This is a genomic window from Streptomyces sp. CB02366, from assembly GCF_001905905.1.
Classification (GTDB): Bacteria; Actinomycetota; Actinomycetes; order Streptomycetales; family Streptomycetaceae; genus Streptomyces.
Map to the genome: position 1 here is coordinate 8823 of NZ_LIVT01000020.1, position 56818 is coordinate 65640.

At 71.8% G+C, this 56818-nt stretch carries 52 protein-coding genes, 1 tRNA gene and 1 pseudogene (1 of these 54 running past the window's edge); 19 read left to right on the forward strand and 35 right to left on the reverse strand.

Translation table 11 applies throughout. The annotated features are described in order from the left end of the window. Positions 1-64 precede the first annotated feature (64 nt). From AMK24_RS33515 to AMK24_RS30130, 10 genes are all read right to left on the reverse strand, one after another. Complete coding sequence (locus AMK24_RS33515) at positions 65-2158, reverse strand: hypothetical protein (RefSeq protein WP_073772068.1); 2094 nt, start codon at positions 2156-2158, stop codon at positions 65-67. Between the two features lie 274 nt (positions 2159-2432). Next, on the reverse strand, positions 2433-4490 hold the full coding sequence (locus AMK24_RS30090; protein ID WP_073772069.1) for a hypothetical protein: 2058 nt from the start codon (positions 4488-4490) through the stop codon (positions 2433-2435). 83 nt (positions 4491-4573) lie between these two features. Next, positions 4574-5116, reverse strand: coding sequence for a DUF6197 family protein (locus AMK24_RS30095; RefSeq protein WP_073772070.1), 543 nt, complete (start codon positions 5114-5116; stop codon positions 4574-4576). Between the two features lie 118 nt (positions 5117-5234). Next, complete coding sequence (locus AMK24_RS30100) at positions 5235-5561, reverse strand: hypothetical protein (RefSeq protein ID WP_073772071.1); 327 nt, start codon at positions 5559-5561, stop codon at positions 5235-5237. Between the two features lie 73 nt (positions 5562-5634). Continuing rightward, positions 5635-5820, reverse strand: a complete 186-nt coding sequence (locus AMK24_RS30105) for a hypothetical protein (RefSeq protein ID WP_073772072.1) — start codon at positions 5818-5820, stop codon at positions 5635-5637. A 51-nt stretch (positions 5821-5871) separates the two neighbouring features. Next, on the reverse strand, positions 5872-6057 hold the full coding sequence (locus AMK24_RS30110) for a hypothetical protein (protein ID WP_073772073.1): 186 nt from the start codon (positions 6055-6057) through the stop codon (positions 5872-5874). Further along, positions 6047-6241, reverse strand: a complete 195-nt coding sequence (locus AMK24_RS30115) for a hypothetical protein (protein WP_073772074.1) — start codon at positions 6239-6241, stop codon at positions 6047-6049. Before AMK24_RS30115 ends, AMK24_RS30110 begins: the two co-directional genes overlap by 11 nt. Then, on the reverse strand, positions 6241-6633 hold the full coding sequence (locus tag AMK24_RS34390; RefSeq protein ID WP_073772075.1) for a hypothetical protein: 393 nt from the start codon (positions 6631-6633) through the stop codon (positions 6241-6243). Before AMK24_RS34390 ends, AMK24_RS30115 begins: the two co-directional genes overlap by 1 nt. Before the next feature lie 179 nt (positions 6634-6812). Beyond that, a complete protein-coding gene (locus AMK24_RS30125; RefSeq protein ID WP_073772076.1) occupies positions 6813-7535 on the reverse strand; it encodes a hypothetical protein in 723 nt (240 codons plus the stop codon). A 313-nt stretch (positions 7536-7848) separates the two neighbouring features. Continuing rightward, positions 7849-8244, reverse strand: coding sequence for a hypothetical protein (locus AMK24_RS30130; protein WP_073772077.1), 396 nt, complete (start codon positions 8242-8244; stop codon positions 7849-7851). 263 nt (positions 8245-8507) lie between these two features. Between AMK24_RS30130 and AMK24_RS30135 the strand changes: the two genes are divergently transcribed. From AMK24_RS30135 to AMK24_RS30145, 3 genes are all read left to right on the forward strand, one after another. After that, positions 8508-9260 (forward strand): GntR family transcriptional regulator, encoded by a 753-nt coding sequence (locus tag AMK24_RS30135; RefSeq protein WP_073772078.1) that lies wholly within the window; start codon positions 8508-8510, stop codon positions 9258-9260. 182 nt (positions 9261-9442) lie between these two features. Beyond that, complete coding sequence (locus AMK24_RS30140; RefSeq protein WP_073772079.1) at positions 9443-10480, forward strand: AAA family ATPase; 1038 nt, start codon at positions 9443-9445, stop codon at positions 10478-10480. Continuing rightward, positions 10477-11046, forward strand: a complete 570-nt coding sequence (locus tag AMK24_RS30145) for a phosphotransferase-like protein (protein WP_073772080.1) — start codon at positions 10477-10479, stop codon at positions 11044-11046. The genes AMK24_RS30140 and AMK24_RS30145 overlap by 4 nt, the downstream gene beginning before the upstream one ends. 7 nt (positions 11047-11053) lie before the next feature. Here AMK24_RS30145 and AMK24_RS30150 read toward each other — a convergent pair whose 3' ends face one another. Both AMK24_RS30150 and AMK24_RS30155 read right to left on the reverse strand, forming a co-directional pair. Further along, complete coding sequence (locus AMK24_RS30150; RefSeq protein WP_079190707.1) at positions 11054-11893, reverse strand: DUF1932 domain-containing protein; 840 nt, start codon at positions 11891-11893, stop codon at positions 11054-11056. Positions 11894-11897: 4 nt separating this feature from the next. After that, complete coding sequence (locus AMK24_RS30155; protein ID WP_073772082.1) at positions 11898-12545, reverse strand: HAD family hydrolase; 648 nt, start codon at positions 12543-12545, stop codon at positions 11898-11900. A gap of 51 nt (positions 12546-12596) precedes the next feature. Here AMK24_RS30155 and AMK24_RS30160 point away from each other — a divergent pair, with 51 nt between their 5' ends. From AMK24_RS30160 to AMK24_RS30180, 5 genes are all read left to right on the forward strand, one after another. Next, positions 12597-12863 carry a helix-turn-helix domain-containing protein gene (locus AMK24_RS30160; protein ID WP_073772083.1) on the forward strand — a complete coding sequence of 89 codons (267 nt, stop codon included), beginning with the start codon at positions 12597-12599 and terminating at the stop codon, positions 12861-12863. Positions 12864-13228: 365 nt separating this feature from the next. Next, positions 13229-14404 (forward strand): hypothetical protein, encoded by a 1176-nt coding sequence (locus AMK24_RS34395; RefSeq protein WP_199876539.1) that lies wholly within the window; start codon positions 13229-13231, stop codon positions 14402-14404. Beyond that, positions 14401-15798 carry a replicative DNA helicase gene (locus tag AMK24_RS30170; RefSeq protein WP_073772085.1) on the forward strand — a complete coding sequence of 466 codons (1398 nt, stop codon included), beginning with the start codon at positions 14401-14403 and terminating at the stop codon, positions 15796-15798. The genes AMK24_RS34395 and AMK24_RS30170 overlap by 4 nt, the downstream gene beginning before the upstream one ends. 277 nt (positions 15799-16075) lie before the next feature. Then, entirely contained in the window at positions 16076-16687 is a 612-nt protein-coding gene (locus tag AMK24_RS30175; protein WP_158072184.1) for a hypothetical protein, read from the forward strand. Positions 16688-16708: 21 nt separating this feature from the next. Next, positions 16709-17794 (forward strand): XRE family transcriptional regulator, encoded by a 1086-nt coding sequence (locus AMK24_RS30180; protein ID WP_073772087.1) that lies wholly within the window; start codon positions 16709-16711, stop codon positions 17792-17794. A 262-nt stretch (positions 17795-18056) separates the two neighbouring features. Here AMK24_RS30180 and AMK24_RS30185 read toward each other — a convergent pair whose 3' ends face one another. The 3 genes and pseudogenes from AMK24_RS30185 to AMK24_RS30195 all read right to left on the reverse strand — a co-directional run. Continuing rightward, positions 18057-19376 (reverse strand): pentapeptide repeat-containing protein, encoded by a 1320-nt coding sequence (locus AMK24_RS30185; RefSeq protein WP_242435317.1) that lies wholly within the window; start codon positions 19374-19376, stop codon positions 18057-18059. A gap of 94 nt (positions 19377-19470) precedes the next feature. Then, the gene (locus AMK24_RS30190; RefSeq protein ID WP_073772089.1) at positions 19471-19974 is read right to left on the reverse strand and encodes an IS5 family transposase; all 504 of its coding nucleotides are present in this window, start codon (positions 19972-19974) and stop codon (positions 19471-19473) included. Between the two features lie 25 nt (positions 19975-19999). Next, positions 20000-20398, reverse strand: a pseudogene (locus tag AMK24_RS30195) (transposase); the annotation flags it as partial. A 334-nt stretch (positions 20399-20732) separates the two neighbouring features. On the opposite strand from AMK24_RS30195, the gene AMK24_RS30200 reads away from it, so the two are divergent. Then, complete coding sequence (locus AMK24_RS30200; protein ID WP_073772091.1) at positions 20733-20963, forward strand: DUF6243 family protein; 231 nt, start codon at positions 20733-20735, stop codon at positions 20961-20963. Between the two features lie 145 nt (positions 20964-21108). On the opposite strand, the gene AMK24_RS30205 is transcribed toward AMK24_RS30200, so the two are convergent. Genes AMK24_RS30205 through AMK24_RS30215 form a run of 3 tightly spaced genes read right to left on the reverse strand, consistent with a single transcriptional unit; the run spans position 21109 to position 23629 of the window. Further along, on the reverse strand, positions 21109-21579 hold the full coding sequence (locus AMK24_RS30205; RefSeq protein WP_073772092.1) for a GNAT family N-acetyltransferase: 471 nt from the start codon (positions 21577-21579) through the stop codon (positions 21109-21111). A gap of 41 nt (positions 21580-21620) precedes the next feature. Then, positions 21621-22466: an SDR family NAD(P)-dependent oxidoreductase gene (locus AMK24_RS30210; RefSeq protein ID WP_242435318.1), complete on the reverse strand. Its 846-nt coding sequence runs from the start codon at positions 22464-22466 to the stop codon at positions 21621-21623. Then, the gene (locus AMK24_RS30215; protein ID WP_073772140.1) at positions 22463-23629 is read right to left on the reverse strand and encodes a serine hydrolase domain-containing protein; all 1167 of its coding nucleotides are present in this window, start codon (positions 23627-23629) and stop codon (positions 22463-22465) included. Before AMK24_RS30215 ends, AMK24_RS30210 begins: the two co-directional genes overlap by 4 nt. Before the next feature lie 420 nt (positions 23630-24049). On the opposite strand from AMK24_RS30215, the gene AMK24_RS30220 reads away from it, so the two are divergent. Further along, on the forward strand, positions 24050-24481 hold the full coding sequence (locus tag AMK24_RS30220) for an SsgA family sporulation/cell division regulator (RefSeq protein ID WP_073772093.1): 432 nt from the start codon (positions 24050-24052) through the stop codon (positions 24479-24481). 245 nt (positions 24482-24726) lie between these two features. Here AMK24_RS30220 and AMK24_RS30225 read toward each other — a convergent pair whose 3' ends face one another. Both AMK24_RS30225 and AMK24_RS30230 read right to left on the reverse strand, forming a co-directional pair. After that, on the reverse strand, positions 24727-26946 hold the full coding sequence (locus tag AMK24_RS30225; RefSeq protein ID WP_073772094.1) for an MMPL family transporter: 2220 nt from the start codon (positions 26944-26946) through the stop codon (positions 24727-24729). Positions 26947-27072: 126 nt separating this feature from the next. Then, positions 27073-27645: a TetR/AcrR family transcriptional regulator gene (locus tag AMK24_RS30230; RefSeq protein ID WP_073772095.1), complete on the reverse strand. Its 573-nt coding sequence runs from the start codon at positions 27643-27645 to the stop codon at positions 27073-27075. 189 nt (positions 27646-27834) lie between these two features. Between AMK24_RS30230 and AMK24_RS30235 the strand changes: the two genes are divergently transcribed. Beyond that, a complete protein-coding gene (locus AMK24_RS30235; RefSeq protein WP_073772096.1) occupies positions 27835-31278 on the forward strand; it encodes a S41 family peptidase in 3444 nt (1147 codons plus the stop codon). A 144-nt stretch (positions 31279-31422) separates the two neighbouring features. On the opposite strand, the gene AMK24_RS30240 is transcribed toward AMK24_RS30235, so the two are convergent. The 4 genes from AMK24_RS30240 to AMK24_RS30255 form a co-directional block, all read right to left on the reverse strand. Next, positions 31423-31614 (reverse strand): hypothetical protein, encoded by a 192-nt coding sequence (locus AMK24_RS30240; protein ID WP_073772097.1) that lies wholly within the window; start codon positions 31612-31614, stop codon positions 31423-31425. A gap of 133 nt (positions 31615-31747) precedes the next feature. Beyond that, positions 31748-32641, reverse strand: coding sequence for an SDR family oxidoreductase (locus tag AMK24_RS30245; protein ID WP_073772098.1), 894 nt, complete (start codon positions 32639-32641; stop codon positions 31748-31750). Further along, positions 32638-33636, reverse strand: coding sequence for an alpha/beta fold hydrolase (locus tag AMK24_RS30250; protein WP_073772099.1), 999 nt, complete (start codon positions 33634-33636; stop codon positions 32638-32640). Before AMK24_RS30250 ends, AMK24_RS30245 begins: the two co-directional genes overlap by 4 nt. Next, entirely contained in the window at positions 33633-35222 is a 1590-nt protein-coding gene (locus AMK24_RS30255; RefSeq protein WP_073772100.1) for a flavin-containing monooxygenase, read from the reverse strand. The genes AMK24_RS30250 and AMK24_RS30255 overlap by 4 nt, the downstream gene beginning before the upstream one ends. 169 nt (positions 35223-35391) lie before the next feature. Between AMK24_RS30255 and AMK24_RS30260 the strand changes: the two genes are divergently transcribed. Next, positions 35392-36033, forward strand: coding sequence for a MerR family transcriptional regulator (locus AMK24_RS30260; protein WP_073772101.1), 642 nt, complete (start codon positions 35392-35394; stop codon positions 36031-36033). A gap of 135 nt (positions 36034-36168) precedes the next feature. Here the strand turns inward: AMK24_RS30260 and AMK24_RS30265 are convergent, their stop codons facing one another. Next, complete coding sequence (locus tag AMK24_RS30265; protein ID WP_073772102.1) at positions 36169-36987, reverse strand: exodeoxyribonuclease III; 819 nt, start codon at positions 36985-36987, stop codon at positions 36169-36171. 49 nt (positions 36988-37036) lie between these two features. Between AMK24_RS30265 and AMK24_RS30270 the strand changes: the two genes are divergently transcribed. Continuing rightward, positions 37037-37528 (forward strand): GNAT family N-acetyltransferase, encoded by a 492-nt coding sequence (locus AMK24_RS30270; protein ID WP_073772103.1) that lies wholly within the window; start codon positions 37037-37039, stop codon positions 37526-37528. Between the two features lie 156 nt (positions 37529-37684). On the opposite strand, the gene AMK24_RS30275 is transcribed toward AMK24_RS30270, so the two are convergent. Beyond that, positions 37685-39187: a sigma-70 family RNA polymerase sigma factor gene (locus AMK24_RS30275; RefSeq protein WP_073772141.1), complete on the reverse strand. Its 1503-nt coding sequence runs from the start codon at positions 39185-39187 to the stop codon at positions 37685-37687. A 200-nt stretch (positions 39188-39387) separates the two neighbouring features. On the opposite strand from AMK24_RS30275, the gene AMK24_RS30280 reads away from it, so the two are divergent. Further along, positions 39388-40461 (forward strand): helix-turn-helix domain-containing protein, encoded by a 1074-nt coding sequence (locus AMK24_RS30280; protein WP_073772104.1) that lies wholly within the window; start codon positions 39388-39390, stop codon positions 40459-40461. Between the two features lie 79 nt (positions 40462-40540). On the opposite strand, the gene AMK24_RS30285 is transcribed toward AMK24_RS30280, so the two are convergent. Next, a complete protein-coding gene (locus AMK24_RS30285) occupies positions 40541-41761 on the reverse strand; it encodes a S1 family peptidase (protein WP_073772105.1) in 1221 nt (406 codons plus the stop codon). Between the two features lie 421 nt (positions 41762-42182). Here AMK24_RS30285 and AMK24_RS30290 point away from each other — a divergent pair, with 421 nt between their 5' ends. Then, positions 42183-43460: an APC family permease gene (locus tag AMK24_RS30290; RefSeq protein WP_073772106.1), complete on the forward strand. Its 1278-nt coding sequence runs from the start codon at positions 42183-42185 to the stop codon at positions 43458-43460. A 555-nt stretch (positions 43461-44015) separates the two neighbouring features. On the opposite strand, the gene AMK24_RS30295 is transcribed toward AMK24_RS30290, so the two are convergent. The 7 genes from AMK24_RS30295 to galU form a co-directional block, all read right to left on the reverse strand. Then, positions 44016-44089 (reverse strand) — tRNA-Ala (locus AMK24_RS30295). 95 nt (positions 44090-44184) lie between these two features. Continuing rightward, complete coding sequence (sepX, locus tag AMK24_RS30300) at positions 44185-45393, reverse strand: divisome protein SepX/GlpR (RefSeq protein WP_199876540.1); 1209 nt, start codon at positions 45391-45393, stop codon at positions 44185-44187. 157 nt (positions 45394-45550) lie between these two features. Further along, positions 45551-46180, reverse strand: a complete 630-nt coding sequence (locus tag AMK24_RS30305) for a GNAT family N-acetyltransferase (RefSeq protein ID WP_073772108.1) — start codon at positions 46178-46180, stop codon at positions 45551-45553. A gap of 17 nt (positions 46181-46197) precedes the next feature. After that, complete coding sequence (locus AMK24_RS30310) at positions 46198-46761, reverse strand: MogA/MoaB family molybdenum cofactor biosynthesis protein (protein ID WP_073772109.1); 564 nt, start codon at positions 46759-46761, stop codon at positions 46198-46200. Next, the gene (gene moaC / locus AMK24_RS30315) at positions 46758-47258 is read right to left on the reverse strand and encodes a cyclic pyranopterin monophosphate synthase MoaC (RefSeq protein WP_073772110.1); all 501 of its coding nucleotides are present in this window, start codon (positions 47256-47258) and stop codon (positions 46758-46760) included. Before moaC ends, AMK24_RS30310 begins: the two co-directional genes overlap by 4 nt. A 99-nt stretch (positions 47259-47357) precedes the next feature. Next, positions 47358-48668, reverse strand: coding sequence for a molybdotransferase-like divisome protein Glp (gene glp / locus AMK24_RS30320; RefSeq protein ID WP_073772111.1), 1311 nt, complete (start codon positions 48666-48668; stop codon positions 47358-47360). Between the two features lie 4 nt (positions 48669-48672). Next, positions 48673-49575 carry a UTP--glucose-1-phosphate uridylyltransferase GalU gene (gene galU / locus AMK24_RS30325; protein WP_073772112.1) on the reverse strand — a complete coding sequence of 301 codons (903 nt, stop codon included), beginning with the start codon at positions 49573-49575 and terminating at the stop codon, positions 48673-48675. Between the two features lie 93 nt (positions 49576-49668). Between galU and AMK24_RS30330 the strand changes: the two genes are divergently transcribed. Next, the gene (locus AMK24_RS30330; protein WP_073772113.1) at positions 49669-50295 is read left to right on the forward strand and encodes a 5-formyltetrahydrofolate cyclo-ligase; all 627 of its coding nucleotides are present in this window, start codon (positions 49669-49671) and stop codon (positions 50293-50295) included. A gap of 25 nt (positions 50296-50320) precedes the next feature. On the opposite strand, the gene AMK24_RS30335 is transcribed toward AMK24_RS30330, so the two are convergent. After that, positions 50321-53065, reverse strand: a complete 2745-nt coding sequence (locus AMK24_RS30335) for a penicillin acylase family protein (RefSeq protein ID WP_073772114.1) — start codon at positions 53063-53065, stop codon at positions 50321-50323. A 278-nt stretch (positions 53066-53343) separates the two neighbouring features. Between AMK24_RS30335 and AMK24_RS30340 the strand changes: the two genes are divergently transcribed. The 3 genes from AMK24_RS30340 to AMK24_RS30350 all read left to right on the forward strand — a co-directional run. Beyond that, complete coding sequence (locus AMK24_RS30340) at positions 53344-54927, forward strand: potassium/proton antiporter (protein ID WP_242435319.1); 1584 nt, start codon at positions 53344-53346, stop codon at positions 54925-54927. Between the two features lie 334 nt (positions 54928-55261). Then, positions 55262-56542 (forward strand): MFS transporter, encoded by a 1281-nt coding sequence (locus AMK24_RS30345; RefSeq protein ID WP_073772116.1) that lies wholly within the window; start codon positions 55262-55264, stop codon positions 56540-56542. 66 nt (positions 56543-56608) lie between these two features. After that, on the forward strand, positions 56609-56818 hold the 5' portion of the coding sequence (locus AMK24_RS30350; protein WP_073772117.1) for an FmdB family zinc ribbon protein. It continues 129 nt past the right edge of the window; 210 of the gene's 339 nt are visible here — the first part of the coding sequence; it begins with the start codon at positions 56609-56611; its stop codon lies off the right edge, out of view.

Genomic DNA, 56818 nt, shown 5'->3' on the forward strand with positions numbered 1-56818 from the left:
AAGGGGGGCGGGCCGCGCACGGTGAGTGCGCGGCCCGCCCTGGGTGGTGCTGGGTGTCGGCCGGTCAGACGTCCCACATGGCTTCGCCCTGGTCCCCGTTGCGGGGGTCCTCGTGGCGGGCGATGTCGGGGGCGTGGAGGCGGCGGAAGGACGGCATCAGCTCTTGCGCGGCGGAGGCGGCCTGCATCAGGAGCTGGTGGACCGTCGCGAGGGCTTCGACGACCGTCTTGTCGACCGGGTAGACCTCGTTGGAGCGGGTCTGGAGCAGGCTGATCGTGGCGGCGATGTTCTCGATCCCGGCCGGGACGCCTTCGTACTCGGCGGCGATCTGCTTCATGTGGCCGGGCTCGTAGCGGGCGTAGACGTGGGCGATGTCCTGGGTGACCGCGACGAGCCGGGAGGGCTGGCGCTGGTCGTAGCCGCCGTCCGCACGGCGCTCCAGGATGTTCCACATGTGCTCGCCGGGACGGGGCTCCTCCAGGCGGCGCAGGTCGTGCTCGTGGACCTTCGCGAACAGGGGGCCGACTTCCTGGGCGGCTTCGGCGGCCCGGTGGAGCAGGGCGTAGACCTGGGCGACCTGGTCGGCCATCCGCTTGTCGGCGGGGTACTTGTCGGCGGTGTTGACCGCGAGCTGCCGCAGCGCCTCGCCCACCGAGGCGACACTCTCGGTCAGCCCCCAGTACTCGGCTGCGACAGCGAGCATCATCGGCGGCTCGTAGGCGGCGTACGCCTGGCGTACGGCCTCGGTCTCGGTCTGGAAGACGGACACGCAGTTTCCTCCGAAGTAGTCGTTGCCGAACGGGTCGGCAGGGGGGGTGGTGGTGTGGCCGGGCTCGTCGAAATCGGTCGCGACGTCGGGGCGGGTGTCCGCGACCCAGCGGTCCTTGGCCCTGGCCATGAGGCGGGTGTGGACCTTCTTCGCGACGTGGGCGGCCCAGCGGGTGCAGCGCACCCCCCACTTGGTGCCGTTGCGTGGTGCCAGGCGCAGGAAGCGCAGCAGGCCGCCGGTGGCGACGGCGACGCTGCGGCCGATCAGGCCGGGGACCATCGCGATCGCGCCGACGGCTCCGGCGGCGACCTTCGCCGCCGCGCTGCGCAGCAGGTACCGCATACCGGCCTTGCCCTTCTTTACTGCGGCGGCCCAGGCGATGCGGGCCCGCTTGCGGGCGGTGTTGGCGGCCTTGGCCACGCCTCGGCGGGCGGCGCGGGCCTTGGTGCCGGCCGACCGGGCGGCGGAGGACCCGGCGACCGCCCGGCCCGCCTTTACAGCGGCGGCCGTGGCGCGCAACCCTGCCCGGCCCGCCCGGCGGGCGGCGGCAGCCAGGGTGCTGCGGCTCTTCCCGCCGGCTTTCCCGGCAGTGCCGACTCCGCTGGGACCGGTAGAGGTGCCGCCGCTGGTGCCGGCCCCGCCCGCGCCGTTGCGGCGCAGGCCCAGGCGGCGCAGCAGGCCACCCTTCCCGGCGCTGCCAGAGCCTCCCTGACGGCCTCCCAGACCGCCGGACGTCCCTGCACCCGCCCGGCCGCCCGTTGCAGCGCCCAGACCGCTGCTGCGCAACCCTGAACGGGTCTGTCCCCCACCGGCGTTGGGCCGGGGGGGCTTCGTCAGCGACATGCCCCGGCTGGTCCCGGGCCGGGGGGAGGGAACGCCGCCGCCTCGTCCTGCGGGGCCGCCCCGCCCCTGGCCCCGGCCGCCGAAGGCACCGGGCGTGGAACCGCGGAGCTTCGATCCGGCGCGGCCGGTGCTGCCGAGCGCGGAGCGCTGGCCGCCACCGCGGCCGCGGCCCGCGCCGAAACCGCTGCCGCCGCCACGGCCGCCGCGCCCGCCTCCGAGGGGGCTGTTGCGGGCGGCACGGCGGGCGGCGACCGCAGCGACGACGACGCCGCCCCCGGCCACCACTCCGGCAGCGGTCACCAAGCCGATGGTCCCGGCCGCCCCGTACAGGGCGGCGCCGCCGGTGGCGGCGGCCTCGGTGCCGAACAGGGCCAGCGGCAGGGCCCGGACCGGGGTCCGCGACGACGCCTTGCCGCCGCCGCTGTCGGTGCTGGTGTCGTCGGCGGGGGTCTGGTTGAGGGTGATCTCGATCGGGGTGTGCTGCCCGTCCGAATCGGCCACCACCGTGGTGGGCTCGGGCGGTGCCTTCGTGCTGGTGTCAGACACTGGTGTGGCTCCTTCGGGAGAGAGGCCGTTCCCGGCCGTGGCCGTGAGAAGCGGGCCGGGAACGGCTGGTGCGGCCTGACGGCCGTGGCCCGCCACCAGACCCGCCCCAGCGCCGGCGGGGGCCGGGCGGCAGGGACGGGGGCTGGGTGCGGCCATGCGCGGTCAGGACGTGCTGTACTCAGGGGGCTGCGGACTGTTTTCCGGCAGTCGCGGCGAGGGCCAGCCCGATTCGCGCGGGCTGGCCCTCACTGATGTGTGCCGGGCTCGCCCGGTCTCACGAGACCTGCTGGTAGCGGTTGCGGGCGATCTCAAGGCGGCGGCCGGCTGTGGCGCGTGAGACGCCGAGGACGTCCTTGGCTTCGTCGACTGAGACGGACTCCGCACCCTGGCGCCGGTACATGAGACTGAGGAGCGTGGTGACCTGCGCCTCGATCTCAGCGTCCCGGGCGAGGGTGGGGCGGCCGGTCTCACCGGTACGCAGCGGCACCAGGTCCCCGCCGCCGCCCGTGGTGGCTGTCTCACGGCCTGGCCTGCGCGTCTCACCCGACTGAGACGCCGTCTCAACCGTGTTCACCGGGGCGTCCGTCTCAGTGGGGGCCGTCTCAACCGCCCGGGGTGTCTCACCGGCTTCCGTCTCAATGCCGAGTGCCGGGCCGGTGCGCGGGCGGGGGAGCGTCTCACCGGGGCCGGTGAGACCGGCGGCCGGGGGGTGCCCGGTCTCACCGGCGGGTGCGGTGCGGCTCGTCTCATCCGCTTCGCCCTCGCCAGAGGCGGCGGTCTCACCGGGGCCCGTCTCACCGGTCTCACCGGGTTCCTTGGTGATCTGGTGGATCCGCCACATCACCCACGGGGCGATCGCGGCGACTGAGACGATGAGCCACCACAGCGGCTTGCCCTTCTCATCCACGCCCACCAGTCCGGCGTCGGCGAGGTGGTAGATCGCGTTCGCGGCGACCATGAGGATCAGCGCCCCGGCGACGTCGCGGTGCCGGCGGAAGGCCTGCACGACGTAGACGTCGATCGCCAGCGGCAGCGCCCAGGCGACCTCTGCGGGCCAGCCGCTCAGCTTGGCCAGGGCGAACTCGCCGGTGGCGGTGAGGATGATCGTCGCGCCCAGGGCCACGCGCGGCCCCCAGGTGTTGACGAAGTTCTTCCTCTTCTCCTGCTTCGCGATGAGCGCCTGGGCCCGGGCGACCTCCGCGCGGGTGGCCTCCAGCTCCCGCCGCGCCTTGTCTTGTTCGGCGTAGGCGCGGTTGCGGACCTGGTCGGCTTCCTGCCGGGCGGCGGCGACCAGGCGGGCCGACTCCGTCTCAGCCGTGGTGATCCGCTCGGCGGCGGCCGTCTCCGCGCTGGAGATGGCCCCGGCCGCCTTGGCCTCGGCGAGGGAGCGGACCGTGAGGACCTCTTCCTCCGCGCGGGCCTGCGCTGCCTGAAGGACCTGCTGCGCCTGGGACCGTGTGTCCTCGGCGTCCTGCTCGGCCTCGGTCACCAGGTCGGCGGCCTGGCCGCGGGCGTGGTCCAGGAGGCGGGCCGCGTCCTCCTCCGCGGTCGCCAGGTCCTCGCGGGCCCGGGTGCGCAGCTGCTCGGAGTCCTTCTCCGCCTGCTGGCGCATCCCGGCCGCCGCCTCCCGGCGGGCGGCGGCGTCGTCCTCGGCGGCGGCCACCAGGTCGGCGGCCCGCTGCTTGGCCTCCTGGACCAGGTGGGCGGCGTGCTCGGCGGTGGCGTCGGCTTCCGCCTGGAGGCGGTCCTTGTCCTGCTCGGCCTGGGCGAGCAGCTGGGCGGCGCGGGTGCGGGCGGCCTCCACCGTGCGGGCGGCTTCCGTCTCGGCCTCGGCCTGGAGCTTCTGCGCGGCCTGGCGGCGCCGGGCCAGGGTCTGCTCGGCGGCCGCAAGGTCGCCGTCGGCGATCGAACGGGCGCGCTGCACGGTCTCCTCGGCCGCCGCAATCTGCTCCTCGGTCAACGTCCGCATCCGGGCCGCCTGGTCCTTGGCGGTGGCGAGGATGCTGTCCGCCTCAGCCTGCGCCGTGCGGGCGGCGCTGTCGGCCTCCGCGCTCTGGCGGCGGGCACGGTCCAGGAGGTCGTCGGCTTCGGTGCGGGCGGCGGCGAGCAGCTGGTCGGCCTCCGCGCGGGCGGCCGTCACGATCGCCTCGGTGTCGACCACCGCACCCGCCGGCTCCGGCTCAGGGGTCGGCGCCGGGGTGGGCTCGATGGGCTCCGTGATGGTGGTCGTCGGCTCGGCCGCAGACGCCTTCGCGGCCGTCTTGGTGGCGGTGGTCCGGGTCGTCGTCTTCTTCGCGGGGGCCTTGCGGGCGGGGGCACGTCGCGTGCTCACAGGCGGGGATCCTTTCGATGTACGGCTACCGGGCCGCCCCCTGGGGGAGGGGGCGGCCCGGCAGAGGTTGAACAGGGGGTGGGTCAGGCGGCCTCGGCGGTGGCCGGGGCCGGGTCGCCGTAGGTACGGGCGAAAGCGGCGGCGGCGGCCAGGAGGCCGAAGACCTCCTCAACCCGGCGGGCGGGGTGCTGGTCCCAGTCGTTGTAGTTGGCGCGAGGTGCGCCGGTCAGGGCCCGGATGAGCAGCTCGAAGATCCAGTCGAGCGCCGTGCGGGTGTCGCCGCTGAAACGGTGCTCGGCGTCGGTGTTCTGGGCGCGGGTCAGGGCGTCGCGGATGCCGCGGCCGGCCTTGAAGGAAGGGCTCCAGCCCGCGGTGCGCAGGTAGTCGGCGGCGGCCTCGGCGTGGAGGGCGATCTGCTCGCCGGTCAAGGACATGCCGCTGGGGCCCCAGCGCAGCCAGTCGGTGTAGGTCTCCAGCGCCCAGGCCCGCTCGATCAGCGAGGCCGGGGTGGGCGGCGGGGTCGCGGCGGCGATCGTGCCGGCGGCGAACACCTCGATGTCGCGGACCAGCTGCCCCTGGGCCTTCTCCAGCTCCAAGGGGGTCAGTCGGCGGCTCAGCTCGGACATGAGGATTCCTCTCGGTGCGGTGACGGACGGGCTGTCCGGCTCCCCGTCACCGCCCGCCCCGCCACCCCCCGTGAAGGGGGCGGGTGGGGCGGGCGGATCAGGCAGCCGTCAGACCGGGTCACCAGCCGTTGAGGAACGCCTCGTAGTACGGCCAGCCCATCAGGGCGGCGGCAGCGTGCTGCCGTGCGTCTTGCGCTCCGCGCCGGTGGATACCGGCGGCGATGGTGTGGCCTTTGCGGGCCAGGTCGTGGGCCAGGCGCTGCTGCCCGGCCGCCGACGCCTGCCACGCTTCGGCCTCGGCCTGCATCTCACGGTGGGTGTAGAGCGGAGGGGGAGGTGGGGCGATCTCACCGATCGCGAGGTACCGGTCGATGGTGGCGGGGCTCCAGGTGGTGGGGCCGCTGTGCTGGTCGCGGAAGGCGTCAGTCGTGAGCGTGGGCGTCATTGCGTACTCCTCAGCGAGGTCGGGTCAGCAGACGGATGGAGCGGTACGGGCAGGAGAGGCAGCAGGCAGACCGTCAGGCCGCCAGCGGGCGGGGCGGGCGGAGGCAGGTGGCGGCGTGCTCCTGGGCGAAGCCGTGGGTGATGCGGAGGGTCCAGGCGTACTCGCCGCAGCCGGTGCACTCGCTGCTCAGGGAGCCGTCGGTGTCCCGGTAGACGTGTACGTCGGCCCCGGCCCCGGTCGGGAGGGTGCTCACGAGCACGGGGGCGGACGGGGAGACGGGGGGAGGTCGAGGCGGCGATGGAGGTGACGGTCATGGGGTGCCTCTCTTCTCGCGGAGGTGGTTGAGGTAGGCGTCCTGGAGGCGGGTGAGCCGCTCCCACAGCCGGGCGCCGTCCAGGCAGCCGGGCTGGGTGGTGGTACAGGCGCCGCAGCCGGCGGCGTGCTCGCCCCAGGCGCGGTGGGCGTCCATGTAGCGGGTGTAGAGGTCAGCGGGCACGGCGGGCTCTCTGCGCGGGTGCGGTATGGATCGCGTCCACGGGGTAGCCCCGGTCCCACGCCCTGGCGGCCGCCGTGGAGGCGGCCGCCAGGAGCGCGAGGGTGAGCGGGTGGGCCAGACCGTGGACGGTGAGGGCCCGGACCGCGAGGTACTGGGCGGTCCGGGCGGCGCGTATAAGAGCCACTACTTCGGGCGGGACTCGCTGCGCCTGTTGGCGTCGCGGACCTTGTCGCTCAGGTCCTTGCGCTCCTGGTCGTTGAGCGCGGTGACGCGGGGGCAGCCGTGCCCGGTGCAGCTCCACCGGTGGCAGAGCCCGCAGGCGTCGTCGGACATCGTCGGCCGGTGCAGGATCAGCACGGGCTGACGGGTGTAGCCGGGATCCATCTCCTGGAGGGTGCGCCGCGCCCGGCGGCTTGCACTCGCGGCGTGGTTGTCGCCGTCGACCACCAGCTGCTGCACGAGCTGGTGGAAGCGGTCGGTCTCGTCGCGCTCCGGTCCGCGGGCGTCGTCGTCTCGGGTCATGTCGTCGGCGAGCCCGGCGTCGGGCGCGGTGAGAGTCGGTGCCATGCTGGTCATGCGCTATCTCCCTGGATTGAGGGTGGTCGCGTAGACGAACCCCCGGGGATAGGCCCCCGGGGGTTCGTCGTGTTCGGGGCGGGTGGGCCCCGCAGGCTGCTGTACGAGCAGCCGAGGCCCCGGCCGACCCTCACGAGGGTCGGCCGGGGCCTCGGTCGTTCGTCTTCGAAACTCCGCAGTCAGAACGGAATACGCGTCCAGACCGGGAAACGGGCGGCGCAGCGTCCGCAGTGAGACCGGCGAGTGATCCGGCACCATCCGGCAGCGACCGCGCTGGCGAGGCTGGTCTCGGTGGCACCGCAGTGCTCGCACTTGAGCTGGCCCTTTTCCGGCTGCTCAGCAGCCTGGCGGGGGACCAGCCGGTCCAGGGGCACCTCGGGGCCGTCGGTAGGGCGCGCGCCCTGCGGAACACCGCGCCGCAGCCGGTCGGCCTGCCGCACACGGTGGAGCGCGGCGGCCCACTCAGCGCGGCGTCCGATCGCCCCACGCCTGCTGCGCCCGCGCAGGGTCTGGTCGGACTGAGGGCTGAGGGCCTTGGGCAGCACGGCGGTGGGCTGGCGGCTGGCGGCTTCCTTGACGGCGTCGGTCAGCGCCTGGTGCCACTCGGGGATCGTCATGTCCCACTCGATGCGGCGGTTGCTGCTGCGGCAGCGGATCGCGGCAGCGACATCCGCCCGCCCGGCGTGGTGCGGGACGAGCTTCTGCACCTTGCTCTGCATGCCGGTGACGGGCACCCAGGTCTCGCAATCGCCGCAGACCAGCGACGGCTTGAGCGGGTCGCGGAGGTCGATGTGCGAGGGCAGGAGGCTGGAGAGCTTGATGGCGGGAAGGTGGCTGACCCGCTTCGTACGGGTCCGGCGGGGGCGCTCTTTGGCGGTGGGCATCGCGGCGGTGATGGACATGCGGGATCTCCTCATGTGCGAAAGGGGGAGAGGGTGGCGTCGCGGTGCTCTCTCCGCCCGCCAGGCCGCACAGGTTGCCCCGGCGTCCTGAAGGACGGACAGCGCATAGCGCTGCGACGTGCAGTAGATAGTCGAGAACCCGGGGGATTTGGTGGTGCCATCAACCCCAGCCCCCTCTTGCGAGGCGGACGACTTTCTACGGTCTTGCGATGGTGCGGTGGTGCAAGGAGACCGATGATCCGGCTCCCACATCCGGCCGCGTACGAGACGGCGTCCGGGTGAGGGAGCCGGGTCCGTGAAGACCCGGCTGGAGCTAGGCCGCGAACGGCATGGACTCCGTGATGCGCAACTGCGCGGCGTAGGGGAGAAGGACGTCGACCAGGCGCTCGCGAACGAGCTTCATGGGGGTGAGATCGCTGACGACGATGTCTCGGGCCGCGTCGATCCGGGCGGTGATCTCAGCACCGTGGACGAGCGACAGCGCGTAGCGCTGGTCGACAGGCGCAGCCACGATCTCGGCGACGTAGCGGCGCATCTCCCGTTGCGTGCCCGCCGGCTCGAACATCTCCAGCGGCGTACCGAAGGCGACGTCCAGGTCCAGGTCGCCGAATTCCGGGAGCTCCACCTCGATCGCCTCGAGGAGCGCGAGCGTCTCAGCGTCGAAGTTCTCAGTGGCGAGGCCGACGGTGGGGCGCCTGGTGGTGTTCATGAGGTGGTGCTCCCTTCGGAGGTGCTGAGCTCGGGAGACGTCCCGATGGCGTGTGGGCAGGGCGAAGCAGCACCTCTTTGGCACCCCCGCCCCGACCTCGTTAGCGAGGTTCGTGCGCTTTCAGTACACCCATCCTCGTTAGCGATGTCAAGATGCACGTTAACGAGGTACGCTCGTCCGGCGGCTCCCTCACACACCGGGGTGCCCTTGCCGGTTCCTCGATAGCCAGCGGCCGTAGGATCGCTAACGAGGTAGGGAGATGTATGGCGAAGGACACGGGCGAACAGCGGCCTAAATACCAGCGGATTGCCGACGACCTGAAAGCGGCGATCGAGTCCGGCGAGTATGGCCCCGGCGATCGGCTGCCGGGCGAAAGCGCACTTGCCGCTAAGTACGAGGTCGCTGTGCTTACCGCCCGCCAGGCGCTGAAGATCCTGCGGATCGAAGGCTTGGTGGAGACGAAGAAGGGTGCCGGCGCTCGAGTCATCGAGTTCCGCCCGATCCGGCGTCACGGCATCCAGCGACTCGCACGCGAACAGTGGGGTGCTGGCAAGTCCATCTGGTCCGCCGACGAGGAACGCCCGGTCACGATCGATGTCCGCGTGGACACCGTGGCCGCGCCCGCACACATCGCCCGAATGCTGGACGTGGAGGAGGGCGAACCTCTCTGCGCTCGGTCCCGACGCTTCGTGCTGGCTGACAGGCCCGTCATGCTCGCTACCTCGTACCTGCCTCTCGGCCTGGCCGAAGGCACAGCGATCATGCGCGTGGACACCGGCGAGGGCGGCACGTACGCCCGGCTCGCTGAGCTCGGGCACGCGCCCGCTCACTTCCGCGAAGAGATTCGGTGCCGCCTGCCCGTCGCTGGGGAGGCCGAAGGGCTGGCCATGCCCCTGGAGCGCCCGGTCATCAAGCTGTGTCGCACCGCTTTCGACGCCGGGCTTGAGGCCGTCGAAGTGAACGAGATGACCATGGACAGCGCGGCCTACGTGCTGGAATACGCGTTCGATGCCTAAGCGGCTCAGCTCGTCCATGTCGTGCCCCCTGATGACTGGTCGTCTTGTGGGGGCCATCACACTCGCGAGCGCCGCTCCGCAACATCACAAAGCCTTGTCGAAGCTCGTGCACACCTGTGTTCACGGGTTTTCAACATCTACGTACACATGGGATTTGGAGCGTGAGCTCTAGGCTCGCGGCCATGACGATGACGGAGGGGCAGAGGGTGGGGAAGCAGCGAGCAGGATGGAGGCCGGACCGGCTGCGGGAGCAGCGTGAGGCCCACGGCCTGACCCTGGAGAAGGCTGGCGAGCGTCTTCGGGCGGTTGCCGAGCAGGCGAAGCTCAAGGGCATCCCCGCCGCGAATCCGCAGACCCTGTGGCAGCACGAGCAGGGCGAGGTCTTCCCCGGCCCCCACTACCGGCGGGCCTACTGCCTCCTCTACCGGGCGACCGAGCCCGACTTGGGATTCCGGGCGGCCCTGCCCGGGGAGGAGTCCTCCTTCAAACTCACGCCGCTAGACGACCGCTTCAACGGATCACACGTCCTGGCCGTTGAGCGCGCTATTCACCGCATCGCGCCGGGCTCGGACGAGGCCGGCCACTTCGATCTGCAGCAGCGAATCATCGACGCGTGGAAGCGTCGGCACACTGGCGGCGACCCTCACCGTCCGGTGCTCATCCTGGTCGGCGGTTTCGCCGGCAGCGGCAAGACCGAGCTGGCCCGCTTTCTGGTTCAACTCACCGGCTGGCCGCTGCTCGACAAGGACCCGCTCACCCGGCCGCTCGTGGAGCGCCTCCTCGTCGCGCTGGGCGGCGACGCGAACGACCGGCACACCGGCCTCTACCGCGAGCAAGTTCGGCCGGTGGAGTACGACTGCCTGATGCAGTCGGCCATGGCCAACATCAAGTGCGGCATCTCCACCGTGCTCACTGCCCCGTTCATTGCCGAGATGACCGACCCGGCCTGGATGCAGCGCCTGACCAACCGGGCCAGCTCGATGGGCGTCGACGTCTTCCCCGTGTGGGTGCGTTGCGACGAAGAGTCGATGCGCGAGTACATCGGATTCCGGTCCGCGGCCCGCGACGCGTGGAAACTGGCGCGCTGGGACGAGTACATGGCGACCATCGACCTGGAGCTGCGCCCGGCGGTACCGCACCTGGTCGTGGACAACCGGCTGGGCACCGCGGTAACGCTTGCGGACCAGGCCCGCCAGGCGATGGGGGCAATGTACGCGTGAAGCCGAAGCAGGGCGTGATCCTGTACGGCCCGCCGGCCTCGGGCAAAGACACTGTCACCACCGCGCTCAGCGACCTCCACCCCAGGTACGCGCAGTTCGCGCGGCTCAAGGTGGGGACGGGTAAGGCCACCGGCTACCGGATGGGCACACCCGAGCAGCTGCACGAGCTGGAGGCCGCAGGCGACGTCATCTACGCGAACGCGCGCTACGGCAACACGTACGTGATCGACCGGCCCGGTGTCGACGCGGCGTTCGCGGCCGGGGTGCCCGTGGTGCACCTCGGGCAGGTCGACGGCGTCCGGGCGCTGGTCGACGGCTACGCGGCCGACTGGTCGGTGGTGCTGCTGTGGTGCCCACGCGAAGTGACCGAGCAGCGGTCAGCGGGGCGCGGCGACAGTGACACCGCAGCGCGCCTGGCGGCGTGGGACGCGACCCGAGCGGACCTGGACGCGTACCCGAGCATGGCATGGGATCTGGCGGTGGACACCACGGCGTCGGCACCGCAGGACACGGCACGGCTCATCGACCAGCTGGTCGCGCAGCGGGCGGGGGCGGCGTCGGGATGAGCGCGGGCTACGGCTGGGCGAGTCGGTCCAGGGCGTCGGTGAGCGTGAGCTCGCTGTCGTCCTTGACGTCGTGCCACCGTGCCAGTGTGGACGCGGCCGCGCGCAGCATCTCCGGTGGAAGGCCGGCGGCCGCGAGCGCATCGGCGGCTTCCTCCAGCTCCGGACCCCACCGCCAGGCGCGAGCAGCGGTCTTGGCGACATACTGCGGCTCGGAGAGGTACGAGTCGGTGCGCCGGGAGGCGACCTCGATGAGCTCTTGGTCGACGCCGTGCTCGCGCGCCATCCCGACGGCGAGGGCCACCAGCACCCGCGAGGTCTTCTGGAACGACGCGTACGCCAGCTTCAGCGCAGACGCCTTCCCGACTTCTGTGCCCAGCACCGCTGTCCAGACCGCGGTGCCCGCGAAGAGGGCCTCGATGCGGGCGGTTGCAGCGGCGGGTCCGGAGAGGTACAGGGTTGGTGTCTTGCCGCGGACGGGTGGGGAGCCGACGACGCCGCCGTCCACGACGGTCGCTGCCGGTTCGAGCAGCGCGGCGATTCGCTGTGCCCGCTCGGGATTGATGGCGTTCGCCTCCACGTACATCCCGGCGAAGCGGTGCCCGGCGACGTCGCGGGCCAGGTTCTCGGCAGCCGCTGGCGGGCAGAGGCTGATGACGATGTCGCTGCGGTCCAGCAGGTCGGCCAGCTCGACCACCGGCGTCAGGCCGAACCGGGCGGCGCGCGCCGCAGACGCGGCGCTGCGCCCCGTCTCGCACCAGAGGACCGCGGCCGCGTTGGTTGTGGCGCAGGCGGCGACGGCGGCGCCCATGCTACCGGGGTGGAGGATGCCGACGGTCGGCTTGGCCACGGTGCTACTCCGTTTCATTGAGCAGGATGGTGATGGCGTCGGTGACGTCGTCGACGACGTGTTGCGCGGTCGGGAGTCCGTCGGGCCACGGTCGGCCGCGCAGCCAGATGGTGCGCAGGCCGGCCTGATGTCCGCCGCCGATGTCTCCGGCCGGGTTGTCGCCGATCATCCAGCCGCCGTCCGCGAGGCTGACGCCGCACCGGGACGCCGCGAACTCGAAAAGCCTCAAGTCCGGCTTGCGGATCTCCAGGTCGCCCGAGACGGCGACGCCGTCGGCCAGGGAGGCGAGGCCGGTCTCGGCGAGTTTGGCTCGCTGGATGTCGCCGGCCCCGTTAGTGATGATGCCGATCGTCCAGGCGGCGGCGCGGGGGCGGGCCAAGCCCTTGAGGACCTCGGGGCGGCAGGTGACGGCGGCCGACATGAGGTCGATGTACTCCTGCCACAGGTCCGCGGCCGATGCCTCCAGGCCGAAGGCGTCTCGCAGCCGGGTGAAGTCGTCGACAGTCGCGCGGTCGGCCAGCTCGATACGCAGCCACCCCTCGGCATCCGGGGGGAGCGCGCGGGAACGACACAGGCACGTCAACGCGTCGCTGAGCGCCGACTGCCGGTCAACCAGCGTGCCATCGAGTTCGAAAAGTACGAGGCGGGACACGTATACGCACCCTACCTACCCAGACGTATAGATCAATGTATAGTTACGAGGGTGAAAGAGAGCCACGTAGACCCAGTTGAAGCCCTGCTGGCGCGGCCGACCCTGCCATCGCCGGAGGTTCGGGCCGCATTGCGCCAGGCTGAAGGGCTTACCCAATTGGAGGTAGCGACGGCCCTGGGCGTAACGCGGGTGGCCTTTCACCGCTGGGAAACAGGCCAGGCAGAACCGCGTACGCGCTCCCGAAATGCGTACCTAGATCTGCTCCAACGCCTCGCCAAAAAGCACCCGCAGATAGGGCTGGAGAGTAGTTCGGCGTAACCCCGATAACGCAGTAACGGTCCCCGTCGCCACAACGAGGACCGTTCAACTGCAAAAAAACCCGACTCGGCCTTGCCATAGACCACGAGTCGTGTCCGGTGAGGTGACCTCGCCGGGGGTGATTCCCGTGAACCCGTCTAGGGGTTCGCGTAGTCACCTCTACCCAGGATAAGCGCCCCACCACGCGGGACGCCACCACCAACAGGTCACATCCGCCGGCATGACTCCCCGAACAGGGGAGATCCACCCATGTCCCGCCCGCACCACCTCCGCCGCCTGGCGGCTCCGCCAGCCCTCTCGGGCCTCCGCTTCGCTCCCGTACGCGCACACCGCGCCCAGCTCGTCACGGTCAGTGAGGTATCGCGGTGAACAACCCGACCATTGATGAGACCGGGGTCCTGCGCCGGGGCAAAGCTCCGGTCAGCGGTGTATCGGTCCCCGGACCCATCGGATACGGCTCGCTCCTGACGCACAGCCTTGACTATGTCGTGATTCTGCATCTGCTGTTCAGCATTGCGGAAGGAGCGTCCCCGACCCCCCTGAAGGTCTGGAAGGAGTTGCAGGCACGGGGTATCAAGTCGTCGAAGAACGTGGCCGAGCTGGTCGGCAAGAACGCCGTCTACGAGTCGTTCGGCCGGTTGATCGAGGCCGGACTGGTCCGGCGCGTCGAGGTGCCCAACGTGCGGCCAGGACGCCGTCCGACGATCGCCTACGACGTCTACGACAACCCCGCGTGGAACCCTGACTGGCAGGCCCAGCAGGTCGGCAGCGACCCTCTGATCCCTGAAGAGCCCGCAGCGGGTCATTCTGCAAAACCGCAGGTCAGCCCACGTCCCGGAACGCCGGACGTGGCGTTCGGGGAATCTGTCAAAACCGCAGGTCAGCCCACGTCCCGGAACGCCGGACGTGGCGTTCGAGGAACTGGCGTCCCGGAACGTGGGACGCGACGCGTTCCCGCAGGTCAGCCCACGTCCGGCGTTCCGGGACGTGGTGAGCCCTCCCCCCCACACCCCCCGGAGGAGGAGGATTCCTCCTCCCCCAACCCCCTCACGCGCACCACGGGGCCGCTCCCGTCACAGCGGGAGGAGGAGCGGGAGTTCGCTGTCGAGGAGATCGCAGCAGCGCAGGACTTCCTCCAGCGGATGGAGCGCTGGCAGGCGGGGCTGGCGACGGCACGCAAGTGCGCACCGCGTCTGCTCCGGGCGATGCGGACGCAGGGCTGGCCGACGCTGACCACGATGGATGCCGACCAGCGCCGGGTGCTGGAGGCCGAAATCTTCAAGAACACCGGCGGGGCCACGTCCTGGGTGAAGTGCCTGCCGGGCTGGGTCGATGACCTGTGCCTCTACCGGCCCCCTGCCGCCACGACTCCCGCCGCCGGCCCGGCCCGTGGCACCGCACCGCAGACCTCCGCCGAGCTGCGGGCCGCCTGCCCGGACTGCGACCCCTACGGCTGGGTCCTGGACGACGACGACGACAAGCCCAACCGCCGCTGCACCCACCCGGGCCTCGCAGCCGAGACGACCGAGGAGCAGCAGTGAGCAGCACGTTCGATGAGGCCGTAGCCCTGGACATCCCCGGGCAGACCTCGGAGGAGACCCCGGAGGCTGCGACCGCCCGGGTCGAGGCCATGGTGCTCGGCGCCTGCCTGATGGCGACGCCCGCCAACGACCCGGTCCCCGCGGTCGCTCAGATCCTGTCTGATGACGGCGACTGGTACCGCCCGCACCACGAGACGATCTGGCGGGCGATCCTGGCCCTGCACGCCCGCAGCAAACCCACCGGGGTCCCGATGGTCGAAGCCGAGCTGCGCCGCAGCGACGAGCTGGCCAAGGTCGGCGGGTTCGTCCAGCTCTCGCAGATCGCCGCCCAGGCCTGCCTCGCCGTCGAGGTCGAGCACTACGCCGAGATCGTCCACGGCTACGCCCGGCTGCGCCGCTACCAGCAGGCCCTCACCCGCGGGATGCAGACGGCCCGCCGCGCCGACCCGGTCGGCGTCACCGACGCCATCGCCGCCCACCAGGCCGAGCTGGAGCACCTGGCCGCCGACCAGAGCGGCGACGACGGCATGTTCGGCCACTTCTCCGACGGCCTCCAGGACCACCTGGACAGCCTGGAGACCACGGTGGAGGCCGCCGCCGTCACCGGACTCACCGAGCTGGACGCAGTCCTCAAGATGCGGCCCGGCAACGTGATCGTCGTCGCGGGCCGGCCCGCGATGGGCAAGAGCGCGGCCACCCTCGGCATCGCGCTCGCCAACGCCGCCTCCGGGCGCCCCACCCTCGTCCACAGCCTGGAAATGGGCCGCGGCGAGGTCACCAACCGCGTGCTGTCCAACCGCAGCCGGGTCGCCCTGCACCACCTCATGGACGGCGGCGACGCCATCACCGAGGACGACTGGACCCGCATGGCCCGCCGCCTCCCGGAACTCGAAGCCCTCCCGCTGTGGATGGACTACACCCCCCGGGTCACCCCCGCACTCGTCCGCACCCGCATCAAATCCCTGATCCGCCAGACCGGCCGCGCCCCGCTGGTGATCATCGACTACATCCAGCTCATGTACACCGACCAGCGCAACTCCCGCCAGACCACCTACGACCGGGTCAGCGAAGTCAGCCGCGAAATCAAGATCATCGCCGAGGAGACCGGCGCCGTCATCATCTGCTGCGCCCAGCTCAACCGCGGCTCCGAGCACCGCGAGGGCAAGATCCCCCAGACCTCCGACCTCCGCGACTCCGGACAGCTGGAACAGGACGCCAGCGCCATCGTCCTGCTGCACCGCGAGGACGCCTACACCCCCGAGAGCCCCCGAGCCGGGGAAAGCGACCTGATCCTCGGCAAGAACCGGAACGGCCCCACCTGCACGGTCACTGTCGCTCACCAATTCCACTACAGCCGCCTACGCGACATGAGCGCCGAGAACGCCCCTGCATGACCCGCTCGCAGGCGATCTTCCCACCCCGCCCCCCCCCAACGTTGCCGGGATGGAGATCGGCGCTCAGGAGCCTGCAGGGACGCCCGTCGGAAGGGGGAAGCTGACCATCCTCGACGGGGGCCGGGCGCATGACAGATTCGAACAAGTGTGCAATGATCACCAAGGTTTCAAAAAATAGCCCTCGTTTCAGGTACGGTCCTTGAAACCGACCGTGGGAGGGGATCTAGTGACCGGCAGTGAAGCGCACCAGACTGACGCTCGGCTGAAGCAGCTCGGCGTGACCAAGGAGTTGTTCCAGGACGCACTGGACTGGGCGGGCGCCGAGGCCCGGATGTGCACCGACTTCGACGCACCGGCGATGGCTGGCATCACGTTCTGGAGCAGGACCAACCGCTACCTCGCGGAGCACCTGACCGACCCCGAGAAGCAGGACCCCGTCTGGAAGTACACGGCGCGCGACAGCATCCTGCGCGTCGTCCACCCCTCGGGCAGCCACGCCATCACCGCGGTCAGCGGATCCGGCGGCGTGGGCGACCTGGAGCGTTCGGTCCGGTCGAAGAACCCCAAGGGCCGGGTCATGGCCCAGCTCGTCGAGAACAACGTGCGCTACGAACGCGGCGGCCAGGGAGTCTTCAGCTCCCGGGACGAGGTCGAGTTCGGCGGAGAGCTCGACTCCATGCCCCTGTGGTTCCTCCTGTACGAACGAAACGACGCGGGGGAACTCTCCGCAGAACTCTCCCTTCCAGTAAAAATGGAAGGGCAGTACGTGAATAAGTGGAGTGAGCGGATTCCGCTCTTCATCCACACCGACCCGGGCCTCGACATCGCCCTCCTGGACGCCCCCGACAACGGCGACGACCCGGACTTCGATATCAGGAAAGCCCACTAAACAAGACGGGAGCTGAGGAAAGTGTTCACCCCCGAACGACTGGTCCTCGCACGCAAACGACGACGCATGACGCTCGCGGAACTCTCCCGCCAATCGGGCTACTCCGCCCAGAGCATCACCGCGTTCGAGAATGCGCGCAAGAACCCGTCCGAGGAAACACTTTCCTCACTCGCAGCAACCCTGCGCTTCCCCCTGTCGTTCTTCCACGCCCCGCCGGCACCGGACATGGTCCCCGGCGCCGTCAGCTTCCGGGCCCCTTCGAAGATGAGCGCGGCCGAACGCGACAGTGCCCTCAGCTGCGGCTCCATCGCCGCCACCCTGAACAACTGGCTGGAAGACCACTTCACCCTTCCCGCACCCGACGTCCCCACCTACACCGATCTGACCCCCGAGCACGCCGCCGGGCAGGTCCGCGCCGACTGGGGCCTGGGCGAAGCGCCCGCGCCGAACATGGTCCACCTCCTCGAAGCCCACGGCGTACGCGTCTTCTCCCTCGCCCCCGACTGCCTGGACGCCGACGCCTTCTCCACCACCCGCCACGGCACCCCCTACATCCTGCTCAACACCCGCAAGACCGGAGAACGAGGGCGCTTCGACGCTGCCCACGAACTGGGCCACCTCGTCCTCCACAGCGGCACCAACACCCCACGAGGCCCCGCGGCCGAAGCCGCAGCCGATGCCTTCGCCTCCGCCTTCCTCATGCCCAAAGCCGGCATGCTCGCCCAGCAGGTCAACAACGCCTCCGTCGAGCGCATACTGAGCGCCAAACGACGCTGGGGCGTATCCGCGATGGCCTTTGCCTACCGCCTGCGCACCCTCCAGCTCCTCTCCGAGTGGCGCTTCCAGCAGACTGCCAAGCAGCTCGCCCAGCTCGGGTACCGCAAAGGCGAACCCGGATCCACCATGGTTCGCGAGAACAGCAAACTGATCTCCAAAGTCTTCGAAGCACTACGCGCGGACAAAGTCCCCGTAGCCGATCTGGCGAAGGCGGTGCACATCTACCCTGAAGAGCTCAACCACTACGTCTTCGGCCTCGCGCCTGTCAGCGTCCGCGGCGGAGAACAGAAGACCGCACCTGTTCGCCCCGGCCTCACCCTCGTCCGATAGCTGCGATCAGGCATGAGATAAGGGCTGTCCCGTAACTCAACGCAGGCCTGGTTGGAACTCCTCTGAGGTGTCAGGTTGTCCGATTCCGAACCGTCTTGCCGCCTTCAGTAAAACCTCAAGTAATCGGCACATCCGGGACACCGTTGAACGGCACCAGCAGTTACGGGACAGCCTTTAGCTAAGTTCGCCGGTACACATTCTCGGCCGGTATGCTGTGGGATCAGCGCGGAGGCCCTACGGAGGAGCTGGTCTCGCTCATTGGTCAACGCTTGACGCGGTTACGGATCGCCAAGATGGCCAAGCCCAGAAGGACTGGTTCAGCAATACGCGAGGTCATTTCGGTGTACGTGCCGGCCGTGGTGAGGTCCTGACCAGAGGAACGGAAGACCACTGAGTTGATCACCACGCGCAACGACTTCTCGAATCGTTCCGTCGTGACCCGCTCGCGCAAAGGTCCGGTGGGGTTGACCGGAGCGGGGGTGTCTGTGGTCAAGTGAATGTTCTGTCCAGACTGGCGGCCGTGCGTGACCGGTTTTGGATCGTCAGCGGGTAGCCCCCATACCATCATCACCGCCACCGTCGCAATCATTGCCGCACTCAGCCAGCCCAGCGCCCGGCCAGCTCGCAGCCCGTAGCCGGATAGTGCCCAGTAGGCGTACAGCAGCTTGCGCTCGGCGGGGCTGGTTTCGTCCGGGTCATGGCGGCGCATCTCCATTTCTCCGTAATAGAAGTCTGCAGCTCCTGGCTCGTTCTTCCCATCTTCAAATGACTTCCGCAAAGCGCGGTAAACCGGTGACAATTGGACCGGACCCGCTTGCCCGGAGACCGCCTCAGATGAATTCCATCCCTCCATGGCGCTCGGCTGCCTCGCGCGCCAGTGATGTTCTTCAGCCAGGGTGCGACGCCGTGTGAATCGTACTGGCAAAATTCCCCGCCAGCCTGTACCGGAAGGCACTCCGGAGAACCGACAGGCACCCTCCATCCGGATTTGATCCAGATGTACTGTTCCAGTGAAGAGACAGCTCGACAAGTCCACGTTGGCCAGAACCAAGTGAGCCGCATCTACGCCACGCAGCGATATAATTCTTACGGAGGCATCGGATGCACTGTTGAGTGCACTCTCGCCTACAACTGTTCCGTCCGAGAGGACCCATGGCGCGTTATCCGAGGCAATTGTGACTGGATATTCAAAGACTGCGTGAGATAGGTCAGCAGAGGCGTAGCGCAGTCGCAACTCGGCTGTCGAAGACCATTTAGTGCGTCGGCATACCACGCTCTTTGCGGCCAACATCAATGTCACAGGTCTGCTGAAAGTGGCCCCCGAGAACCTTGCCTCGCCTGCGCATACCAACGGGCCCAGTGTATCGGTCTGCTCGAACTCTGCTCCTGCGAACGTAACGGACTCTTTGAATGTCGCACGAGAGAACCAGGTCCGCCCCTTGAATATCGCGGAATCGAACCAGGCGTTTTGGTGAAATTTCATTTCCCTGAACTGGGATTGCTGTTCGAAGGTCGTGTTTTGGAAACCGATTTCGCCCTTGCATGCTGCATGGTCGAAGTCGGCGCGTCCGCCGAAAATCACCGAGTTGAACTCTGCTTGCTGAATGAATCTTGTATTCTCGAAAATGACGTCTGACTGGAACGAGGCAGAGTTTAGATAAGAGCTCGTAACACGATCATGGTCGGGTCCTCTTGAGGCGTCGGTAGCAGATGAGGCTGCAGGCGAGGGAGACGAAGGCGTCGTGGAGTTCGGTGCGGCGTTCCCAGCGCACAGCGAGTCGTTTGAAGTGGTGGAGCAGGGCGAAGGTCTGCTCGACGACGTAGCGGAGCTTGCCGATGCCCTTGATGTTGGGTGATCCCTTGCGAGAGATGACGGGCAGGATTCGTCGGCGACGGAGCTCGTCGCGGTTGGGGCTGGAGTCGTAGCCTTTGTCGCCGAGAAGGGCTTCTGGTCGTCGGCGGGGCCGGCCGGGGCGGCCTGCGACGGGTGGGATGCCGTCGACCAGGGCGAGGGTCTGGGTGACGTCGTTGACGTTGGCCGCGGTCGTGATGACCTTGAGCGGGGTACCGCGTCCGTCGCAGATCAGGTGGTGCTTGCTGCCCGTCTTCCGCCGGTCGACCGGCGACGGACCGGTGTCGGCGCCCCCTTCTTCGCGCGACTGTGGGAACCATCCACGCACCCCCGCGACCAGTCGAGCTCGCCANCGCGTCCGTCGCAGATCAGGTGGTGCTTGCTGCCCGTCTTCCGCCGGTCGACCGGCGACGGACCGGTGTCGGCGCCCCCTTTTTCGCGCGGATGTGTGAACCGTCCACACACGCACGTGACCAGTCGAGTTCGCCAGCCGCGTTCAGCTCGGCGAGCAGGACCCGGTGCAACTGGTCGAAGACTCCTGCCTCCTGCCACCGCTCCAGTCGGCGCCAGCACGTCTGCCCCGAGCCGAACCCCAGCTCCAGCGGCAGGAGTTGCCAGGCTATGTCGTTGTACAGGACGAACAGGATGCCCTGGAGGCAGAGCCGGTCCGGCACCGGCCTCGGCCCCGGAGACCGCTCCGGCCACGGCGGCAGCAACGGCTCGACCAGAGCCCACAACTCATCGTCCACGATCCACGGTCGGGTACCCACACCTTCACGAACGGCCGAATCATCACACCGGTAACGGCCAACCAGGACGATTCAGCAAGATCGTGTTACGAGCTCTAAGTGAGGAATCAGATGTTCCCCCCCCCCCGGCCGGTCCGGCATGGATGCGGGAGCGTGGTGTGCGGGGCCGGTGGGACCGGGTAACGTCCTTGTCATTCCCGACGTAGATCTACGGCGTGGGATCGTGATGGGCCGCTGCTGACGTCCTTCGGCGTCGCCGCCTGTCCGCCACCGTTGAATCCGCCGGCATCCGCAGACCGCTTCACCCGATCACTTCGCATCATTACCGGGAGAACCCGTGACCGTGAGCAAGAACATCAACAACCCCGTGGGCCAGGGCGGCGGCCAGCGCAAGAAGCTGTCCCGCGCCGAGCGGCAGAACAACGGTCCGCACCGCAACCTCGACCGCAAAAGCGCGGCCGACCAGAAGGCGGAGCTGGTGCGCAAGATGCGCGAGAAGGCGGCCGGGGCCGGGAGCGCGGCGGACGCGGGCACGGGGCGGACGGACGACGACACCGCCCAGAGCTGACGCCACCGGCCGCCGCGGGCTCCACGCCCGAGCCCCGGCCCTGCCCGGCCCGGTGCCCTGCCCAGGTCGGCCCAGCCCCACCCAGGCCCAGCCCTGCCCTGCCCTGCCCTGCCCAGGTCGGCTCGGCTCGTCCCGAACAAGCGGATCAGACCGTGAGCTCCGCCACCACTTCCCCGTCCTCGTCCGCCCCGGTCGGGCGGAAACCGAGCGCGGTGTACAGGTGCGCGGCGGCCTCGTTCTCCGGGGCGTACGAGAGGCGTACGGCGGAGCAGTCCTCGCGGGCGGAGAGCCAGGCGGCCAGAGTCCGGACGGCGGCGCGGCCGATGCCCGTGCCCTGGTGGGCGGCGTCGATCAGCATGCCGCCGATCCAGTACGAACCGTCCTCGTCCCGGCCCCACATGATGTGCCCGGCCACCACCTCGCCCGCGAGCACGGCCAGCGAGTTCCAGGTGTCCTCGCGGCTGCTCAGCAGCAGGTAGCGGGCGGCCAGGGCCGGGACCCAGTCGCGCTGGTCGTCGCGCGGCGCGCTGTCGGCGACCGCCCGCCAGTTGTCCGCGTCCACGTCGTGGAGGGTGACGGGGCGGCCGGTCCTGTCGGTGTGTCCGTGGTCGATCATCCGCGCAGGTTAAGGCCCCCGCGCCCCACCCCACCAAGTATTTACGGTTGTGCCATCGCCTGCCGGAAGCCCGTGTTCACCGCGAGGATGCCGCCGTCCACGCGCAGCGTCGTCCCGGTGATCCAGGCCGCGTCGGTGGAGGCGAGGAAGGCGACGGCGGACGCGATGTCCTCGGGGGTACCGACGCGGCCGAGCGGGTAGAGGGTGGCGGCCCGCTCCAGCTCGGCGTCGCGGCCCGCCCAGGCGTCGGTGCGGATCGTGCCGGGGGCGACGAGGTTGACGCGTACGCCGCGCGGTCCCGCGTGGCCCGCCAGCGTACGGGTCAGGCTGGTCAGGCCCGCCTTGGCGGCGCTGTAGGCGTGGCCGCCGAAGTCCTGTTCGCCGTTGACCGAGCCGATGGTGACGATCGCACCCCGGCCCGAGGCGACCAGGTGCGGCAGGGCGGCGCGGGCGCAGCGGAACGGGCCGGAGAGGGTGATGTCCAGGTCGCGTTCCCAGACCTCGTCCGTCTCGTCCTCGAAGAGCGGGGCGTCCTGACCCGCCGCGTAGGCGTTGTTGACCAGGACGTCGAGCCGGCCGAAGGCCGCGACCGCGTGGGCGACGGCCGCCTCGACCGCCGCCCGGTCGGCCACGTCGCAGGCGAGGGATTCCGCGGTGCCGCCGGCCTCGCGGATCGCCGCCGTCGTGCGGGCGGCGCGTTCCGCGTCCAGGTCGGTGACGAGGACACAGGCCCCTTCGGCCGCCAGGCGGCGGGCCGTCGCGGCGCCGATGCCCTGGCCGGCGGCGGTGATCAGGACGCTGTAACCGCCGAAGCGGGCGGAGTTCGCGGCGAGTTCGGATGTGTTCGGGGCGAGTTGAGTTGCCTTCGGGGCGGGTTCAGGTGTCATAGCGCCGACCGTACTGCCCTGACCAGCGCCTGGGCGCGGGGGTCGGCGGTGACGCCCTTCTGGAGGCCGTTGGTGACGTAGCCGAGCGCGATGCCGGACTCGGGGTCGGCGAAGCCGAGCGAACCGCCGCGCCCGGGGTGGCCGAAGGAGCCGGGGCCGAGCAGCGGGGAGGCCGGTCCGTGCAGCATGTAGCCCAGGCCGAAACGGGTGTTGACGACCAGCACCCGGTCGGGGCCCGCCGACTCCTCGGTACGGGCCAGGGTGAGCGTGGCGGGGGCGAACAGGCGGCGGTGGCCGTCGACGGGCCCGATCATCGCGGCGTAGCAGCGGGCGAGGCCCCGGGCGGTCGCGATGCCGCCGGACGCGGGGAGTTCGGCCGCGCGGTAGGCGGGGTCGTTCTCGTCGGGGAACGGGTCGATCGCGCCGAACGCCCGCCGGGTGAGGGAGTGCGGATCGCGGTACGCCTCGACGACGGAGCGCTTGGGGCGCACCCGCAGGCCTCCCGAGGCGGCGGCGGGGGCCGGGGGCTCCACCGGCCCGACGCGGCCGACGCGGTGGGCCTCGTCCGCCGGGAGCCCGAACCAGAAGTCGAGGCCGAGCGGGCGGGCGATCTCCTCGGCGATCCAGCGGCCGATGGTGCGGCCGGTGGCGCGCCGGACCAGTTCGCCGACGAGCCAGCTGTAGGTCTGGGCGTGGTAGCCGTGGTCGGTTCCGGGCTCCCAGTACGGGCGTTGGGCGGCGACGGCGGCCGGGCCCGAGACACCGTCGGCCGCCTCGGCGGGGGTGAGGGGGGTGTCCAGGGCGGGAACCCCGGCCCGGTGGGCGAGGAGGTCGCGGACCAGGACGCGCTCCTTGCCGTTCGCGGTGAACTCCGGCCAGTACGTGGAGACCGGTGCGTCCAGGTCGACCTGTCCGCGCTGATGGAGCATCAGGGGGACGGCGGCGGCGATGCCCTTGCCCGCCGAGCGGACGATCTGCACGGTGTCGACGGCCCACGGTTCGACGCCGTCCACGTCCCGCGTACCGGCCCACAGATCGACGACCTTGCGTCCGTGGCGGTAGACGGCGACGGCCGCGCCCCGCTCGCCGCGCTGCTCGAAGTTGCGGACGAACGCGTCCGCGACCGGCTCGTATCCGGGGGCCACCGTGCCCCGTACGTCCACGACCGCCTCCGCCCCCACGGCTCCGGCCCCCTCTTCCGCTTCCGCGCCCGCCGTCGTGCTCACTCCCGCGCTCCCGCTCATCCCCCCATGGTGCACGCCCCCGCAGGGTGTCCGGGGAGCGGGTCGCCGTGATCGCCGGCTCGTCACGGTCCGTCCGCGGCGGAGCACGGCAGCGCGGGGCGGGGTGTGGCGGAGCGGGCGGGGTCGCGTGAGCGGGGCAACAGGTACGCCGGCGCGTCCGGCGGGTACACGGAAGAGGAGCTTCCTACGGGTACGTGGGGAAGGAGGCGCCGTTCCCGCGGGGCCGCACGGCCTCCGCACCAGGTCGCACACGGTCACGGTACGTACACGTTCACCGTGCCGTTCCCACGAAATATGGGACATTAGATGACAGAGCTAGACACGTAGGAGGAGCCGGCCATGTCCCCTGTGATCGAAGAACACGCACGCGCCCGGCTCATCACCGATGGACCGCTGACCCGCCCGGTCCCCGTCGAGCTGCGTTACGACCCGGCCGACGAACCGCGCACCGTCCACATAGGGCTGCCGGACGGGACCGACTGGGCGTTCGGCCGCGATCTGCTGGAACGGGGCCTGCTCTCCCCGATCGAGCGCGGCGACGTCCGCGTCTGGCCCTGCGGCCGTACGCAGTTGATCGTGGAGCTGCACTCCACGGACGGGGTCGAGGTGTTCCAGTTCGAGATCCGGACGCTGATCCGCTTCCTCGCCCGCACCCGTGCGCAGACGGCGGCCACGTCGCCGGACGCCGGGCGGAAGCCGCAGCCGCCGTCCCGCGCCCCCCGCCCGGAGGCCGTCCGCCCGGAGCGGGGCGCGCAGCCGGCCCACGGCTGACCGCCCGAACCGGGGGCGTACGCCCGAACCCCCAACAGCCCGGAACCCGGACGTACACCCGAAACCCCCGAACCCCGGACGCGGACCCGAAACCTCCGGGGCGCGNGGCGAAGGCCCCCGTGCGAGCTCGCACGGGGGCCTTCGCCGCGCCCCGATCCCCCGTCCCCCGGGTGACCGGCGCTTCCGGGGCGCGCTCCGCTCGGGCGCGGCCTCGGTGTTCGGCGGGCCCTACGGGCCCACGGGCGTCAGACGCGGGCGAGTTCGCGCTCGCCGCCGTCCCCGCCCTCGGAGCCGGACCCCTCGGTCAGCCGCTTCTGCAGCTTCTCGCCCTCCACGTCCACGTCGGGCAGCGCCCGGTCCAGCCAGCGCGGCAGCCACCACGCCTTCTTTCCGAGCAGGGCCAGGACGGCGGGCACGATCGCCATGCGCACCACGAAGGCGTCGAAGAGGACGGCGACGGCGAGCGAGAAGCCGATCATCTTGACCATCTGCTCGCTGGAGCCGATGAAGCCGGAGAAGACCGCCATCATGATCACCGCGGCCGCCGTGACCACCCGTGCGCCGTGCTGGAAGCCGGTCACGATGGCCTGGCCGGGGCTCTCGCCGTGGACGTACGCCTCGCGCATCCGGGTCACGAGGAAGACCTCGTAGTCCATCGCGAGGCCGAAGACCACGCCCACCATGAAGATCGGCATCATGCTCATGATCGGGCCGGTCTGCTCGACGCCGAAGATCGAGCCGAGCCATCCCCACTGGAAGACCGCGACGACCGCGCCGAGCGCCGCGACCACCGAGAGCAGGAAGCCCAGGGCCGCCTTCAGCGGAACGAGGACCGAACGGAAGACCAGCATCAGCAGCAGGAACGCCAGGCCGACCACGAGCGCCAGGTAGGGCAGCAGCGCGTCGTTCATCTTCTGGGAGAAGTCGATGTTCATCGCGGTCGCTCCGGTGACCAGCACCTCGGCCCCGGTGTCGGCCTTGATGTCCTGGCCCGCGTCGCGGATGGCGTGGACGACCTCCTCGGTGGCGTGGGAGGACGGCCGGTCCTTCGGGATGACCGTGATCGTCGCGGTGTCGCCGGCCTTGTTGAAGACGGGCGGGACGACGGCGCTGACGCCGATCGACTCGATCTCCTCGGCCACCCGGTCCGCGGCGGCCTTCCCGTCGGAGCTGTTCTTCGCGTCGACGACGACCATCAGCGGACCGTTGAACCCGGGGCCGAAGCCGTCCGAGAGCATGTCGTACGCCTGACGCTGCGTGGTCGACTTCGGCTGGGCGCCGTCGTCGGGCAGGCCCATCTCCAGCGAGGCCGCCGGTACGGCGATGACGCCGAGGCCGAGGACGCCGACGAGGAGGACCCAGACCGGCTTGCGCAGCACGAACCGCGCCCAGCGGGTGCCCGTGTTCGGCTTGGCCGCGGGGCGGCTCTCCGCCTCGGCGGCCCTGCGCGCCTTGCGGCCCATGATCCGCTTGCCGGCGAAGCCGAGGGCGGCCGGGACCAGGGTGAGCGCGATGAGGACGGCGACGGCGACGGTCCCGGCGGCGGCCAGACCCATCTTCGTCAGCATCGGGATGTTGACGACGGCGAGGCCGACCAGGGCGATGACCACGGTCAGCCCCGCGAAGACGACAGCCGATCCGGCGGTCCCCACGGCCCGCCCGGCGGCCTCCTCGCGTTCGCGCCCCTCGGCCAGTTCGGCGCGGTAGCGGGAGACGATGAACAGGGCGTAGTCGATGCCGACCGCGAGGCCGATCATCGTGGCGAGAATCGCGGTGGTGGAGCCCAGGTCGAGCACGGAGGCCAACGCGGTGATCGTGGAGACCCCGATGCCGACTCCGACGAGCGCGGTCACCAGCGGAAGTCCGGCGGCGATCAGCGAGCCGAAGGTGACGACGAGGACGATCGCCGCGATGACGACGCCGATGATCTCGGCGGTTCCGGTGTGCGGCATGACCTGGAGGGCGTCTCCGCCGATCTCCACCTTCATGCCGCTCTTCCGCGCGTCCTCGCCCGCGTCCTCCAGGGCCGTGCGGGTCTCGTCGGTCAGCTCCATGGAGTTGACCTTGTACGTGACCGATATGTAGGCGGTCGAACCGTCCTGGCTCACCGCCTGCGTCCGGAAGGGGTCGGCGGCCTGCGCGATCTGCTTCGAGCCGGACCCCAGCTCCTTGACGATGCCGGTGATCTCGGCCTTATTGGCGGAGTCGGTGACCTTCTCGCCTTCGGGGGCCTGGAAGACGACCCGGGCGGTGGCGCCGTCGGCGCTCATGCCGGGGTTGCGCTCTTCCAGCAGGTCGAAGGCGCGCTGCGCCTCCGTGCCGGGGATCGAGAAGGAGCTGGAGGTGGCGGCGGGTGCGGTGGCCGCACCGATTCCGGCGACCGCCAGCAGCGCCACCCAGATCAGGGCGACGAAGCGGCGGCGGCGGAAGGTCAGCCGTCCGAGCTTGTAGAGGAAAGTGGCCACGGGGGCGTACTCCCGGTCAGGTCGTATGAGGGGAACAGGGCATGGGGAACCAGCCCGACGACGAGAGCGGCGTGTCAGGTGGAGTGTCGGGGAGGGGGCCGTGCGGGTGGGGCGGGTACGGGGACGTCAGACGCCGAGGGCGGGGAGGACCACGGCGTCCACGTAATCCATGAGGAACGCCTGGTCGACCGGGCGGTCCTCGATCAGCTGCCGGGCGGCCAGCGCGCCGATCACCATGTGCGGGAGGTACTTCAGCGCCGGATTGTCCGCGCGCAGCTCACCCCGGTCCACCGCCCGTTGCAGCATCTGGTCGAAACCGGTCATCTCCGGTTCGATCAGCAGCTCGCGCAGGGCCTGGAGCAGCTCGGGGTACTCGTGGACGGCATGGCTCAGACCCCGCATCAGCGCGGCGTCCTTCTCCATCTGGCAGTCATCGGTCCGGCTCAGCACGGCGTGGAAGTCGCCGCGCAGCGTTCCGGTGTCGATGTCCGCGAGGTCCCCCGGCTTGTTGTGCCGGAGCGCTCTGGCGACCAGCTCGGGCTTGGAGCCCCACTGGCGGTAGAGGGTGGCCTTGCTCGACCGGGTGCGGGCGGCGACGGCGTCCATGGTGAGGGCGTCGTAACCGACCTCGCGCAGGAGGTCGAGGACGGCCTCGTACAGCTCGCCCTCGCGCTCGGGGGTCAGCCTGGTGCGTGCCATGGGCCGGCCTCCTTCGCGCTTGATCACCGTTTTCCGCTCGGCAGTTTCGCACACTGACCTCGCTCAAGATTGAACGAAACTGTTTCGTACACTTCGACGGTACCGCCACCCCTCAGCGAAACGAAATCGTTTCGCTTGTGTCCTGCACCACAAGTTGCCCCCGGCCCCGCGCACCGAAAACATTGGGGGGTGAGTGACGACGTCGCGTATCTCCGTTTCCCGCACCTCCACCAGGACGTGCTGTGCTTCGCGGCCGAGGACGACCTCTGGGTCGCCCCCCTCGCCGCCGCGGGGCACCGGCCGGGACGGGCCTGGCGGGTGACCGTCGACCGGACGCGGGTCAGCCATCCCCGCTTCTCCCCCGACGGCTCCTCCATCGCCTACACGACCTGGCGCACCCTGGACCCCGAGATCCACCTCGCCCCGGTGGACGGCGGCCCGGCCCGCAGACTCACCTACTGGGGCTCGACGGACGCCCGCGTCTGCGGCTGGACCCCCGATCCGGGCGAGGCGTCCCAGATCCTCGCCGTCTCCTCGCACAACCAGCCGTTCTCGTACTTCTCCTGGGCCTACAGCGTTCCCACCGACGGCAGCCCCGGAGGCAGGCTCCCCTGGGGACCGGTCTCCGACATCGCGGTCGCCGACCTCGACGGCGAGCGCCGCACCCTGCTCCTCACCGGCACGCCCCCGCACGAACCGGCCGCCTGGAAGCGCTACCGGGGCGGGGCCACGGGCCGGCTGTGGCTGCACGGCGAACGGCTGCTCCCGGACATCGGCGGCCACCTCGCCAACCCGATGTTCGTCGGCCGCCGCATCGCGTTCCTCTCCGACCACGAGGGCGTCGGCAACCTCTACTCCTGCCGGACGGACGGCACCGATCTGCGCCGCCACACCGACCACGACGCCTTCTACGCCCGCAACGCCTCCAGCGACGGCCACCGGGTGATCTACCAGTGCGCGGGCGAGCTGTGGCTGGCGGAGGACCTGGAGTCGCCCGACGCCACCCCGCGCAAGCTGGAGGTGCGCCTCGGGGGGCCGCGCACCGGCCGGCGCGTCCACCAGGTGCCCGCCGCCAGCAACGTCGACTCGCTCTCCGTGGACGAGACGGGCCGGGCCAGCGCCGTCACCGTACGCGGCAGCCTCTACTGGCTCACCCACCGGGACGGCCCCGCCCGCACCATCGCCGACACCCCGGGCGTACGGGTGCGGCTGCCGGAGATGCTCGGCAGCGGCGGACGGGTCGCGTACGTCACCGACGCGGACGGGCCGGACGCGGTCGAGATCGCCTACCTGCCGCGCGCCAGCGGCGACCGCCCGCCGCGCAGGCTGGCCACCGGGCTGCTGGGCCGGGTCCAGGAGATGGTCGCCGACCCGGAGGGGGAGCGCCTCGCCCTCGCCTCCGACGACGGCCGGCTGCTGCTCCTGGACACGGGCGAGCCGGACCCGGCGGAGGCGGTCGGAGACACCGGGGCGACCGGGGACGCCGGGGCGGTCGATGGCCCCCGCGCGACCGGCGCGACCGAGCGGTCCTCCAGCGGCTCGACCCGTGCCGACCTCTACGCGGCCACCGGCGCACCGGCCCCGCAGAGCGCCGCTCCGATCGACGAGCACCCCGGCCTCAGCGAGCTGATCCGCTCCGTCAACGGCCCGGTCCGCGACCTCGCCTTCTCCCCCGACGGCGACTGGCTGACCTGGTCGCACCCGGGCGTCGGCCGCTCGCTGCGGCAGATCAAGCTGGCACGGATCTCCGGCCCCGGCGCCCCGGTGATCGTGGACGTCACCAACGGCCGCTTCGAGGACGAGAACCCGGTCTTCACCGAGGACGGCCGCTATCTGGCGTTCCTGTCCTGGCGCGGCTTCGACCCGGTGTACGACGTCCACACCGGCGACCTGTCCTTCCCGCTCGGCTGCCGCCCCTACCTGGTCCCGCTCTCGTCGGCGACCCCCTCCCCCTTCGCGCTCTCCCCGGACGGGCGTCCGGCGGCGGGCGGCCTGGACCCCGTGGACGTACCGGACGGGAGTGCGTCGGAGGGTTCGACGGTGCTGGTGGAGTTCGAGGGGCTGGAGAGCCGGGTGACGCCGTTCCCGGTCTCCGCCTCCAAGTACTCGGCGCTCGCCCCGGTGAGCGGCGGCGGGCTGGTGTGGCTGCGCTGGCCGATCTCGGGGGCGCTGGGCGAGACGTTCGCCAACCCGGCCGACATGTCGGGGCGGCCCACCCTGGAGCACTTCAGCATCGCGAAGGCCCGCAGGACCGAACTGGTCGACCACCTCGACTGGTTCGCCGTCAGCGGTGACTCCTCCCGGCTGGTCGTGATGGACGACGGCGAGCTGCGCGCCGTCCCCGCCACCGAACCGGGCGACGGCGACTCCACGGTCTACCTGGACCTGCGCCGCATCCTGCACGAGGTCGATCCGGGGGCGGAGTGGCGGCAGGCGTACGGGGAGGCGGGGCGGATCATCCGCGCCTACTTCTGGGAGCCGGACATGTGCGGCATCGACTGGGACGGGGTGCTGGACCAGTACCGCCCGCTGGTCGAACGGGTCGCGTCCCCCGACGAGTTCGCGGATCTGCTGCGCGAGGTGCTGGGCGAGCTGGGCACCTCCCACGCGTACGTCTCCCCCGCCCGCCGCAACGAGGGCCCGCCGCACTACCAGCGCGCGATCGGCCTGCTCGGCGCCAACCTGGTCTGCCGGGACGGCTCCTGGATCGTCCAGCGCATCCTGCCCGGCGACTCCTCCGACTCCAAGGCGCGTTCGCCGCTGGCGGGCACGGGGATCAGGGAGGGCGCGGTCCTCACCCACGTCGACGGCCGGCCGGTGGACCCGGTGGCCGGCCCGTTCCCGCTGCTGACGGCGGCGGGCGGCACCACGGTGGAACTGACCTTCTCCCCGGCGGGCGGAGGCCCTTCGCGCCGGGTGGCGATCATGCCGCTGGTGGACGAGAGGCCCCTGCGCTACCAGGACTGGGTGGCCAAACGCCGGGATGTCGTACGGGAGTTGAGCGGCGGCAAGTGCGGCTACCTGCACATCCCGGACCTGGGCGGCTCCGGCTGGGCCCAGTTCAACCGGGACCTGCGCCTGGAGGTGGCGCGGCCCGCGCTGATCGTGGACGTCCGGGGCAACGCGGGCGGCCACATCAGCGAACTGGTCGTGGAGAAGCTCACCCGCACGATCCTCGGCTGGGACCTGACCCGTAACGCCCAGGCGGTGAGCTACGCCTCGAACGCGCCGCGCGGGCCGGTGGTCGCGCTGGCCGACGAGGCGACCTCCTCGGACGGCGACATGATCACCGCCGCGTTCCGGCTGCTGGAGCTGGGGCCCGTGGTGGGCCAGCGCACCTGGGGCGGGGTGGTCGGCATGACCGGCCGCCACCGGCTGGGCGACGGCACGTCGATCACGGTGCCGATGAACGCGGCCTGGTTCGACACGTACGGCTGGTCGGTGGAGAACCACGGCGTGGAGCCGGACGTGGAGGCCCTGCGCACACCGCTGGACTGGGCGGAGGGGCGGTACGCGGTCCTGGACGACGCGGTCCGCCTGGCCCTGGAACTGCTCGAAGCCCACCCGGCGGCCACCCCTCCCTCGTACGACACGGCCCCGAACCTGAGCAGGCCCCCGCTGCCGCCGCGCTGATCCGGGGGCGCGCCGGTGGGGGGAGGGCGCAGGCCCGCGCCCCCGCACATGACGGAGGCGCACCCGGAAGTCCGGGTGCGCCTCCTGGCGCGACGCGCGCGCACGCGCGGACCGCAGCGCGCACGCGTCACACTTCGGCGACCGTCAACGGTCAAAGCGCTCGCGCGCCCGGTCCGCCGCGTCCTGGGCACGGTCCTGCATGTCCGAGGAGTCCGGCTTCCGGTCGCGGGTCTCGGAGGACCGGTCCTTGGCCTCGTCCTTGCCCTGGCCGGACTTCTGCTTGGCCTGGTCGGCGAGCTCCTGCGCCTTGTCCTTGAACTGGTCTGCGATACCCATGCTGTTCACTCCTGTGGGATGCGTGGGGTACGTGGGGGGCGGCCCCCGGAGGGGCCGTGATCAGCCTCGCACGCACCGACATCCCGCGCATGTCGGACCGCTACCCACCGTGACGCCCGGCCCGGCCGCCCCGCTACCGGCGGTCCGCACGCTCCGCGCGCGCGTCCTGGTCCGCCGCTCCCCCGGCCCCCACCAGCCCCTTGGAGACGGTGTGGAGGCGCGGTTCGAAGCGCCGCATCTCGCGCTGACCGCCGATCGCGAGGACGGAGGGCAGACAGCCGCGGACCGACTGCATCCCGCGCAGCCACCACTGGGCGTACACGTGCGGGGAGCGGCGGGCGATGCCGTCCACGATCCGGTCGACGGCCGGGCCCAGCGGGTACGTGCGGTTCATCGGCCAGGGCAGCCGCTGCCGCAGCTCGCGCATCACGTCGTCCTGGTCCGCGCCGCGCACCATGTCGGTGTCGGTCCAGGAGAGGTAGCCGACGCCGACCTTCACGCCCTTGTACCCGACCTCGGCGCGCAGGCTGTGCGCGAACGCCTCGACGCCCGACTTGGACGCGCAGTACGCGGTCATCATCGGGGCCGGGGTGATCGCGGCCAGCGACGCTATCTGGAGGAAGTAGCCCCGGCTCTCCATCAGCACCGGCAGGAAGGCCCGCCCGGTGACCGCGCCGCCGATGAGGTTGACCTCGATGACCCGCCGCCAGGCGTCCGGGTCGGATTCGACGAAGGGGCCGCCGGCCGCGACGCCCGCGTTGGCGACGACCACGTCCACCTTGCCGAAGCGCTGCTTGACCTCGCGGGCCACCTGCGCCATCGCGTCGTGGTCGGTGACGTCCGCGAACCAGTGGTCGCTCTCGCCGTGCAGCCGCTCGGAGACCTGCTTCAGCTCGTCCGGCTCCAGGCCGACGAGCGCCAGCGTCGCCCCGCGCGCCGACAGCTTGCGGGCCAGCAGTTCGCCCACGCCCCGGGCCGCGCCGGTGACGACGACGACCTGGCCCTCCAGACTCCGCTTGCCGCTCATGCGACATCCTCCTTCTCGGCCGTGGCGGCCGTCCCCGTGGTGGCCGTCCCCTGCGCGGCCCCGCTCGCGGCGGCCGTTCCCTCCGTGCCCGTCCCCGCGGCGAGGTACCGGGCGACCAGCTCCCTGATCTTCGCGGTGACGGCCTCCGGGGCCTCCACCGGCGTCATGTGCCCCATGCCCGCCAGCTCGGTCAGGCCGAGGCCGACCGGCAGGGCGTCCGCGATGGCCCGCGCGTGGACCGGCGGCGTCAGCCGGTCGTCCGTGCCGGCGATCATCGCGGTCGGCACCCTCAACTCCCGTACTCCCGCCGCGAGATCCAGCTCCGCGAGCACATGGCCCCACGCCACCCGCGCGCGGCGCGGGCAGGCGTGCACGATCCGGGCGCAGGCGTCCACCCGGTCCGGGGCCGAACCGGCTCCCATCGTCGCGTACTTGAGAACCTTCCTGGAGACCGGGTTGACCGGTCCGAGCGGGGCCTTGGCGCCCAGTACGGCAGTGGTGATCCGGGTCCGCAGCGCACCCGCCCGGATCGGCACGACCAAGGCCTCGGCGGCCAGCCGCGTACTGCCGGTGGAGCAGAGCAGGACGGCGGCGGCGTGCTCGCGCAGCGCGGGCCGGGCGGCGGCGGCCATCACCGTCATCCCGCCCATGGAGTGCCCGGCGATCACCGCCCTGCGGCCCGGTTCGAGCGTGGTGGTGAGGACCGCTTCGAGGTCGTCGGCCAGCGCGTTCGTGCTGTAGCCGCCGGGGCCCGGGTCGGGGCTGAGCCCGTGGCCGCGCTGGTCGTAGGCGATGACCCGGTGGTCGACGGCCAGGTCGCGGATCTGGGCGTCCCAGAAGCGGGTGTTACAGGTCCAGCCGTGGGCCAGGACCACCGCCGGGGCGTCCTCGGGGCCGTGCAGTTCGACGTGGACGCGGGCGCCGTCGGCGGACCGCACGGCCAGTTCGGCGGCGGGCGGCGGCGGTACGGTGTCGCGGTGCAGGAGGCGGCTCATCGCGCGGCCTCCTCGGCGACCGGTCCCGCGTCCGTCGCGGCGGTCACGGTCTCGCGGTCGGTGCGGCCGGGCTGCTCGGGCACGCGCCCGCTTCCCGCCCCCCGCCGCGCGCCGCCGGCCCGGACGACGTCGTACTCCGCGAGGTCCACCGACCGGGTCTGCCGCCGGAACTCGCTCGTGGTGCCCGGCCAGACCGTCGTGTTGCGGCCCTCCGCGTCCAGGTACCAGCTGGTGCAGCCGCCGGTGTTCCACACGGTGCGCTTCATCCGCTGCTGGACCTTGTCGTTCCACGCGGTGACGGAGGCGTCGCGGGCGTCGAGGGCGGCGCGTCCGCCCAGCACGTTCAACTGCCGCAGGTAGTCGGCCATGTAGTTCAGCTGGGACTCGATCATCAGGATCATGGAGGAGTTGCCGAGCCCGGTGTTCGGGCCGATGATCGTCATCCAGTTGGGGAACCCGGCGGCGGTCGCGCCGCGCAGCGAGTTCATCCCGTCCTTCCAGGTCTCGGCGAGGGTGATGCCCTCCGTGCCGACGACCCGTTCCGCGATGGGCATGTCCGTCACGTGGAAGCCGGTGCCGAAGATGATCGCGTCGACCTCCGCCTCGCTCCCGTCGGCGCCGACCACCGTGGAGCCGCGCACCTCGCTGAGTCCGGCGGCGACCACGTCCACATTGGGCTGGGCGAGCGCCGGGTAGTAGGCGTTGGAGAGCAGGATGCGCTTGCAGCCGATGCGGTAGTCGGGGGTCAGCTTGGCCCGCAGCACCGGGTCCTTGACGGCCCGCGCCATGTTGGACTTGGCCAGCTTCTCCACCAGGCCCAGCTGTTGGGGGTGCTTGGTGAAGGCGCTCACTTGCAACTCCCGGATGCCCCACAGCAGTCCGCGGCGCGCGGTGCCGGTGGCGGGTATCGCGCGGTGGAGCGCCCGCTCGGCCTTGCCGATGGCGCGGTCCATACGGGGCATGACCCAGGGCGGGGTGCGCTGGAAGAGGGTGAGCCTGGCGGTCTTCGGCTGGATGGCCGGAACGATCTGGATCGCGGAGGCGCCCGTGCCGACCATCGCGACGCGCTTGCCGGCCAGATCGTAGTCGTGGTCCCAGCGCGCGGAGTGGAAGACCTTGCCGGGGAAGGAGTCCAGCCCGGGTATGTCGGGCGTCTTGGGGTCGGAGAGCGGCCCGGTCGCGGAGACCACGACGTCGGCGCGCAGGATCGATCCGTCAGCTCCCTCGATCACCCAGTACAGGTTCTCCTTGTCCCACGTCATCAGCTTCACCTCGTGGTTCAGCCGGATGTGCGGACGGAGCCCGAAGTTGTCGGCGACGCCCTCCAGGTAGGCCCGGATGTGCTCCTGGCCGGAGAAGGTGCGCGGCCAGTCGGGGTTGGGCGCGAAGGAGAAGGAGTAGAGGTGGGACGGTACGTCGCAGGCGCAGCCGGGGTAGCTGTTGTCGCGCCAGGTGCCGCCCACCGAACCGGCCCTCTCCAGGACGACGAAGTCGGTGATGCCTTCGCGGCGCAGCCGGACGGCGGCCCCCAGGCCCCCGAATCCGGTTCCGATCACCGCCACACGTACGTGTTCCTGCTGGGCCATGCTGCCGCCTCCCCGCGGTACGTCACACCACTCTGCCAGCAATCACTGGCATGGTTCGGAGAGTAGAGCAGGACCGTACTGATGGGTAGGGGGCGGACCGGGGAAAGTTACCGGCGGTACAACATAGGGTGCCCCTGTGGCTGAAGGACGCGAGCACCGCGAATACCGCATGGAGGAGCTGGCCGAGGCGGCGGGCATCACCGTGCGGACCCTGCGCTTCTACCGCGAGCGCGGACTGATCCCCCCGCCCCGCCGCCAGGGCCGTATCGCCTGGTACGACGACCACCACCTGGCCCGCCTGCGCACCATCACCGGGCTGCTGGAGCGCGGCCACACCCTCAACGGCATCGCGGACCTGGCCGCCACCTTCGAGAGCGGGCGCGACGTCGCCGAGGTGCTGGGCCTGGGCGAACCCACCGAGGAGACCCCGGTCCGCCTCACCCCCGAGCAGCTCGCGGACTACTTCGAGGGCGAGGTCACCCCCGAGAACCTCGCCACCGCCCTGGACCTGGGGTATCTCGCCACCGACGGCGACGAGATCGTGCACATCAGCCGCCGTCTGCTGGAGGTGTCGGCCGAGCTGGTACGGGAAGGGGTGCCGCTGTCCACGGTGCTCTCCTCGGGCCGCCGCGTCCGCGAGCACGCGGACGCGCTCGCCGAGATCTTCGTACGCGTACTGCATGCCCACACGAAGGAGACCGAACCGGCCCAACTGCGCCCGCTGGCCCGCGCGGTGGTGGACGCGGAGCTTTCCATGGCCCTGGACCGCAGGCTCCGGCGCGAGGACGGCACACAGCCCCCGAAGGCGTGAGCGCCCGCGCGCCGGACCCGCGAGTCCCCGTTGGACGGACCCCGTGAGCGCCCGCGCGCGCCGGACTCATGAGCACCCGCGGACGGACGCCGTGAGCGCCCGCGCGCGTGACCCGCGAGCCGCCGCGCGCCGGACCTACCGCCCGTAGACGACCGTGACGGGCGCGTGGTCGCTCCAGCGCTCGCCGTGCGTGGCCGCCCGCTCGACCCACGCCTTCACCGCGCGCCCGGCCAGCCCCGGGGTGGCCATCTGGTAGTCGATGCGCCAGCCGGTGTCGTTGTCGAAGGCGCGCCCGCGGTAGGACCACCAGCTGTAGGGCCCCTCGACGCCCGGGTGCAGCGCCCGTACGACGTCGACGTATTCGGCCTCCTCCAGCACCCGGGTCAGCCAGGCGCGCTCCTCGGGGAGGAAGCCGGAGCTCTTGCGGTTGGCCTTCCAGTTCTTCAGGTCGGCCTCCTGGTGGGCGATGTTCCAGTCACCGCAGACCACGACCTCGCGGCCGTCCGCGGCGGCACGCTCCTTGAGCCCCCGGAGGTAGGGCAGGAAGGCCGCCATGAAGCGCTCCTTCTCCTCCTGGCGCTCGGTGCCGACCTCCCCGGAGGGCAGGTACAGGCTCGCGACGGTGACGCCGGGGAGGTCGATCTCCACGTACCGGCCGCTCGCGTCGAACTCCTCCGCCCCGGGGGCCCCGAAACCGCCGAAGCCGATCTGGACCCGCTCGGGGGCCTGGCGCGAGTAGAGCGAGACGCCGGCCCGGCCCTTGGCGGCGGCGGGCGCGTGGACGGTGTGCCACCCCTCCGGCTCACCGACCTCCGCGGGCAGCTGGGCGAGCTCGGCCCGGACCTCCTGGAGGCAGATCACATCGGCGTCGGTCCCCGCCAGCCACGCGGTGAAGCCCTTCTTGGCGGCGGCGCGCAGGCCGTTAACATTCACGGAGGTAACTGTGAGAAGCATCCGGAAACAGTACCCACTCACCCCTACGCACAGATATACGATATCCAGCATGCTTATTCACCCTCGGGGGTTCGACCACCCCGACGCCGTCAAGCTCAACGACCAGGTCCAGCTCGAATACGCCGAGCGCTACGGCGACGAGGGCGATGTCACACCGCTCGACCCCTCCATGTTCCTTCCCCCGCACGGGCTGTACCTGATCGCCTACGACGAGCGCGAGCGCCCTGTGGCCACCGGCGGCTGGCGCACCCAGAACCGCAACGCCGAGGGCTACCGGGACGGCGACGCCGAGATCAAGCGGATGTTCGTGATACCCGAGGGGCGCGGCAGGGGCCTGGCCCGGCGGATGCTGGCCGCCCTGGAGGAGGACGCCCGCGCCGCCGGCCGTGTCCGCATGGTCCTGGAGACCGGGGACCAGCAGCCCGAAGCCGTGGCCCTGTACACGTCGAGCGGCTACTCGGTGTGCGAGAAGTTCGGCTACTACCGGGAGTACGAGAGCAGCATCTGCATGGCCAAGCCGCTCCGGCTGCCCCGAGCGTGAACCGGCGCGCGGGAGCCTGACCCCGCCCGCCGGAAACGCGCCCCCGTCCGCGGGGCGCTCCGCCCGCCCGGCGGCGGGCGCCGGCCACCGCGCGTGCGACCCGGCCCGCCGGTCCGGCCCGCGCCGGGGACCGCCTTCCGCGGGGCGCCCCTCCGCTCACCTCGGGGTGGCCAGCACCTGGGTCCAGTAGGGGCCGCGCGGGGAATCGGCGAGGCCCACGCCGACGTGGGTGAAAGCGCAGTTGAACAGGGCGCGATCGCGGTCCGGACCGGCGCGCCACTCCTCGACGACCGCCTCCGGATCGCTCGTACCGGTGGCGATGGTCTCCCCGACCGCCGACCACGCGTACCCCGCGGCCTCGACCCGCTCGCCCATGCCCCGGCCCGAGGAGTCGGTGTGGCCGAAGTAGTTCCGCGCGGCCATGTCGGCGGAGTGCTGCCGGGCGACCCGGGTCAGCCGGGGGTCGGTCGCCAGCCGCGGGCAGCCGTTGGCGGCGCGCAGGGTGTTGACCCGGGCGACCACGCGGGCGTCCGGCCCCGGGGGCGGCACGGCGGGCGCGGGCGACACGGTGGGCGTGGGGGCCGCTGCGGGGGACCGTGACGCGGTGGGCGTCCGGCTCGGGGCCGGGGTGGGCGACGGCGGAGCGGTGGACGGCGTGGGGCGCGGCTCGGCGGGGGCGCTGACGGGCGGCGGCGCGGGGCTGGAGGCGACGCCGCCGCCCCGCGGCCCGGGCGGGGCCGGAGCGGAGGGCCAGATCAGGACGGCGAGGGCGGTCACGGCGGCCGCCCCGGCCAGGAACCCCGCCGCCTTCCCCGCCGGGAACGCGGACGGGGCTGCGGGCACGGACGGCGCGGCGGGCGCGGTCGCCGCGGCCGAGGAGGCCACGGCCGTCGCCGCCTGCCCGGTGTCGTGGAGCGGCGCCACCAGGGCCAGCCCGGAGAGCAGTCCCTCCGCCGGGACCAGCCCCGTGGCGCCCTCGGAGCAGGCGGCGCAGCCCCGCACATGGCGGGCGACCCGCTTGCGCCACAGCGGCGTCGGCGTACCGTCCCAGTCGCCCAGCAGGTCCGCCAGGGCCGGGCAGCGGGGGTCGGACGCCAGCGCCCGGACGACGGTGCGGCCGATGTCCAGCTGGTTCTTCACCCGCTGGACCCGCACGGCGGCGTGCTGCGGGGAGAGGCCGAGCGCCTCGGCCAGCTCGGCCCGGGCGAGTTCGCCGGTCGCCTCCAGCCACCACAGCGCCAGCACATCGCGTTCGGCGTCGTCCAGCCAGCGGGTCGCCTCGGCCGTCTCGCGCCGCTGCCCGGAGAGTTCGAGGCGCAGGATCGTCAGGTCGACGAAGTCGGCGGCCGGGTCGGCGGGCTCCTCGGCCGCCTCCAGCGGGGCGGGCCGGCGGCCGAGACCGGTCCAGCGGCTGCGGACCTGGTTCATGGCGATGGCGACGAGCCAGGAGCGGAAGCGGGCCGGGTCGCGCAGCGCGTGCAGCCCGGACAGGGCGCGGAGCATGGTCTCCTGCACCACGTCGTCGACGTCCGGGTGGCCGTTGAGGGCGCGCCCGACGACGTTGTAGACGAGGGGGAGGTACTGAGCGGCCAGCCGCTCCCCGGCGGCCCGGTCGCCCTCCCTCGCCGCGACGACCAGAGCGGTGCCGTCCACGCCCATCACGCCCTTCGTTCCGTTCACCACGTGCGTTCGGTCGCCCACGTGCGCCCCGTCCCGCCGTGTAGGCGTTCCGGTTCGCCTCCGGGCGTGGGACAGGTCACACCCGGGGGTTCTGTTATCCGACCCCCGCCCGGTGGTCCACCAGTATGCGGGGGCCCGTAGGCCGACCCGCCGGGAGAGTGCCGGGAAACGGGAGAGACATGGCGAGCAGAGCGGACACCGACGGGGCGCACGCCCCCGGGGCACGGGCGGAGGAGGCGCCCACCGCGCGGGCGGGGACGGAAGAGGCGCACATCACCGCGGCGCGCACCGGCCGGGCCCTCACCGCCTCGGCCCTGCACGCGGCGGCGACCGGCGCCGACGCCTTCCCGGCGGTCCTGCGGGAGGCGCTGAGCCGGCGCGGGCTGTCCCTGGAGCGGGTGAGCGAACGGCTCAAGGCGCGCGGCATCGCCATCAGCCAGGCCACCCTCAGCAGTTGGCAGCGCGGCCGCAGCCAGCCGGAGCGGGCCCGTTCCCTGCGCGCGGTGGAGGTGCTGGAGGAGATCCTGGAACTGCCCGCCGGAACCCTGCGCTCGCTGCTCGGCCCGCGCCGCCCGCGCGGCCGGACCACCCCGCCGGGCACGGAGGGCGCGGCGCTCCAGATCCTCGGGGAGGACTCGGTGGTGGAGAAGGCGCTCGGCGCGCGCTTCCGCCACTTCAACCAGGAGACCAGTTCGCTGATGGTCCACGACATCGTGCGGGTCGGCGAGAGCGGCACGCTGAGCGGGATCTCCACCACCAACGTGCTGCGGGCCGGCCGGGCCGGGGCCGACCGGGCGGTCTTCGTGCTCAGCTTCGACGACGAGGCGGCCGAGCCGGTCGACATCAGGGTCACCTGCGGCCGTCTGGCCGAGGCCACGTACCTCAAGCGGCTCAACTCCCTGGTGCTGGAGATCCACTTCGGCCGGAAGCTGGCCAAGCTGGACACCACGGTGGTGAGTTACGCGGTCGAGGTGAGCCCGTCCCGGACCCCGGCCACGCACTACGAGCGCTGGTCGCGGACGAACCTCCACGAATACCTCCAGCAGGTCTTCTTCCACCCCGGCGCCCTGCCGGTGGACTGCCACCGCTACGTCCGGGAGAAGGTCGGCGCCCCGCCCCGCGCCCGGCGGCGCGTCCCGCTGGGCGCGGCGCACGACGTCCACGTGCTCACCTCCCGGTGCAAGCCGGGCGTGCACGGGGTGGCGTGGGGCTACGGGGCGGGAACGGCCGGGACGGGAGGCCGCCCAGGATGAGTGGACGGCCTCCCGCGTTCAGGGGTCCGGCCCGCGGCCGGTCCGGAGCCGTGCCGCTCCGTTCCGCGCCCGGTGCGGACTACTTGGTGGTGAGCGTCAGCCCGTAGTAGGCGAGGGCGTCGTCCAGCGGCTGGAAGTAGGACGATCCGGGGGAGTTGACCTGTCCGTTGCAGCGCTGGCCGGAAGGACCGCCGGACGTCATGCCCTGGGCCTGGTCGCCGGAGACGTACGCGCCGCCGCTGTCCCCGCCCTGGGTGCAGACGCTGGAGCTGGCCAGACCGGTCACGACGGTGTCCGGGCCGCCGTTCTGGTCGGTGTAGGTGACGCTGACGTTGTACGAACCGACCTTGCCGCAGGTCCAGCCGGTGGTCTGGCCGGACTTGCAGAGCGCCGCGCCGGAGGGGGCCCGCTTGCCGCCCCTGACCGGGACGGTGCCGGCCTTGCCGTACGTGGTGATGTCAAGGCCGATCGCGTGGCCGGCGTCGACGGTCGCGATGCCCATGTCCACGCTGCGGGCGCCCACCGCGAACCGGGTGTGGGCTCCCTGGGCGAACCGGGCGCCGTTGTACGCCAGCACCGGCAGGTCCTCGATGCAGTGCCCGGCCGTCACCAGCACCTGCCTGCCGTTGCGGTCCTTGGCGCCGTAACCGACGGAGCAGAGGTAGCCGTTGAAGGTCATCCGGCTGCCGGGCGGAACGACGGCCTGGGTCTCCAGCTTCTTCCGGCCCTTCACGACGCGCACGGCGTCGCCGTTGCTCTTCGCGGCCTTGAGGAAGCCCCGGGTGGCCGCGTCCGAGGCCCCGTTGACCTCGACGGTCACGGTGTCCGACGCGAGGTCGACCGACCAGGCGGACACTCCGGCCGGGGCGCTCCTGAGCGCCCGGGCGTCGAGCCGGGCCTTGATGCGGCCGAGTTCGTTCTCCCCGTGCTCGGGGACGCGGGCCCGGAGGCCGGCGGCCCGGACCTCCTTCGCCGCTTCGGCGTCGGCGGCGTTGACGACCAGCGCACCGTCCTCGGCGAAGAAGGCCCCGAGCGTGTCGACCCGGTCCTTCCGCAGCTCCGCGAACCGGTCCTGCTGCTCGGCCTCGCGGTCCAGCCGTTCCACGGCGGCCTTCTCGCCGACGCCGAGGGTGGTGGCGAGCGCCTCGACCATCTCCGGCTGGTACGCCGGGGCCGAGGCGGGGGCCGCGGCCCGCGCCGCCGTACCGGCGTGGGCCCCTGTGGCGACTCCGGCCGACAGGAGGGCGCCGATGGAGGCGGCCACGATGTATCTGCGCGCGTTCTTCTTTCCGTGGGTCACGCGGTTCCTTCCGCTCCGCGGGCGAGCGTCCAGACAATGGGGGGTGGCCACACCGCGCTTGGGGAGGCGCGACGTGCTCCAGGACACTGCCCGGCGGCGATGTCATGTTCCTGTCGCCGCGCCCCGAACTCTGGCCCAGCGGGAACTGCCGCCACAAGGAGCGGAGGCGGGGCTCTTTTCTACAGAACTGGCCGAGAACTGTAGAGAAGACGCCGGTCGTTCACCGCCCGGCGCCGTCGTCCCCCCACGCAGCCCGGACCGGCCCGCCGGGTCCTCCAGCGTCCAGTCGAGGTGGCGCTTGCCGGGGAGGTGGCGGGCCCGCGTCGGCCTGGAACCGTCCGGCACACCGGCCCGCGCCCTCGCACCGCCCACCGATATCGTCTTCCGGAACGGCTGTGCCCGAGCCACCGAGGAGTGAGCCATGACCAGGCCGCCTGTCCCCGCCGGCGTGCCGGGCGAGTTGCGGAGGCGGCTCGGCGTGCCCGACGCCGTGGTGATCGGCCTCGGGTCGATGATCGGCGCGGGAATCTTCGTCGCCCTGGCGCCCGCCGCGCGCGCCGCCGGTTCCGGGCTGCTGATCGGCCTCGCGGTCGCCGGTGCGGTGGCGTACTGCAACGCCACCTCATCCGCCCGGCTCGCCGCCCGCTACCCGGCTTCGGGCGGCACGTACGTCTACGGCCGCGAGCGCCTCGGCGACTTCTGGGGGTACCTGGCGGGCTGGGGGTTCGTGGTCGGCAAGACCGCCTCCTGCGCGGCCATGGCGCTCGCCGTGGGCTCGTACGTCTGGCCGGGACAGGCCCACGCGGTGGCGGTCGCCGCCGTGGTGGCGCTGACCGCGGTCAACTACGCCGGGGTGCAGAAGTCCGCCTGGCTGACCCGGACCGTCGTCGCCGTGGTGCTGGCCGTGCTCGCCGCGGTGGTGGTCGCCTCCTTCGCCTCCGGCGAGGCGGACGCGGCTCGCCTGGACCTCGGGCCGGATGCCGATCCGGGCGGTGTCCTCCAAGCGGCGGGGCTGCTGTTCTTCGCGTTCGCCGGGTACGCCCGCATCGCCACCCTGGGCGAGGAGGTCCGCGACCCCGCACGCACCATCCCCCGCGCCATCCCGATCGCCCTAGGCATCACCCTGGTCGTCTACGCCCTCGTCGCCGTCTGCGCCCTGCTGGTACTCGGCCCGCGGGGGCTGGCGGAGGCCACCGCGCCGCTCGCGGACACCGCACGGGCCGCGGGCGCCGCCTGGCTGGCCCCGGTCGTCCGCACCGGCGCGGCCGTCGCGGCGCTCGGCTCGCTCCTGGCCCTGATCCTCGGCGTCTCCCGTACGACCCTGGCGATGGCCCGCGACCGGCACCTGCCGCACGTCCTGGCGGCCGTCCACCCCCGCCACCAGGTGCCGCACCGGGCCGAGCTGGCCGTGGGCGCGGTGGTGGCGGTCCTCGCCGCGACGACGGACGTACGCGGGGCGATCGGGTTCTCCTCCTTCGGCGTGCTCGCCTACTACGCCGTCGCCAACGCCTCGGCTTGGACGCTTTCCCGGGCCGAGGGCCGCCCGCCCCGCGCCGTCCCGGCGGTCGGGCTGGCGGGCTGCCTGGTCCTGGCCTTCGCCCTGCCGGCCTCCTCGGTCCTCACCGGGGCCGCGGTGCTCGCCCTGGGCGCAGCCGCCTACGGCATCCGGCGCCTGGCCGCCGACCGCCGGGAGCCGTGAGCACTCCGTACGCCGGACCGGGCGGGGGCCCCTCACGGCCCCTCGTCACCGAGAACGTCGCGCGCCGGCCCCCTGAGCGCCCCCAGGAAGAGCGCCGCGACCGAGACCGCTCCCTCCCCGAGACCGCCCTCCCCCGGCCCGTCCCCGCCGTTCGGCTCCCCCGCCCCGCAGGCCCCCCGGCAGCAGCGCCGAAGAACCGGGCGACCCTGAAGGGGGCGCCGCCTTGCCCGCGGCCCGCAGTGGTCGAATCGACGGCTCCCGGCCGCTCCGCGAAGTGTCCCGCCCGCGCCAACGCCTCCGGCCCGCACCGAACCTGATGGGCGATCCGTCGAGGAGGAGGAGCAGTCGGGACCGGCTCCTTCAGCACGGCGCCCGACGCCGCCAGGGGGGGAATCCCCGCCACCCGGCCCGCGCGACGGGGACCAGCCGCCCGTACGCGCCCGGCCGGCACACACGTCGCACCGGGCCCGGAAACCACGAAATCCCGCCCAGTTGAAACAACTGGACGGGATTTCATGAACCCTTCACGAGCCAACTCGTGAAACGGGCCGCTTGTGGACCTGTGGGGATTTGAACCCCAGACCCCCTCGATGCGAACGAGGTGCGCTACCAGACTGCGCCACAGGCCCTTGCGACGTGTGAAACTCTAGCACCCTCCAGGGGGTGCTTGGAAATCCGTTCCTCCGCTGGTCAGCGGTGCCGGGGTTTCCGGGCCCCACACGTGTCACTCGTTGGCCGCGCGCGGCCGGTCCTCGTCGTCGTACTGGTCGAAGAGGGGGGTGCGGCCCCGGTCGCGGTTGCGGCGGGACTGGGGGGCGCGCTGGCGCGGCGCCGGGTCGACCGGGGGGATCGTCGGGTGCGAGGTGCCCGTCTGCGGCTCGGCGGTGCTGGAGCGGGCCGCGCTCCACGTCTCCGGGTCGCCGACCTCCACCCCGCCCGTGGCCCGAGGGGCGACGGGCGCGGTGACATAGGTGGGCAGGGGCACGGGAACGGGCTCCCAGCTGTCGCCCTGGACACGGCCGCGCTCACGCTGCTGGTCCACCCACTCGGCGTGGTCCGTCTGCTCGACGAGGGCCCGGCGGCCGGCCTCCTGCGGGGAGACCGTGGGGGTGAGCTCCGGCTCCGCGGCGTGGGCCTCCGGCTCGTCGTCGGGCTCGGCGGCGTCGGGGGCGACGGGCTGGTGCCTGCGCGGGCGGTTCTCGCGCAGCCGCTGCGCCGCGTCCTCGGCCCGGCGGCGGTCCATGGTGAAGGCGAACCGCCGTCGCTCCTGGGCGCGCAGGTGCACGATGTACGTGCTCAGCAGCACGGCCGGCACGGCGGGCGCCCAGAGGAAGGCGAGACCGCCCACCGCCGCGACGATCGCGCCGAGGGTGAAGGCGAGGAAGAGGACGACGGTGGTACGCCTGCGCCGTGCCAGGACCTGGGAGCGCTGGGCGCGCCGGGCCCGTTCGGCGTCGGCCGCGCCGGTGTGCGTGCGCTGCCGGGCGAACGGCGCCTGCCCCGTGGGGCGCCCGCCGGGCCCGCGGTCGTGCGCCGGGCGGGCCGGGGAGTGGTGTCCGGCCCTGCGCTCGTGCGCCGGCCGGTCGGACGCCGGACTCTCCTGGGTGCGCTCGGGCGCGTGCGCCGGGTCGCCCAGTCTGGCTTCCGTGTGCGCCGGAGGCGCGGCGAAGGCCCGGACGTCCACGGACTCCATACGGTCCGTTTCCCGGTCCGGGTCGGCGTCGGGCCCCGCCTCCTCGGCGGTGCGCTCCCGCAGCTCCTTGGCGTACCGGCGCTCCATCGCCGCCCGGCCGGACAGCAGCCGGATGGCGGTGCTGAAGCGCTCGGTCGGACGGGCCTCGTTCAGCTCGTCCTGCCTGCGGAGCCACATCGGCACCAAGTAGGCGGCCCAGGCCCCGACGATGACTGCGTAGATGAGGCCGCTGCTGCTCACGCTCACACCGTAGAGGGGTTTGCACGGAAGGATCCGCCAATTGGCCCGGTGTGTCGCACGAACCGGCTGATATCACGGACTTTTTTTGTGATGGTTCGATTCAACAACCGCCGTTCACTCGTTCCCTTTCGGTCGACCGGCGATCAAATTCGAACACCTATTTCATTTCTTCCGGCGGTCCCGGCTCGGGCGGTGTCGCGGGCCGGGCCCGGCGCCACCGCCGGAGCATCCCCTCGGGGACTTCCTCGGCGGTGAGGGCGAAGATCAGATGGTCCCGCCAGGCCCCGTCGATGTGCAGATAGCGCGGGCGCACGCCCTCCGAGCGGAATCCGAGTTTCTCCACCACCCGGCGGCTCGGCCCGTTCTCCGGGCGGATGCAGACCTCGATGCGGTGCAGGCCCACCGTGCGGAAGCAGTGGTCCACGGCGAGCGCCACCGCCGTGGGCATGACCCCGCGACCGGCGACGCCCCGGTCGATCCAGTAGCCGACGTGCCCGGAGCACATCGAGCCCCAGGTGATCCCCGCGACCGTGAGCTGGCCGACCAGCCGGCCCTCGTACTCGATGGCGAACGGCAGCATCCGCCCCGCGTTCGCCTCGGCGCGCAGGTGGCGGACCATCTGCCGGTACGTGGGGCGCTGCGCGACCGGGCCGCCGGGGGCGGGCGGCGGAATCGTGGCCTCCCAGGGGCGCAGCCAGTCGCGGTTGCGCCGGTTGACCTCGCGCCAGGCCCGCTGGTCGCGCATCCTTATCGGGCGCAGGACGATCTCGCCGTCCCTCAGCGTCACCGGCCAGGTCGCGATGTTCAGCTCGGGCTCCCCGGTCGGGGGTGGTCGCCGCCGCGGAGCTGGTCGACGGCGTGCACCAGGAGGCGGCCGAGGACCGCGAGTCCGTCCTTCACCCCGCCCGTGGAGCCGGGGAGATTGACGATCAGGGTGCGGGAGGCCACGCCCGCCAGACCCCGGGAGAGCGCGGCGGTCGGCACCTGGGCCAGGCCCTCGGCCCGGATCGCCTCCGGGATGCCGGGGACCTCGTGGTCGAGGACGCGGCGGGTGGCCTCGGGGGTGGCGTCGGTGGGCGAGATGCCCGTACCGCCGGTGGTGACGATGACGTCGTACCCGGCCGCGACGCCCGCGCGCAGGGCCGCCTCGACCGGATCCCCGTCCGGCACGACCTGCGGGCCGTCGACGGTGAAGCCGAGGCCGGCCAGCCCTTCGGCGATGAGCGGGCCGCCCTTGTCCGCGTACACCCCGGCGGAGGCCCGGTTGGAGGCGGTGACGACGAGGGCGCGGTACGGGGTGCGCGGGGCGGCGGAGGACTGCGGGGCGTGCGCCCCGGGGCCGGGGGTCTCGTGCTCGGGCGGGGTCACGCGTCCGTCCCCTCCGGGGCGGGGCGCCGGTAGTCGCCGGACTTGCCGCCCGACTTCGCCTCGACCCGCACGTCGGTGATGACCGCGCCCTTGTCGACCGCCTTGACCATGTCGACGACCGTGAGGGCCGCCACCGACACCGCGGTGAGCGCCTCCATCTCGACGCCCGTGCGGTCCGCCGTCTTCACGGTGGCCGTGATCTCGACCGCGTCGTCGGCCACGGCCAGGTCGACCTTCACACCGGAGACGGCCAGCGGGTGGCAGAGCGGGATCAGGTCGGGGGTGCGCTTGGCCCCCATGATCCCGGCGATCCGGGCGGTGGCGAGGGCGTCGCCCTTGGGCACCCCCTCGCCGCGCAGCAGCTCGATCACGCGCGGTGCGACGAGCACCCGGCCCGACGCGCGGGCGACGCGGGTGGTGACGTCCTTCGCCGACACGTCGACCATCCGGGCCGCGCCCGCCTCGTCGATGTGCGTCAGCCTGTTCTGCGTACTCAACTCACTCCGCCTAGCGGTAGGGGCGCCGGTGGGCCTCGGGCCCGGAGGGGGACCTCCGGAAGGCACGGCGGCAGATACCGTACCGCCACGGGGCGGCGGTCAGCGGAGCAGGATCACGTCCGTCTCCGTGCCGGGCTCGACCGAGACGACGTCCTCGTCCACCACGATCAGCGCGTCCGCCTGCGCGAGCGCGGCGATCAGATGCGAGCCGGAGCCGCCGACCGGCTTCACCGTGCCCTCCTCCGCGTCGTAGCGGCCGCGCAGGAACTGGCGGCGGCCCTCCGGGGAGGTGAGCGCCTCGTCCGCGTCGAGCCGGGCGCGGACCGTGGGGCGGCGCACGTCGTCGAGGCCCATCAGGGCGCGGATGGCGGGGCGGACGAACAGCTCGAAGGAGACGTACGACGAGACCGGGTTGCCCGGCAGGGCCAGCAGCGGGGTGTGGTCCGGGCCGATCGATCCGAAGCCCTGCGGTTTTCCGGGCTGCATGGCGAGCTTGCGGAACTCGACGCCGCTGCCCGGCTCGTCCTCGTCGCCCACGGAGGACAGCGCCTCCTTGACGACGTCGTACGCGCCGACGCTGACGCCGCCCGTGGTGACGACGATGTCCGCGCGGATCAGCTGGTCCTCGATGGCGGCGCGCAGCGTCTCGGCGTCGTCGGTCACCGCGCCGACCCGGTAGGCGATGGCTCCGGCGTCCCGGGCGGCGGCCGTCAGCGCGAAGCTGTTGGAGTCGTAGATCTGGCCGGCGGTCAGCTTCTCGCCCGGCTGGACCAGTTCGCTGCCGGTGGACAGGACGACCACCCGGGGGCGGGGCCGGACGACCACGGTGGAGCAGCCGATCGCCGCGAGCAGCCCGATCTGCGCCGGACCGACGACCGATCCGGCGGCCAGGGCCAGGTCGCCCGGCTTGACGTCGCCGCCGGCCTCGCGCACATGGGCGCCCGCGGTGACGGGCCGGTGCACCCGGACCTCTCCGGTGGCGCCTTCGGGGGCGTCGCTGTGGGCCCGCATGGTGGCGGCGGGGCCCTCGCCCGTACCGCCGTCGGTCCACTCGACCGGGACCACGGCCTCGGCGCCCGGGGGCAGCGGGGCGCCCGTCATGATGCGGGCGGCCTGTCCCGGCCCCACGACCCGGCCGTCGGCGAGCCCCGCGCTGCCCGCGGCCACGTCGCCGATGACGGTGAGGACCGCGGGGAACTCCTCGCTCGCCCCCTCGACATCGGCGACCCGGACCGCGTACCCGTCCATGGAGCTGTTGTCGAAGGGCGGCAGGGCCACCTCCACGACGACGTCCTTGACGAGTACGCAGCCCTGGGCGTCGGGCAGTTGCAGCTCGATGGGCTCCAGCGGACGAATGGAGGCGAGGATGTCGTCCAGGTGCTCGTCGACCGACCAGATCGTGCTGCTCACGGGGTCACATCTCCTCAGCGACGTACTTGCGCAGCCAGGTCCGGAAGTCCGGACCCAGGTCTTCACGTTCGCACGCCAGTCTGACGATGGCGCGCAGGTAGTCGCCGCGGTCGCCGGTGTCGTAGCGGCGGCCCTTGAAGACGACGCCGTGCACGGGGCCGCCGATCGTCTCGTCGGCGGCGAGCAGCTGGAGCGCGTCGGTGAGCTGGATCTCGCCGCCGCGGCCCGGCTCGGTGTGTCGCAGTATGTCGAAGACCGCGGGGTCCAGGACGTACCGGCCGATGATGGCGAGGTTGCTGGGGGCGTCGGCCGGGTCCGGCTTCTCGACCAGGTCGGTCACCCGGACGACGTCGCCGTCGACGGTGGCGTCCGCCGCCGCGCAGCCGTACAGGTGGATCTGGGAGGGCTCGACCTCCATCAGCGCGACGACGCTGCCGCCCTCGCGCTCCTGGACCTCGACCATCCGGGCCAGCAGCGGGTCGCGCGGGTCGATCAGGTCGTCGCCGAGGAGCACCGCGAAGGGCTGGTCGCCCACGTGCGGAGCGGCGCACAGCACGGCGTGCCCGAGGCCGCGGGGGTCGCCCTGGCGGACGTAGTGCATGGTGGCCAGGTCGCTGGACTCCTGGACCTTGGCGAGGCGTTCCGCGTCTCCCTTGCGGGTGAGGGCGGACTCCAGCTCGTAGTTGCGGTCGAAGTGGTCCTCGAGCGGGCGCTTGTTGCGACCGGTGATCATCAGCACGTCGGAGAGGCCCGCCGCGACGGCCTCCTCGACGACATACTGGATGGCCGGCTTGTCGACGACAGGCAGCATCTCCTTGGGAGTGGCCTTCGTGGCGGGCAGGAACCGGGTGCCGAGACCTGCTGCCGGAATGACGGCCTTGCTGATCCTGGGGTGCGACTGAGTCATAGCCAGACCTTACCGGCTGCGCACGACCGAAGGCCGATATTCCGGTTAACTTCATCCTGACATATGCCTATAAGAGAGTCGCGTGAGTCACACATGAGCACGGACAGGTCCGGTTTCCTCGCCGCCCCCTCCCCCGAGGCCTCCGCGAAGGGCCTCCTCCGCCGCGAACTGCTCGCCGCGCGGGCCCTCCTGACGAAGGAGGACGTGGCCCGGGCCGCCGTGCTCCTCGCCGGGTCGGCGCTGCTGCTGCCCGAGCTGGCCGAGGCCCGCACGGTCGCCGCGTACGTCTCCGTGGGCCGCGAACCGGGCACCCGCGACCTCCTGGAAGCGCTGCGCGAGCGGGGGGCGCGTGTGCTGCTCCCGGTCCTCCTGCCCGACAACGACCTGGACTGGGCCGCGTACGAGGGGGCGGAACGCCTGCTGCCGGCCGGGCGCGGCCTCCTCGAACCGGCCGGGCCGCGCCTCGGCCCGGCCGCCGTCCTGGAGGCCGACGCCGTGCTGCTGCCGGGGCTGGCGGTGGACGGGAACGGGATGCGGCTGGGGCGCGGCGGCGGCAGCTACGACCGGGTGCTGGCCCGGCTGACGGCCGCCGGGGCGCATCCGCCGCTCGTCGTCCTCCTGTACGAGAACGAGGTGGTCGCGCAGCTCCCCTCGGAAGCGCACGACCACCCCGTGGACGCCGTGGTCACCCCGGCCGGAACGCGCCGCTTCGCTTCCTGAGCTCCGCGGGCGGCGACCCGGCTCCCTACGGTTTCAGCGTCAGCGTGTCGACCGTGGCGGCGTCGACCGCCTGCTTGCCGTAGGACCAGTCGAGCAGTTCGCCGTCGGCCCACTTGTCGGTCTGGTCGGTGTAGTGGGCGTGGAACGCGTGCCCGGAGGCCCCGCTGAGGTTGATCCAGCGGGACTTGTCCCAGTCGCCCACGTTGACGACCATGCGCATCGACGGCACCCAGACGACCTCGTAGCCGCTCGCGGCGTTCCAGCCGGTGGCGTTGACCGCCGCCTCGCCGCCGCCGAGGTTCCAGGGGCCGCGGTTGAGCGCCCGCTGGAGCAGGCCGGGGCCCTCGGTGCCGAGGGTCTGGTTCGTCAGGGTCAGCCGGTGCAGCCGGCCCCAGCTCCAGGTGTCGATGTTCTTGCCGAGCTTGGAGGTCAGCTCCCAGCGGGCGTCCTCCATCGCGCGGGCGAACAGGTCGTCCCGGCTCTCCAGGGCGTCCTCGCGGCCCCGGGCGGGCGCCTTCCACCACGCGTTGTCCTGGTCGTCCAGGATCTCCCGGACCACCTGGAACCAGCGGTCGCCGCCGTCCGGCTGCGCGGTGTCGCCGTCGCGCTGGCCGCACTCGCGGACGAGCTTCTTCTGCTGGTCGGCCGGTCCGCTGTTCTTGGCGGGCGGGACGTTGATGCAGTCGCCCTTGACGCGCATCTCCTTGGGCAGCTTGTTGCCGAAGGCGAGCTTGAGGATGTTGCGCCAGACGCCGTTGAAGTAGGCGGCGGCGGCCGAGTCGGACGCCTGGGAGTAGTCCCAGCCCTCCAGCAGCTTCTGCGCCTCGCGGACGCTCGGGTCAGTGATGTTGATCTTCTTCAGCTCGGGCACCAGCAGCGCGGCGATCTCGCTGAAGTCGTCCATCTGCATCTTCTGCATGTCATCGGTCGAGACCTTCTCGCCGCCCTTGATCTTCCGGGTCAGCAGGTCGTTGAGCCGCTGGCTGCGGGCGCCGTACCCCCAGTCCTTCGTCAGGAGGTAGGGGTACTTCTTCTCGTCGATGACGGCCTGGTTGGCGGTGACGATGAAGCCGCGGTCCGGGTTGTACTCGTAGGGCAGCTCGTCGAAGGGGATGTAGCCCTTCCACGCGTAGTCCGGGTCCCAGCCCGGCGCCGGGCGCGTCCCGTCGTAGCCCTCGGAGCGCACCGGGATCCTGCCGGGGGCCTGGTAGCCGATGTTGCCCTCGGTGTCGGCGTAGATGAGGTTCTGGGAGGGGACCTCGAACTTCTGGGCGGCGGCCCGGAAGGTGGCGAAGTCCTTGGCCCGGTTGAGCTCGAAGACGGCGTCCATCGACCTGCCCGGCTCCAGCGCGGTCCACTTCAGCGCCACCGCGTAGCCGTCGGCCCGGTCGGGGGCGGCGTTGCTGACGGGCGCCTTCTGGCCGACCTTGTCCAGTTCCCTGCTGCGGTCGGAGACCAGGGGCCCGTTGTTCGTGCTGCGGACGGTGATCTTCCGGTCCTTGCCGCCGGCGACCTTGATGGTCTCCTCGCGGGTCTCGAAGGACTTGGTCTTCCCGTCGTACAGGTAGCCGTCGTCGGAGACCTTCTCCAGGAAGAGGTCGGTGACGTCGGCGCCCAGGTTGGTCAGTCCCCAGGAGACGTCCTGGTTGTGACCGATGATCACACCGGGCATCCCGGAGAACGTGTAGCCGGCCGTGTCGTACCGGCAGCTCTCGGACAGTTCACGGCAGTGCAGGCCCATCTGGTACCAGAGGGAGGGCAGCATCGGCGCGAGGTGCGGGTCGTTGGCGAGCAGCGCCTTGCCGGACGTCGTGTGCCTGCCGTCGACGACCCAGGAGTTCGAGCCGATGCCGTTGCCGTTCGGACCGAGCAGCGCCGGGATCTCGTCGAGGGTGTCGGAGAGGGCGGAGAGCTGCGTGTTCAGGCCCTCGGCGGCCCCCTGGGGCGTCGCGGAGCCGACGGTGTCCGACGGCTGCGCCTCGGGGTCGAACTTCCCGGTGGCCGGGGAGACCGCGCCGTTCTCGACGATCGGCTTGTGCCGCTTGTACGGGTAGCCCGGGTACAGGTCCTCGATCTGGTCCTTGTCGAGGCGGCTGGTCAGCAGCGAACGGTCGATCTCGTCCTGCATGTTGCCGCGCAGGTCCCAGGCCATCGCCTTGAGCCAGGCCACCGAGTCGACCGGGGTCCACTCACCGGGCTTGTAGTCGTTGGTCAGCCCCAGCGCCGCGTACTCGACCGAGATGTCCCGGCCTTCCTTGCCCGCGAGGTAGGCGTTGACGCCTTCCGCGTACGACTGGAGGTTCTTCTTGGTGCCCTCGTCCAGGACCTCGTCGTACTCCTTCTGCGCCACCTGCCGCCAGCCGAGCGTGCGCAGGAAGGAGTCGGTCTCCACCTGGCCGGAGCCGAACATCTCGGAGAGCCGGCCGGAGGTCATGTGCCGCCGGACGTCCATCTCCCAGAAGCGGTCCTGGGCGTGGACGAAGCCCTGGGCGCGGAAGAGGTCGGCGTCGGTGTCCGCGTAGATCTGCGGGATCCCGTACGCGTCGCGTTTGACCTCGACCTCCCCGGAAAGGCCGTCGAGCGTCATCGACCCGGTGGTCTGCGGGTAGGAGGCCCGCACGGTGGACACGGACCAGTACGTCCCGTAGCCGACACCCGCGACGAGCGCCAGCACCAGGACGAGCACGAACAGGCGGGCGCGTCGCCCCTTCTTCCTGCCGGGCTTCTTCGCGTCGGAAGGGCCGGAAGAGGCGGTTGTGTTGGCGGGCATCGCTGTCCTTCGAGGGGCAGGGTGGTCCTGGGAGTGCAGGAGCAACCATAGGCGCAGCGGAGAAGCCACTCGGACGCGGTATGGGGATGCACCCGTTTGCGGCTTCCTCGTACGAACGCTCGAACCCGTCAAGGAATCGTTAAAGATTAGGTAAGGTAACGAAGTACCTGGCTGCCGGAGGACGATCCGGCAGGCGCACGCAGGGAAGGAAACGGACCCTGACTGTCCACGCGCTCAACGAACTCCTGCTCGTCTGCTCGCTCGTCCTGCTCGTCGCCGTGGTGGCGGTACGGATCTCCTCGCGCAGCGGACTCCCCAGCCTGCTCCTGTACCTCGGCATCGGGATCGCCCTGGGGCAGGACGGCATCTTCGACGTCAAGTTCGACAACGCCGAGCTGACCCAGGTATTCGGCTACGCCGCCCTGGTCGTCATCCTGGCCGAGGGCGGGCTCGGAGCGAAGTGGAAAGAGGTCAGACCGGTCCTGCCGGCGGCGGCCGTCGTCTCCACCGTCGGCGTCGGCGTCAGCGTGGGCGTCACCGCCGCCGCGGCGCACTACCTCGTCGGCCTGGACTGGCGGCAGGCCCTCATCATCGGCGCGGTCGTCTCCTCGACCGACGCGGCGGCCGTCTTCTCCGTCCTGCGCCGGGTGCCCCTGCCGCCCCGGATCACCGGGGTCCTGGAGGCCGAGTCCGGTTTCAACGACGCTCCCGTCGTCATCCTGGTCGTCGCGTTCTCCGCGGTCGGCCCGGTCGAGCACTGGTACGTCCTGGTCGCGGAGATCGCCATGGAGCTGGCCATCGGCGCCGCCATCGGCATCGCGGTGGGCTGGCTGGGCTCCCTGGGGCTGCGGCACGTGGCCCTGCCCGCCTCCGGTCTCTACCCGATCGCCGTGATGGCCATCGCCGTCTCGGCGTACGCGGCGGGCGCCATGGCCCACGGCAGCGGGTTCCTCGCCGTCTACCTCGCGGCCATGATCCTCGGCAACTCCAAGCTGCCCCACTGGCCCGCCACCCGCGGATTCGCCGACGGGCTCGGCTGGCTGGCCCAGATCGGCATGTTCGTGCTGCTCGGCCTGCTGGTCACCCCGCACGACCTGATCGACGACTTCTGGCCGGCCGTGGTCGTGGGCCTGGTGCTGACGATGGTGGCGCGACCGCTGTCGGTCTTCCTGAGCCTCGCGCCGTTCCGGCTCCCGGCCCGCGAGAAGGCCCTCATGTCCTGGGCCGGGCTGCGCGGGGCGGTGCCCATCGTCCTGGCGACCATCCCGATGGTGTCCGGGGTGGAGGGCAGTACCCGCATCTTCAACATCGTCTTCGTCCTGGTCATCGTCTACACCCTGATCCAGGGCCCGACGCTGCCCTGGGTCGCGAACAAGCTGAACATCGCCGAGGACCCGGCCGAGGCCGACGACCTCGGCATCGAGTCGGCGCCGCTGGAGCGGCTGCGCGGACACCTGCTGTCGGTGGCCGTCCCCGCGAAGTCGAAGATGCACGGCGTCGAGGTCGGGGAGCTGCGGCTGCCGGCCGGCGCGGCGGTGACGCTGGTGGTCCGGGAGGGCAAGAGCTTCGTGCCGTCCCCCGCGACGGTCCTGCGGCGCGGGGACGAACTGCTGGTGGTGGCCACCGACCCGGTGCGCGACCGGACGGAGGAGCGGCTGCGGGCGGTCGCCGAGGGCGGCAAGCTGGCCGGCTGGCTGGGCCCCGGCGGATCCCCCTCGTCCGGTCCGGCCGGCGCGGCGGGCCCGCACGCCGGGTCCGCCATACCGCAGGCGATGAAGCTGGCGAAGAAGCTCGGCGGGGCCGGGTCCGCCTCGCGGACGGGCACGGGCGCCGACGGAGGCAGGGCCAGGACGCGCTCCTGAACCCTTACAAGGGGACAACGCAGGCGAGCCGCGCAGAACGCGTCCCGGATCACAGGCGGGCGGGGAAGCCCTGTGCGCATTCACAGGCGCACAGGCTTTCCTGCCTGTAGCATGAAGGAAACCTGATCGACCAACTCTGTCTGAAGCAGAGCTGGCGCGACCGTATGGCGGTCGTGGTGTCTCTTCGCCCGGCGGCTCTCCCGCCGATGGCAGCGAGCCACCCGGCATCTACCGCAGTTCCGCGCGAAGAGGACAGCTCTCGGCCGCTTCCGTCCGGCCCGCCCCACGAGGGCGCCGGGAAGCAGGGCTACCAGGCGGCAGAAAGGCAAGGACCGTGGCGACCACGGTCTCCGACCGCCCCGGATACGGGCAACTGCTGCGCACCCCCGGTGCGTGGACCTTCCTCCTCCCGGGCTTCGCCGCACGGCAGCCCTTCGCGATGCTCACCATCAGCATCGTCCTCCTCGTGCAGCACACGACCGGCTCGTACGGCAGCGCGGGCGCCGTCGCGGCCGTCTCCGGCGTCTCCATGGCGCTGTTCGCCCCGCAGAGCGGCAAGCTCGCCGACCGCTTCGGCCAGCGTGCCGTCCTGCTGCCCGGCGTCCTCCTCCACACCGTCTCGGTGAGCGTCCTGACCGCCTTGGCGCTGGCGGACGCGCCCCTGTGGGCGCTGTTCGCCGCCGCCGTGCCGACCGGGGCGTCGATCCCGCAGATCGGCCCCATGGTGCGGGCCCGCTGGGCGGCGATGCTGGGGGCCTCCGGCGACCGGCCCGCCTCCCCGCTGATGTCCACCGCGGCCGCGTTCGAGTCGGTGACGGACGAGTTCACCTTCGTGCTCGGCCCGGTGATCGCCACCGCGCTGTGCACGGGCGTGCACCCGGCGGCCGGACTGGTCACCGAGGCCGCCCTGACCCTGCTCGGCGGCCTGCTCTTCGCCGCGCAGCGGGCCACCCAGCCGGCCCCCCGCCCCGCCGCCACCGCGGACGAACCGCACGCCTCGGCGCTCTCCGTGCCCGGCGTCCGCGTCCTGATCGTCACCTTCCTGGGCATCGGCGCGGTCTTCGGCGGGATGCAGGTCTCCCTGACCGCGTTCTCCGAGGAGATCGGCCACCCCGGGGTGAACGGCGTGCTCTACGGGATCTTCGCGGCGGGCAACATGCTGGCCGGGATCGCCTGCGGCGCCATCGCCTGGAAGAGCAGCCCGCGCCGCCGGCTGATCGTCGGATACGTGGCGCTGACCCTGACCGCGTCCGGGCTGTGGGCCGTGCACTCGGTGCCGCTGCTGGCGGGGCTCGGCCTGCTGGTCGGCCTCTGCATCGCCCCGGCCCTGATCAGCGGCTACACGCTGGTCGAGGCGCTGGTGCCCGCCACCGCCCGTACCGAGGCGTTCACCTGGCTGACGGGCGCGGTGGCGCTGGGCCAGGCGGCGGCCGTGACCGCCGCGGGACAGCTCGCCGACGCCCACGGTGCGAGCACCGGCTTCCTGGTGCCGCTGGCCGGCACCGCACTGGCCCTGGTGACCCTGCTGGCCCTGCGTTCACGGCTGGTCCCCCCGCCCTCGGAGCGCACCGTGGCACGTGGGATCGGTCACCGCGAGCCGGTCACGGTGGACTGATCCGGCGGAATACGTCAGTATGGAGCGTCGTTAGCACTCATTGAGTGAGAGTGCCAGGAGGAGCAAGTGCCGACCTACCAGTACCAGTGCACCGAGTGCGGCGAGGGCCTCGAGGCGGTGCAGAAGTTCACCGATGACGCCCTGACCGTGTGCCCGAACTGCGACGGACGCCTCAAGAAGGTGTTCTCCGCGGTCGGCATCGTCTTCAAGGGTTCCGGTTTCTACCGGAACGACAGCCGCGGCTCCTCGTCGAGCAGCACGCCGGCGTCGACGTCC

What these genes read in the sequence shown, in the direction of transcription:
- AMK24_RS30290 (WP_073772106.1), top strand. Translation starts at nt 42,183, where the DNA reads ATGACCAGGCCGCCTGTCCCCGCCGGCGTGCCGGGCGAGTTGCGGAGG.
- AMK24_RS30095 (WP_073772070.1), bottom strand. Translation starts at nt 5,116, where the DNA reads ATGTCCGAGCTGAGCCGCCGACTGACCCCCTTGGAGCTGGAGAAGGCC.
- AMK24_RS30220 (WP_073772093.1), top strand. Translation starts at nt 24,050, where the DNA reads ATGTCCCCTGTGATCGAAGAACACGCACGCGCCCGGCTCATCACCGAT.
- galU (WP_073772112.1), bottom strand. Translation starts at nt 49,575, where the DNA reads ATGACTCAGTCGCACCCCAGGATCAGCAAGGCCGTCATTCCGGCAGCA.
- AMK24_RS30255 (WP_073772100.1), bottom strand. Translation starts at nt 35,222, where the DNA reads ATGGCCCAGCAGGAACACGTACGTGTGGCGGTGATCGGAACCGGATTC.
- AMK24_RS34390 (WP_073772075.1), bottom strand. Translation starts at nt 6,633, where the DNA reads ATGACCAGCATGGCACCGACTCTCACCGCGCCCGACGCCGGGCTCGCC.
- AMK24_RS30280 (WP_073772104.1), top strand. Translation starts at nt 39,388, where the DNA reads ATGGCGAGCAGAGCGGACACCGACGGGGCGCACGCCCCCGGGGCACGG.
- AMK24_RS30245 (WP_073772098.1), bottom strand. Translation starts at nt 32,641, where the DNA reads ATGAGCGGCAAGCGGAGTCTGGAGGGCCAGGTCGTCGTCGTCACCGGC.
- AMK24_RS30250 (WP_073772099.1), bottom strand. Translation starts at nt 33,636, where the DNA reads ATGAGCCGCCTCCTGCACCGCGACACCGTACCGCCGCCGCCCGCCGCC.
- AMK24_RS30205 (WP_073772092.1), bottom strand. Translation starts at nt 21,579, where the DNA reads ATGATCGACCACGGACACACCGACAGGACCGGCCGCCCCGTCACCCTC.
- AMK24_RS30230 (WP_073772095.1), bottom strand. Translation starts at nt 27,645, where the DNA reads ATGGCACGCACCAGGCTGACCCCCGAGCGCGAGGGCGAGCTGTACGAG.
- AMK24_RS30125 (WP_073772076.1), bottom strand. Translation starts at nt 7,535, where the DNA reads ATGTCCATCACCGCCGCGATGCCCACCGCCAAAGAGCGCCCCCGCCGG.
- AMK24_RS30240 (WP_073772097.1), bottom strand. Translation starts at nt 31,614, where the DNA reads ATGGGTATCGCAGACCAGTTCAAGGACAAGGCGCAGGAGCTCGCCGAC.
- AMK24_RS30260 (WP_073772101.1), top strand. Translation starts at nt 35,392, where the DNA reads ATGGAGGAGCTGGCCGAGGCGGCGGGCATCACCGTGCGGACCCTGCGC.
- AMK24_RS30335 (WP_073772114.1), bottom strand. Translation starts at nt 53,065, where the DNA reads ATGCCCGCCAACACAACCGCCTCTTCCGGCCCTTCCGACGCGAAGAAG.
- AMK24_RS30275 (WP_073772141.1), bottom strand. Translation starts at nt 39,187, where the DNA reads ATGGGCGTGGACGGCACCGCTCTGGTCGTCGCGGCGAGGGAGGGCGAC.
- AMK24_RS30330 (WP_073772113.1), top strand. Translation starts at nt 49,669, where the DNA reads ATGAGCACGGACAGGTCCGGTTTCCTCGCCGCCCCCTCCCCCGAGGCC.
- AMK24_RS30130 (WP_073772077.1), bottom strand. Translation starts at nt 8,244, where the DNA reads ATGAACACCACCAGGCGCCCCACCGTCGGCCTCGCCACTGAGAACTTC.
- AMK24_RS30140 (WP_073772079.1), top strand. Translation starts at nt 9,443, where the DNA reads ATGACGATGACGGAGGGGCAGAGGGTGGGGAAGCAGCGAGCAGGATGG.
- AMK24_RS30265 (WP_073772102.1), bottom strand. Translation starts at nt 36,987, where the DNA reads ATGCTTCTCACAGTTACCTCCGTGAATGTTAACGGCCTGCGCGCCGCC.
- AMK24_RS30210 (WP_242435318.1), bottom strand. Translation starts at nt 22,466, where the DNA reads ATGACACCTGAACCCGCCCCGAAGGCAACTCAACTCGCCCCGAACACA.
- AMK24_RS30135 (WP_073772078.1), top strand. Translation starts at nt 8,508, where the DNA reads ATGGCGAAGGACACGGGCGAACAGCGGCCTAAATACCAGCGGATTGCC.
- AMK24_RS30270 (WP_073772103.1), top strand. Translation starts at nt 37,037, where the DNA reads ATGCTTATTCACCCTCGGGGGTTCGACCACCCCGACGCCGTCAAGCTC.
- AMK24_RS30100 (WP_073772071.1), bottom strand. Translation starts at nt 5,561, where the DNA reads ATGACGCCCACGCTCACGACTGACGCCTTCCGCGACCAGCACAGCGGC.